Here is a 55,808-nt window from a genome sequence, read left to right as displayed (position 1 = left end):
TCGCCGGGGCAAAGGATGAGCCGACCATCGATAACACGCTCAAAGCGCTTCAGTTGACGGGCAAGGCGCTCGACCGCGTTTCCTCCATTTTCTGGCTGCGCGCTGGCGCGCATACCAACAACACGATCCAGGCTCTGGAACGCGAGATCGCGCCGAAAATGTCGCGTCACTATTCGCGTATCATGATGGACCCGGCGCTTTTCGCCCGCATCGACGCGCTTTATGAAAATCGCGATATGCTGGACCTCGACACCGAAACCAAACGCGTTCTTGAAAAGACGTGGAAGGGTTTTGTCCGGTCAGGCGCGAAGCTCGATGAAGCGGGCAAGACGGAGCTTGCAGGCATCAATGAAAAGCTTGCCGGACTTGGCGCCCGATTTGGTCAGAATGTGCTGAAGGATGAATCGCGCTGGGCCCTGTTCATCATCGATGAAGCCGACCTCACCGGTCTTCCTGATTTCCTGAAAAATGCCATGCAGAGTGCTGCCGCCGAGCGCGGCAGACCTGATGCCTGGACGGTTACGTTGTCACGCTCGATTGTCGAGCCATTCCTTTCCTTCTCCGAAAACCGCGAACTGCGCGAACAGGCGTTCAATGCCTGGGCAAAGCGCGGTGAGAATGGCGGCGAAAGCGACAATCGCGACATCGTGCGCGAGATGGTGGAACTGCGCGAGCGCAAGGCCCATCTGCTCGGTTACGCCAATTTTGCCGCCTACAAGCTCGACGACACCATGGCCAAAACGCCAAAGGCGGTCATGGACCTACTGGAGCCGGTATGGGACAAGGCACGCGCCAAGGCCCATGAAGAAGAAGTCGAGCTGGAGCGTCTGATCGCAGCCGATGGCGGCAACCACAAGGTCGCGCCATGGGATTGGCGTTTCTATGCCGAAAAGCTACGCGCCGAACGCTTCGCCTTCGATGAAGCGGAACTGAAGCCCTATCTTCAACTGGAAAAGATCATCGAAGCCGCTTTCGACGTGGCAGGCCGCCTGTTCGGCATCCGCTTCGAGGAAAAGAAGGGCATCGCCGCATGGCACCCCGATGTGCGGGTGTTTCAGGTCTTCAATGCGGATGGCAGCGAACGCGGCCTCTTCCTTGGCGACTATTTCGCCCGCACCTCGAAGCGCTCGGGCGCATGGATGAGCTCCCTGCAATCAAGCCACAAGCTGGGTGATGGTCAGAAGCCGATCATCTACAATGTGATGAACTTTGCGAAGCCAAAGGCCGGTGAACCTGCCCTGCTCTCGCTGGACGACGCACGCACGCTGTTCCACGAGTTCGGCCATGCGCTGCATGGGCTTCTGTCGGATGTGACCTGGCCTGCGGTTTCCGGCACTGCCGTTTCACGCGATTTCGTAGAATTGCCGTCGCAGCTTTACGAACACTGGCTGACCGTTCCTGCGGTTCTCGAAAAATACGCTGTGCACTATCGCACCGGCGAAGCCATGCCGAAAGCACTTCTCGACAAGGTCCTTGCGGCCCGCACCTTCAACGCTGGCTTCAACACGGTCGAGTTCACCTCGTCCGCGCTCGTGGACATGGCGTTCCATACCGGCAAGGAGAAGATCGCTGATCCTCTCGCTTTCGAGGTGAAGACGCTGGAAAAGCTTTCCATGCCAGACGCGATCATCATGCGCCATCGCACGCCGCATTTCACCCACGTCTTCTCCGGCGACGGTTATTCCGCTGGCTACTATTCCTACATGTGGTCGGAAGTACTGGACGCAGACGCTTTCTCGGCATTCGAGGAAACCGGCGATGCTTTCAATCCCGAACTGGCGGCGAAGCTGAAGCAGCATATCTATGCCGCTGGCGGCAGCCGTGACCCGGAAGAGCTTTACAAGGCCTTCCGCGGCAAGATGCCGACACCGGACGCGATGATTGAAAAGCGCGGTTTGAATTAGAGCATTTCCATCAAAATTGCGAAGCGGTTTTGCGTCGGATAATGCGTGAAAACAAATAGATAGAGCGGTTCCGACGATTCCATTTAAACGGAACCGCTCTAAAGCCAAAAACAAAAGGCCGGGAAACCGGCCTTTTTCAACTTTTGTGGGTCAGAATATTCACGAGCCGCCCACAGGGATCGCGCGTATAGAAACGACGCACACCCCATTCCTCATCGGCCGGACCGTATTCGACGGGAAATCCCAGCGCGATGGCACGCTCCAGCACGGCATCGACATCATCGACCTCAATGGAAAGATCGGGCACCGGCGTGCCCGCTCCACCTTCGCTCATGATGCTCACCTGTACCCGCGCCTGCGCATCCGTGGCATAGGTGACGATCCAGCCGAAATCCATCACCACATCGAGGCCCAGCAAGTCGCCATAAAAGCGCTTTGCCGCCGCAGGATCACCGGCGGCAATATTGGCGACGATGCGGCAGACGGCCATCAGTATTCGCCGAGCTTGATGTCCGGCGTGTAATCGACGCCGTCGACTTCCTTCACCACCGGCTGGCCGCAATGCATGACGCCGGTCGCGGCATTGAAAGCATAGGTCGGCGAGCCATAGAGCTGCCAGCCCTTATTGAGTGCCGCAGTGACGCGATGGCAGAATGCGGAATCATCGGGACCTGTGATGAAACGATATAACTTCATGCTGTTACTTCCTCTGTTATAACTTTACGCCCGCCTTCGCGAGCACGCGCTCGGCCATTTCAAGATGCAGACGTTCGACCATCTGTCCGTCGAGTGAGACGACGCCCTTCTTGGTATTTTCAGGCCGGGCGAAGACTTCAACAACAGCGCGGGCATGGGCCACCTCGTTCTCGGTCGGTGAGAAGGCCCGGTTGGCAGCTTCAATCTGGCCTGGATGAATCAACGTCTTGCCGTCGAAGCCCATGGCGGCACCTTGCGCGCATTCTGCCTCGAAGCCAACGCTATCGCGAAAATCATTATAAACACCATCGAGAACGGTGATCCCGCCAGCGCGCGCCGCAAGAATGATCTGCATCAGCCATGGGACGAGATAAGGGCGCCCCGGTTGCGGACGCACACCGGTTTCCCGCGCAATATCGTTCGGCCCGACAATAAAACAGGCAAGCCGCACTGCCGAACGATGTCCGAGAACCGCCATTTCATCGGCATTGAGAATACCACGCGCGGTTTCAATCATCGCCCATACGCCAACTGCCGGATCGGCATCCTGACGATCAAGCCGGTTCGCCGCATCGATTATATCCTGTGGCCGTTCGGCCTTGGGAAGAAGGATCGCATCTGCCCCCATCTTCGCAGCCGCCGCGACATCATCCCTGCCCCACGGCGTTTCCGCCGTATTGACCCGTACAATCCGCTCGAAATTGACCTTCGGATGGCTTGCGAAATGCACCGCCAGCGCATCGCGCGCCGCGACCTTCGCCTCCGGGGCTACGGAATCTTCCAGATCATAGATCACGCAATCCGCTGAAAGGGTCAGCGACTTTTCCAGAGCGCGAGCATTGGCGGCAGGAACGAACAGGACAGAACGGCGGGGACGAACAACGGTTTTCATATCCCGATTTGTGCACCGAACCGCACGGCAGCGCAAGCGCGGAGAGCACGAACAGGCGGGCCTTGAAATCGGCATCATGTCTGCTTATTTTCCGATCTTCGGTTGGAATGCACCGGCCGCCCGCAGCCTTACGGCCATGGTAAAGCATTCTGAAACTTCGTTTTTGTTCCGGTGACGGCAGAAACGGCAATGCAGGCACCCGTTCATGAAAACGCCGCTCACAACCAGGAGCGAAAACAATGACCACAGCTATTATCGCTGGGACCACTAACGTTGACTTCAAGCATCAGGCCCGCCGTCTGCGGCAGGCTTTGAGCGAGGAAGGCATCTCCATCAGCCACGGCAAGGCACTCGACCTTGTGGCGCGCCAGTCCGGCACGCGTGACTGGAATACGCTTGCCGCCAATGACGTCAAGGTGGCGCCCGCGCCCGCTCAAGATGATACCGCGCCTTACCGGGTCGGGCAGCGCATTACCGGCATGTTTCATACCACGCCGTTCGATGCCCGCATCATCGCCGTCGAGGAAACGATCAAGCCCGAACTTTGGCGCATCACGCTTCAGTTCGATCCGGCCATTGATGTGGCGGTTTCGCCGAACCTCTCAATGCGGCGCAGGCGTTATACGATCGTCGTCGGTACAGATGGCAAGTCCCGCCGCCTGACCGGCAGCGAAACCGGTGGCGTCGCCCTAAACGTCGGATAATTGCGTGAACTGCGTCAATGACGCATGATCCGGAAAACTTGACGCGGTTTCCAGACAGGATTATGCGCATAACCCGACAGTCGGACTATCCGGCGCGCCTGTCCGCGCGTCGGATAATTCGCGAAACGGGTCGGGAGTTGCGACCTATTGGGCAGTTTCGGCCTCAAACGTTGACTCTCGGTCAAGCTGATGTAAACCAGTTTGCAAATTACAAATTCCCAACCGACAGGTTCAGGACATGGATAAGTTCACCAAGCTCACGGGCGTTGCCGCCCCCCTGCCGATCGTCAATATCGATACGGACATGATCATCCCGAAGGATTACCTGAAGACGATCAAGCGCACAGGTCTGAGCAAGGGTCTTTTCGCCGAAATGCGCTTCAACGAAGACGGCACCGAAAACCCGGATTTCGTCCTGAACAAGCCGGGCTATCGCAACGCGCAGATTCTCGTTGCGGGCGACAATTTCGGCTGCGGTTCCTCGCGCGAGCATGCGCCATGGGCTCTGCTCGATTTTGGCATCCGTTGCGTGATCTCGACCTCGTTTGCCGATATCTTCTACAATAACTGTTTCAAGAACGGCATTCTGCCGATTAAGGTCAGCCAGGAAGATCTGGACAAACTGATGGACGACGCCTCGCGCGGCGCTAATGCGACCCTTACCGTCGATCTCGAAGCCAAGGAAATTCACGGTCCGGATGGCGGTTCGATTTCCTTTGATGTCGATGATTTCAAGCGCCATTGCCTGCTCAACGGTCTCGACGATATCGGCCTGACAATGGAAAAGGCTGGCAGCATCGACACATTCGAGGCCAAGCGCGCCGAACAGCGTCCCTGGGCATAATGTCGGAAAGCATTATATATGGCTTGCAAGAGCCCGGTGGCCTGAGACATTGAATAGGACACGATTGGCTGGAATGGCCCGAGAAGATCAAAGCGGCGACTGGGCGGGACGTCTCTCGCCCTCGCTGGACGAAATCGAATCCATCGCGATTGAAGCTCTTGCGCATCTGCCGCAGGAGTTTCGCGCGTTGTGCGGTGACATAGTCATCCAGATCGCCGACTTTCCTGACGATCAGATCATAGAGGATATGGGGCTGGAAACGCCTTTCGACCTGCTCGGTCTTTTTGAAGGTCGCGGCATTGGCGAGCGTTTCAGCCTGCAGACCGGCGATGGTCCGAACCGCATTACGCTCTACCGTCGTGCGATCCTTGACTATTGGTCCGAACATGAAGAAGTGCTGGGTGATATCATCACCCATGTGCTGATCCACGAAATCGGCCACCATTTCGGCCTGTCCGACGACGATATGGAAAATATCGAGGCACAGGCGGAATAGAACGTCTCGACAATCGATAAAGGCGCCCCGACAGGGCGCCTTTATCGCATTATATCAGGCCACGCTCAGACGGACATCAATGTTGCCACGCGTTGCATGCGAGTATGGGCAGACAATATGTGCCGCCTGAACCAGCTCTTCCGCCTTCGCCTTATCCACGCCCTGCAGCGCAACCTGCAGCGCCACATCCAGACCGAAGCCGGTGCCATCCTCGCGCGGACCGATACCAACCGTCGCGGTCACGGTGCTGTCAGCGGAAATCGACACCTTTTCTTTCGCCGCGACGAATTTCAGGGCACCGAGGAAGCAGGCCGCATAGCCGGAAGCAAAAAGCTGTTCTGGGTTGGTGCCCTCGCCACCCGAGCCACCGAGTTCCTTCGGTGTATCGAGAACGACGCTGAGCCGTCCGTCGGCAGTCTTGGCGCTGCCGGTACGGCCACCGGTTGCTGTGGATTGGGTTGTGTACAGAATTGGCATTTGGCTTCTCCTTTGGTTTGTCTCCGCAGCCAAATTTGCAGATTATTAAATTGCACACAATCTAATTTTGCAAAATATAATCTCACAACTATGTGATGCGCAATCCAATTGCGCATGATGTATATATTTGCCAAGGAGTTATCACGATGAAGCGCGATGATCAGGATTCCAATCTTGGCCTTTCCAACATGGTCTGCTTTGCGATCTATTCGACCGCGAATGCGCTGACACGCGCCTATCAACCGATCCTCAGCAAACTCGACCTTACCTATCCGCAATTTCTGGTAATGATCGTGCTCTGGGAACAGGACAATCGAACCGTCTCTGAGATTGGCGCAAAGCTCAATCTGGATTCAGGAACCCTGACCCCACTGCTGAAACGCCTTGAAGCCGCCGGACGGATCGCACGTCGGCGTGACCCGCAGGATGAGCGGCAGGTCCGCATCACATTGACTGACGAAGGCAAGGCACTGCGCAAGGAAGCCGAGAGCATCCCCGAACAGGTCTTCTGCGCACTTGGTCGGCCCACCGATGAGTTGCAGGATTTGCGCACGCGATTGCTCAATATACGCGGCAATCTCGCAGAGAGCATTTCCCCCTAGAGCATAATCCGACCGGAGTGAAACGAGGATCGATAAGATTATGCTTCAAATAAAAGAGGTTAGAGCGCCGATCTGATTCTATCAGATCGAAACGCGCTCTAACAAAAAAGCGCCGGTTTCCCGGCGCTTTTCGTTGTCTGTACTGAACACTGCGGATCAGGCAGCAAGTGCCTTTGGCTTGATAAGGCCACGTGCGACCAGCAATTCAGCGATCTGGATCGTGTTGAGAGCAGCGCCCTTGCGCAGATTGTCGGAAACAACCCACAGTGCCAGACCATTCTCAACCGTGATGTCCTCGCGGATACGGCTGATATAGGTCGCATCTTCGCCTGCGGATTCATAAGGCGTGATGTAGCCGCCGTTCTCATGCTTGTCGACAACCTGGCAGCCCGGAGCTTCACGCAGAATCTCGCGTGCTTCTTCCGGCGTAATCGGGTTTTCGAACTCGATATTGACCGCTTCGGAGTGACCGATGAAGACCGGAACGCGAACAGCCGTTGCCGTCAGCTTGATCTTGGGATCGAGCATCTTTTTGGTTTCGGCCACCATCTTCCATTCTTCTTTGGTGTAGCCGTCTTCCATGAAGACATCGATATGCGGGATCACGTTGAACGCGATGCGCTTGGTGAACTTCTTCGCCGTGACAGGATCGGCCACGAAAACAGCGCGTGATTGTTCGAACAGCTCATCCATGCCTTCCTTGCCCGCGCCGGAAACTGACTGGTAGGTCGACACGACGACGCGCTTGATCTTCGCAGCATCGTGCAGCGGCTTCAGAGCCACGACGAGTTGGGCTGTCGAGCAGTTCGGGTTGGCAATGATGTTCTTCTTGCGGAAGCCTTCGACTGCGTCCGGGTTCACTTCCGGCACGATCAGAGGCACTTCCGAGTCATAACGCCAGGCCGAGGAATTATCGATGACGACACAGCCCTGCTTGCCGATCTTCGGCGACCATTCCTTAGAAATCTCGCCACCAGCAGACATCAGGCAGATGTCCGTATCGGAGAAATCATATGTGTCGAGCGCCTTGACCTTCAGCGTCCGGTCGCCATAGGACACTTCCGTGCCCTGGCTGCGGCGCGATGCAAGCGCGACAACTTCGTCAGCCGGAAAGCCGCGTTCTTCGAGGATATTGAGCATTTCGCGCCCGACATTTCCGGTGGCGCCGACAACTGCAACCTTGAAACCCATTTCTCGTCTCCTGTCCCTCTCCGCTTCCAGATTCGGAACCCCGCAGGCCACGCGGGACTTCCGCCCCCGGGCCAGACCCGGGGAGAGGGCGAGCAGGCCAAGGGAATCAGACCGTTTTCGTGGTCGTTTTAGTAATGGCCGTGAGTGTTTTGGAAATCGAAGGCATGCGCGCTGCCCCGGCAAAAATGCCGGCAGTTCCAAGCGAAACTGACGCTACGTTGACGCGATCCACGCGGGTTCTCCTTCGTTCGCCACTGCTTTTACGCGGTTTATAGATGGAGTCAATTCTCCAACCCTTCAAGGAGCGCATTTTTTGGCGCTTTATTAATTTTTCCTAGTATTTCAAGCCGTCAGTTCTGTCTCATACTAAAGACTACTGCACGAATCCCCTTTTTCGGTTCATCATGCAAGTGTGAGGAGAGCGCCCGGACAGTTGAGAGGAACTGTTCCCGGCGCATCAGGCGAACTTCATTTACCCGGTGAAGAAGGATCGTCTTACATTTGCCCGTCAGGGGCTCTGTTTGGGAGGACAGATTAATGGCAGTCTCGTCAAGTGCCGATGTCGGCACGCAGAAAATGACGAGCGAAGAACGCAAGGTGATCTTTGCGTCATCGCTTGGTACCGTCTTCGAATGGTACGACTTCTATCTCTACGGAACGCTTGCAGCCTTCATCGGCGCAGCCTTCTTCAACGAATATCCGGAAGCAACCCGAAACATCTTCGTTCTGCTCGCTTTCGCGGCAGGCTTTCTCGTCCGGCCGTTCGGCGCACTCGTTTTCGGACGCATCGGCGATCTCGTCGGCCGTAAGTACACATTCCTTGTTACCATCGTCATCATGGGCGCGTCCACGTTTCTCGTGGGTGTCCTGCCTGGCTCGGCCACGCTCGGCATTTTCGCACCGATCATCCTGATCGCCCTGCGCATGCTGCAGGGCCTGGCACTCGGTGGCGAATATGGCGGCGCTGCAACCTATGTTGCGGAACATGCTCCGAACAATCGGCGCGGCTTCTTCACGTCATGGATCCAGACCACGGCAACGCTCGGCCTGTTCCTGTCGCTGCTGGTGATCCTCGGCATCCAGGCGGTGTTGAGCAAGGAAGCCTTCGCCGCCTGGGGCTGGCGCATTCCGTTCCTCGTCTCCATCGTCCTGCTCGGCATTTCCGTGTGGATCCGTATGCAGATGAGCGAGTCGCCTGCATTCAAGCGCATGAAGGAAGAAGGCAAGACCTCCAAAGCCCCGCTTTCCGAAGCATTCGGCCAATGGAAGAACGCCAAGATCGCACTCATCGCCCTCTTCGGCCTCACTGCCGGTCAGGCCGTCGTGTGGTATTGCGGTCAGTTCTACGCCCTGTTCTTCCTCCAGAACGTTCTGAAGGTCGAAAACCAGTCGGCAAATATCATGGTTGCCATCGCGCTCCTGATCGGCACCGGCGGTTTCGTCTTCTTCGGCTGGCTGTCGGACAAGATCGGTCGCAAGCCGATCATCATGGCAGGTCTTCTGCTTGCTGCCGTAACTTACTTCCCGCTGTTCAAAGCTCTCACCGGTGCTGCAAACCCGGCTCTCGCACAGGCTGAACAGACCATCAAGGCAACCGTTACTGCTGCCCCCGGCGATTGTAACTTCCAGTTCAACGCCACCGGCACGTCGAAGTTCACCACGTCTTGCGATGTCGCGACAAGCTTCCTCGCCAAGAGCTCGGTGCCTTATGAAATCGTGCAGACAGCGGCAGCCGGCACTGCGGCAACCGTCACGATCGGCGACAGCACGATCACGTCTTACGACGCGGTTCAGGCTGGAGCAGATGCTGCGGCCAAGCAGTCGGCCCTGTCTCACGACGTGAACCTTGCCCTGCAGAAGGCCGGTTTCCCGCTCGTTCGCGACCCTGCGAAAGTGACGGACAGCAAGCTTGATGCATTCGTCGCCGCCAATCCGGAACTTCAGCTGAATGCCGAAGCCATCCGCGCCGGAGACAAGACCATGGTTCCGGCTGCCGATCTGGTGAAGCAGAAGCTTCTGACCCAGACCGAAGCTGACGGCCTTGGCGTCAGCACCGATCAGGCTGTCTACACTATCCCGAATGCCGGTGCGTTCAAGATGGTCGCCGACCCTGCACAGGTGAACTGGTTCCTGACAATCGCCATCCTGACCATCCTCGTCATCTACGTGACGATGGTGTACGGCCCGATTGCCGCGATCCTCGTCGAGATGTTCCCGACCCGCATCCGCTACACCGGCATGTCGCTGCCATATCACATCGGCAACGGCTGGTTTGGCGGTCTGCTTCCGGCGGGCGTGTTCGCACTGAGCGCTGCCAAGGGCGACATCTATTACGGCCTCTGGTATCCGATTATCATCGCCTCCATCACCTTTGTGATCGGCATGATCTTCGTCAAGGAAACCAAGGGCGTCGACCTGCACAAGCTCGACTAGTCAACGCGCCTAGAACGAGAAAACGCCGCCCGATGGGCGGCGTTTTCATGTTCGCCTGATGATCTATCTGCGATATTGCGCTTCGATTTCAATCAGCTTCTGCTTGCGCCAGAGACCGCCGCCATAACCGGTCAACGACCCATCCGCGCCAATCACACGATGGCATGGAATGACGATGGCAATCTGGTTTGCCCCATTGGCCCGGGCGACGGCGCGCACGGCAAGCGGTTTTTCCATGGCCTGCGCCAGTTCACTGTAACTGCGCGTCTCTCCGGCCCTAATGTTCTGAAGTTCACGCCAGACCCCTTGCGTAAAAGCACTGCCATGCAGCACCAGCGACAAATCGAACGTCGGAGAATTGCCGTCGAAGAAGGCATTCAACTGCTGCTCGACGAGATCATGGGTGCTGAAACGACCAATCCCCAGATCACCGCGACAGGTAGCATAGAGTTTCTTCAGTTCCGCAGACAGCGCCTTGCGATCAGCAAACTCCAGAAGGTGCAGGCTTCGCGCATCACAGATCGCGATCATCGTACCAAGCGGTGACTTGATCCAGTCGGCGCGCAGCAAACCATCACCCCGCAATTTGCCAGGTGGAAGGCCAAGAATACGTGCAAAGGCACTCCGAAAAGCTTCCGGGGATTCAAAACCTGCATCAATTTGGGCGTCGATGACACGCCCGCCGTCGGCAAGCGCCTGGAACCCATGCCGCAAGCGCTCCTGCCGCGCCATTTCCAGAAATGTCATTCCGAAATGACGGCGGAAACTGCGGCGGACGGTCGAGAGATCGAGCCCCATTCGGGCAACATCTTCTTCGCTCCAGCGTCGTTCCGGATCGGCTTCAAGCGCATCGAGAAGCTTCTTGACGGAAGGCTCCGCCTCGGCAGCGGGTTGTAACGGATGACACCTTTTGCAGGGCCGAAAACCATCGGCCATGCATTCGGCAACCGATGCGAAAAAGCGGCAGTTTTCCTGTTTCGGTTTCCGCGCCGGACAAGTCAGGCGGCAGAAAATTCCGGTTGAGACAACACCGACATAGGCCCTGCCCTCGTAAGTGGCATCACGGGCGACAAGTGCGTCGTAGAGTTTGTTTTGATCTGGGAGCGTGAACAACATGCCACTATTCTTATGCAGCGGAGCATGAATTTACAGCCTCAAATCGGGCACTTATTCAAAAAAGAAAAGCCCGCCATGCAAGGTGCATGGCGGGCTTTCATCAAGCGATCTCGTCACGCTTATTCAGCGGAAAGCTTCGAAAACTTGTCGAGGATGGCATCGCCCATTTCGACAGTGCCAACCTTGGTCTTTCCTTCCGACCAGATGTCGGCGGTGCGCAGTCCATCATCGAGAACCTGCGCAATCGCGGCTTCCAGACGGTCAGCTTCATCGACAAGGTTGAACGAATAACGCAGGCACATGGCAAGCGAAGCGATCATTGCAATCGGATTGGCAACGCCCTTGCCAGCGATATCCGGTGCGGAACCGTGGACGGGCTCATAAAGCGCCTTGCGCTTGCCGGTTTTGGAATCGACAGCCCCAAGCGAAGCGGACGGCAGCATGCCGAGCGAGCCGGTCAGCATTGCAGCAACGTCCGACAGCATGTCGCCGAACAGATTGTCCGTCACGATAACGTCGAACTGCTTCGGCCAGCGCACGAGCTGCATGCCGCCAGCGTCGGCCAGCATATGCTCCAGTTCCACATCGGCGTGCTTTTCCTTGTGGCGAGCGGTGACGACCTGATTCCACAGGACGCCCGACTTCATCACATTGCGTTTTTCCATCGACGTGACCTTGTTGCGGCGCGTGCGCGCCAGCTCGAAGGCAACATCGGCGATGCGCTCGATTTCGTAGGTGTCATAGACCTGCGTATCAATACCGCGCTTCTGGCCATTGCCGAGGTCGATGATTTCCTTCGGTTCACCGAAGTAAACGCCGCCGGTCAGCTCGCGCAGGATGAGGATGTCGAGACCCTCGATCACTTCCGGCTTCAGCGAAGAAGAATGGGCCAGAGCCGGGTAGCAGATGGCCGGACGCAGATTTGCATAGAGCTGCATGTCCTTACGCAGACGCAGAAGACCGGCTTCTGGACGCACTTCATAAGGCACATCGTCCCACTTCGGACCGCCAACAGCGCCGAACAGCGTGGCATCGGCAGCCAGCGCCTTCTCCATATCAGCATCCGAAATCGCCTGACCGTGCGCGTCGTAAGCGCAGCCGCCAACCAGACCTTCTTCGGTTTCAAAGCCGAGATTGAGGCCCGAGTTGAGGAAAGCGATGATCTTGCGGACCTCCGCCATCGCCTCTGGGCCGATGCCGTCGCCGGGCAGGAGAAGGAGTTTTCTGGATGCCATAATGCCAAGCCTCTGTATTGTTTCGCATATTCCGGAAAACAATGACCCGTTTTGCCAGAAATACTGCGTTCAAATCCATGACAGCAGCGAAGAGCATGAAGCCGTCCGATACCATCTTTATCAAGTTCCGCGAGGGTTATAGAGCCCTGTTGTCCGACAAGCAATAATGCGCGTGGCTGAAACTTATGAAAAAGATAGGGGCTTGTGCAGAAATTAAATAACAGCCGATGGAGCGGGTGCTATTCAGCGTTTCAGGCCACCAGTCACCTACAAATCGACCTGTGTTTACTCTGTCAAACTGCGTGCTTCGGACGGCAGCATGATAGGTATTCCGCCCCGGACCGGATAGGCAAGCTTCGCCTTGCGCGAGATCAATTCGGCACGTTCCGCATCATACTCCAAGGGCCCCTTTGTAAGCGGGCATACGAGAAGTTCCAGCAGGCGAACATCGATATTTCCGGTTTCCGTCTTGTCGTCCATTGGCTTATTCCTGAGATCTATTGCAGCCGCGATCCGAAATCGTCGTTCTTTACTCTGGCCAATACCATTTCGGTAATGGCAATCAAAGTTGCTGCACGCGTCTTCAAATCGGGGGCCTCCAGAAGGGCCTGTTTTTCAGCCGGACCGAAAGGCGACATGATGGAGAGCGCATTGACAAGGGTTTCATTGTTTGCCCGCGCGATACTATCCCAATCCGCTTCCAGATTGTGCGCTTCCAGATAATCGCGGAAAGCACCCAGCAAAGCGTCCCGGTCTATTTCCGACGAATCCCGCGCCTCCTCCAGATCAGCCAGAAACGGCATGATCCGGCATTGCCGGTAAGGCTGACGGCAATTGACTTCTTCCCGCACGCGAAACCGACAGATGCCCTGCAGGGTGATCAGCAGGCGACCGTCGCCCGTTTCGGCAAAGGTTGTGATACGGCCAAGACAGCCGACATTACTCAATTGCGGGCGAAAGCTTTCATCCAGCTCATTGATCGTTTCGTCATCGTCGCCATCGATTTTCGGCTGGATCATGCCGATGATGCGTTTTCCCGCCAGGGCATTCTCGACCATCGCCAAATAGCGCGGCTCGAAAATATTGAGTGGAAGCTGGCCACCGGGCAGAAGCAGCGCCCCTTTCAACGGGAAAACCGGCACGGTCTCGGGTATATCAGCGCCCGTTCTGTAACGGGCATTGCCCACCTGCATTGCAACCTCCCTTTAGGACGCACTAAACATGCGCCCTAACAGTTGGAATCCCGACCGCTCGCGATCAGGAAAACAGAAGCGACGACAGTTTGCGCCGCGCACCGAGCGTCGCCGGATCGGCATTGCCCCATGCTTCGAAAAACTGAAGAAGCTGCCTGCGTGCGCCATCTTCGTTCCACTCGCGATCGGACTTCATGATGAAAAGCAGCTCATTGGCCGCATCTTCACGCCGCCCCTGTGCATTACGCACCTGAGCAAGGTCAAAGCGGGCCTGATAATCCTTCGGATCCGCCTGAATTCGCTTCTCAAGCGCAATCGGATCACCAATGAGCTTGACCTGATCAGCCAATGCAAGACGCGCTTCCAATGCTCGAACGGCAGGTGCATTCTGCTTGTCAGCGGGAAGCTGGGCGAGAAGTTCGCGCGCCTTTTCCGCATCACCGGATTCCAGAAGGCAGGTCGCAAGACCGACAATCGCATCGACATTATCCGGGACGGCATGAAGAATGGACGAGAAAATCTCCGATGCCTGAACGAAATCACCAGCTTCGACCAGTTCATTCGCGGCAGTGATGGCTTCGGCAAGCGCCGCTTCCGCGTCGCTCGGCCCGCCGATCTTGGCGATGAATTCCTTCACCTTCGATTCCGGCACAGCCCCCATGAAACCATCGACCGGCTGACCGTTGACGAAAGCAATGACAGCCGGAATGGACTGAATCCCGAGCTGACCAGCGATGGCCGGATGATCATCGATATTCATCTTGACCAGCTTGACAGCGCCACCAGCGTCCCGCACTGCCTTTTCAATGATCGGCGTGAGTTGCTTGCAAGGTCCGCACCATGGCGCCCAGAAATCCACCAGCACCGGCTGATTGCGGGATTCGGTAATGACATCCGCCTGAAAACTTGCCGTCGTCGTATCCTTGACGAGATCTGCACCTCCGGTCGCGGTCGGCGCCGAACCGAAAGAGACATTTGCCGTCATCTGGCCGCCTGCACCGGCATAAGGATTGTTCTGGCTGCTCATAGGAAATTCCTTCGTATTTTCCGACCGATGCGACGCTCCGCATACAAGCCGGTGTCGTTCTTTCAGTTCGTATCTTCGAAAGCCAATTTCAAGACGGTCGTTTCAGCAAGTTGCGCTGTAACTTAGCGCTCCCGCCTTCCACTTCAATCGCCAATTGCTATGCGCAAGAAGGCCGCCCGTTTCGAAAATCAGTTTATACCGAAGCGTCTGCTTTCGCACCTTCGGAAACGGCGAGAACGCGCGGTTCATGGCCGGTGGACTTGAGGAAAGCGACAAGGTCGTCGCGCTTTATGGAAGTCGTGGCTTCGTTGGTCAATGGATGGCTGTTAATGACGTCATACTTCATCAAATCGGCATCAAGAATAACCTGCACATTATGTGCGGTATCGTTGACCGCGCCAAACACGGTGACTGCGCCTGGAATCACACCCAGATATTCCATCAGCTTTTCCGGCTTGCCGAACGAAACACGGCTTGCAGCGCCGAGCAGTTGATGAATCGACTTCAGATCGACCACCGCATCCTCTTCTACTGTCACGAGAAAGAAATTGTCTTTCTTGTCTTTCAGGAAGAGATTTTTCGTATGGCCACCCGGAATTTCACCACGCAGGCTTTGGGAATCCGAGACCGTGAACAAGGGAGGATGTTCGACAGTTTTTACTTCGATACCGAGTTTCTGAAGATAGTCGTGAAGCTCGCTCGGCGACAAAGGCATGATTCCACCCCATTCTGTTCGGCATTGAAAATGTTGCGCATGTCGTCACGCTCCTCACGCTTCGGCGACTTGCAACAGCGCTTATAGACCATGGATACATGCTTAGAAACCATGCATAGTAAATTGGAATGTTCGCACGAGACGCAGCAGCGCTGACTCGTCCCTCCGACAGCCGCTTCCGTTATCCGTGAAAGCGCATTTTCCTTGTTTTAACGAAGAACCACGGTCGAGAATACAGCACATAATTTGAAAAATGTAATATTTACAGATGGTTACAATTTAACCGACAGCTAATTTCGCTGAAACGACATTTTCCTGTAATTTCCCTGTTGCAATCTCCGGGGTGTTAGTTCATATAGCGCCTGCCTGACGGAAACGACTGGCGCGAGCGGGTGTAGCTCAGGGGTAGAGCACAACCTTGCCAAGGTTGGGGTCGAGGGTTCGAATCCCTTCGCCCGCTCCAGTTTTCCGATCAGATAGGCAACAAAATCCCGGCTTTGTCCGGGATTTTTGCTTTTTCAGGCGCTTTCCATCTGCGAAGAGCTATTGCTCGCCAAATCGGTTACCGCAAGGTCACGATTTCAGCCGAACGTTGATTTCAGGTCGGCTGAGTCCATGGCTTTCAGATATTCGGTGATATTCAAGTCACCACGTTTTCTTCGTAGGTCTTCTTCACTCCGGGCACACAGAGGCAAGCCGGCACGATCAGGACCGCGATAAGCATCATTGCTACAAATGTTGCGTGCAGCGCATGTTGAAGCGCCAGCCGAAGCTCCTGCTGGTCAATCAACATCTCCGCGCCATTCAACAAGTCGCGAAGCTGGTCTGACGTAATCGCTTCGCCATGATTAGCGTTGGCAAGGCCATAGGTCAGCACCGCACCGAGAATGGCTGCTCCAAGCGTGCTGCCCAAATTGCGCGAGAAGACGTTCGATGCCGTGGCGCTGCCGCGCTCCGACCAACTCACGCTATCCTGTGTCAGGATGAGCGCTCCAATGTTGAGCAGCCCCATTCCAAAACCCATGATCAGAGAACCGGTTCCGGCCAGTGTGGCGGAACTTGACGGGCTCAGCATGACAAGCAGAGAGGTGCCAATCGGAATGCAGATGCTTCCGGCGATCATGATCGGGCGCAATCCGAACCGCGTAAATTGCCGCGATGCAATCGTGGCCCCGCACGGCCAGCCCAGCAGCAACATGGTCAAGGCGAAGCCCGCGACCACAGGAGAACGGTCGAGAACTGTCTGCACATACATCGGCAGGAATGTCGTCAGCCCCATGATCGACATGCTGGCCAGAAAGACCGCCAGATTGGAGAAAGCGATAGGACGTTTCAGCCACAGGTCTGGTGCGACCATGGGCTCCTTTGCGCGACGTTCCTGCCAGATGAACGCAATCAGTGAAAGAGCAAAGAGAATGAACGCCAGAATTCCTTCGAGCGAAACTGCACTCTCCATCAGGGTGAGCGCAATCATCAGAGAGGAAATGGAGACGGCGAAAAGTGCCGCACCAAGCACATCGACCGATACCGGCTTTGTCCGCTTCTCCTCATGGAGGAAGAGAAGAAAGCCCGACGCGGCCAGAATGCCGACCGGCACATTGATCCAGAATACCCAGGCCCAGCTCAGATTGTGAATGATCAGGCTGCCCAGTAGCGGACCGACAACGGCTGACAGTGCCCAGACGCTGGCAAGATATCCCTGAACCTTACTGCGCTGCGCTCCAGGGAAAAGATCGGCCACAACGGTCATGGCCGCAGGCTGGATCGCCCCTGCCCCAATGCCCTGCAATAGCCGGAAAACAATCATCGAAGGCATAGACCACGCGAAACCGGCCAGCACAGAAGCCGTCAGGAACAGCGCAATACCAAAAACAAGAACCGGCTTGCGCCCGTAAATGTCGGCCAGTTTGCCAAACACGACGGTCGTTGCTGTCTGTGTCAAAAGAAATGACGAGAAAACCCAGGAATAGAGATTGAGCTGACCCAGTTGCGCCGCGATCTGTGGCATTGCGGTTGACACAATCGTTGCCTCCACGGCGATCATTGCCATGCTTGCCATAATCGCGGCAACAACAAGCCCGCGATGAGAATGTTTTTCTGTCATGGATTGCCTTCAGACCAGAACCGGTCGTCGTTGAGGGAAGCCTCCTCGCCTCCGACGTGTTTCTTAGACCCGCTCGACCACCATCGCAATAGGTTGCCCGTCCCGGCGAGTACACATTGTTGCTACCTCAAGACAATCGGACTCACTCAATCGACGGAAATGATCTGGCTGCTTGTTTTAGCGCACAACTTATCGGAAAACCGCTTCACGCTTTTCACAAACACCTAACCTCTTGGAGAATGACCATGACAAACTACGCAACGCCCTATTTTCTGGAGGATACGGACGAAAGCGAAATCTCTTCCGATGTCGCAGGCATCGGCAATTTTCTGGTAACGACCCATATCCCTATCCGGGCAGACGGCTCCATGGAAACCGGCGACATAACTGCCCAAAGCGAATGCACGCTGAACAGCCTCAGAGCATCGCTCGAAAAGGCAGGCAGCAGTCTGGCGAATGTCATTCATCTGACGATCTATCTGACCGATATCAATGAACGCCCTGCCTTCAACGAAGTTTATCTGCGCTTTTTCAAAAAGCCTTTTCCGGTTCGTTGCGCGGTCGGCGTCGCCGGGCTCGCCACTCCTGAAATGCGGGTCGAAGTGACGGCAATGGCCGTGCGAAATCAATAATTTACGCCACGAGCGATCAGCCGATTTCGTGCGCCATCGCGGGGCTTCTCATTCGGGCGGCCCCAGCCCCACATTCGGCTGACCTTATATTCTGCAAGAATTGCATATCATCATACGCTAATTTCATAACCTACTTCTTCGGACTGCCTAGCCGCCACTTCCAGGTTTATGCAATGCTCACGCATCAGACCTGAGGAGGGGTTCGATAAAATGAAAAAAATCATAACGATAATGGGTGTCGCAGGCGCCATTCTGGCGACTGGTTTCTCTGCCTTTGCAGGCGAAACGCTGGATCGCGTCATGGAAAAAAAGGCCATGGTCGTCGCAACCAATGCAGGCTGGCCACCCCAAAGCTTTCTGGATGATTCCAACAAGCTCGTAGGCTTCGACGTGGATGTGGCCAACGAGATTGGCAAACGTCTTGGCGTCACCGTTTCCTTCGAAACGCCGGACTGGGCGACATTGACCGGTGGGCGCTGGCAGGGCCGTTACGACGTTGGCGTTGGGTCGGTGACCCCGACCAAGGCGCGCGCCAAGGTCATCGATTTTGCCGGGGTCTACTATTACAGCCCCTATGTCTATGTCGTGCACAAGGATAGCGAGGCGAAATCGGTCGCCGATCTCAAAGGCAAAGTCATTGGCGTTGAAACGGCCACGACTTCAGAAGATTTCGCCCGTCGGCAGTTGGAAATCGACGCGCCCGGCCTTCCCCCGATCGAGTACAAGCTCGAACCAGGCGAAATTCGCACTTTCGCAGATTCCATGCTGCCATTCGACGATCTGAGACTGGGTGATGGCGTCCGCATCGATGCGATCATCGCTCCAGAGCAAACGGCACAGAACGCCATCAAGAACGGTTATCCCGTCAAGATTCTTGAGGGCGAATATGCCTTCCGCGAGCCGCTCGTCGTTATCGCCGAAAAGAACGACCCGGAATGGACTGCCAAGATTGGCGAAATCATCCAGCAGATGAAGTCTGACGGCACTTTGGCGACGCTCACTGCAAAGTGGTACGGCAAAGACTACAGCGCCGACTGATATTACCCTTAAATCAATATTGTAATGAGCCATCGTGACGATGGCTCATCCGATATGCTTTTCCTGGTGTTGCGATGACTTATCCGGCCACTTATTATAGCCAAACAAAGGCGGACGATTTAGCGCGTCCAACGCTTGAACGCGAAACAACAGCAGATGTCGCAGTGATTGGCGGCGGACTTGCAGGCTTGTCGGCCGCGTTGCAGATGTCGCGAGCGGGCAAGAAAGTCGTTGTCCTGGAAGCTGAGAGCATCGGTTTCGGTGCATCCGGCCGCAATGGAGGATTTGTTAGTCCCGGCTTTGCATCCGGCGAGGATGACATTGCCGCCCGCGCTGGCAAGACCGTCGCCCGATCACTTCATGAATTGTCGATCGAAGGTGTCGATTTTGTTCGGCAGAACATTAACGCGTTGAAGATTGCAGAAGCCCAACTCATTCCCGGCATTATGAGCGTGCGCCGGTATGACGATGGCGACAGCCTGAAACATTATGCCGATTTGCTTCAACGCGATTATGGCTACAGAATAGATTTTCACCCAACGGCTGAAACGCGCAATATTCTGAATTCCAAGCGCTATTTCCAATCGGTCTACGATCCCAATGCGTTTCATATCCATCCGCTGAACTATTTACGGGCACTCGGACGCGAGATCGAGCGGCTCGGCGGGCGGATTTTCGAGCATAGCCGCGTAGTCCAGTTGCTCGACCACAATGATGGCAAGCTTATAAAAACAGCCCGCGGACAAGTTAAAGCAGGTGCAGTGCTGATTACCACCGGTGGCTATACCGATGGACTAGTCAGCCAGATCAGGCGAGCCTATCTGCCCATCGCCACCTATGTGATGGTGAGTGAAGAAGCTCCCGAACTGATCGCATCGGCCATCCGCACCACGTCAGCAATTGGTGATAATCGTCGTGCTGGCGACTACTACCGCGTGATCGACGGTGGTCGCAGGCTTTTGTGGGGTGGACGCATCACGACACGAGCAGCCGACACGCCCGGCGTGGTGCGCGAGTTGCGTAACGAAATGGTGGGAACTTATCCTCAGCTTGCTTCACTGAAAACAGAGTTGGCATGGTCGGGCCTGATGTCCTACGCCAGACACCTGATGCCGCAGATCGGTCAGTTGGACCGAGCCACATGGTACTGCACCGCCTTCGGGGGCCATGGGCTGAACACAACTGCCATCGGCGGTAAAGTCGTCGCTGAAGCCATTTGCGGACAAAGTGACCGCTACAAGCTCTTCGAAAAATTCGGGCTGGTCTGGGCCGGAGGTGCTGCGGGTCTTGCAGCTGCTCAGCTAACCTATTGGAAATTGCAGATGCAGGATTGGCTTGCGGAGCGAAAAGCAAGCTGACAGGGGAGAGAACATGCTCGGGAGGTTTTTTCTGACGCGGCCTGAGGCCGCCAAACGCACTGTCCAGATAGCGTTTTTCGTTATCCTGACAGCGCTCTTCTGTTTCATGAATATCCGGTTCTCCGGCATCACGAACTGGCTTGGCATTGACCCGAAAGTCGCCAAAGCCGGTTTCACCAAAGCGACGCTGATCTCCTCGATACTGCTTAGCGCTATCATCTTCGCCAATTGGAGCTTCCTGAGACTTTTCCCGCGTTGGGCACAGATCACGGCAATATGGCTGGAACTGTTCCTGCTATTGATGATCTTCTTCTATTCATTCGATCTCTCATTTGAATTCATCGCAAGAAAGATCGGATTTCTGATTAGCCAGGGTGTCGTCACGACGCTTTATATTTCCGCCGCCTCGATATTCTTCGCAACCATTCTGGCGTTGATTGGTGCGGTGGCCAAACTTTCAAAGAATGGCCTCGTCTACGGTCTGGCGACGTTCTACACTTCGCTTTTCCGCGGCCTGCCATTGCTGATGCAGATCTACATCATCTACCTTGGACTGCCGCAGGTGGGCTATGTCATCGGACCTATCCCTGCCGGCATTCTGGCGCTGTCCTTATGCTACGGCGCCTATATGACCGAGATCTTTCGTGCGGGCATCGAGAGCATTCCACGTGGGCAACAGGAAGGCGCATATGCGTTGGGCCTTGGGCCTTCGCAGACCATGTGGCTGGTCACCCTTCCCCAAGCGATGCGCATCATCATTCCGCCAACCGGCAACCAGTTCATCGCGATGCTCAAGGACTCGTCGCTGGTCTCCGTCATCGGCGTTTGGGAACTCATGTATCTTGCCCGTACGCAGGGCCAGACTGAGTTCCGGCATATCGAAATGCTCATCACCGCTTCGATGATCTATTGGGCCCTTTCCATCGTTCTGGAATACGGTCAAGCCAAACTCGAAACTCGCTTCAAGCGTTCCATCGCGCGTTAAGCGCGGTGGAAATCCACTTTTCATGCAGTCGCCCGCAAGGGATGACATTCTGATTAATGACAAGCAGAGCGACCATGGACAAGCGTCACGAAATTCTGTTCGAGCCGATCAAGATTGGTCCCGTCACGACGAAAAACCGCTTCTACCAGGTTCCGCATTGTAGCGGCATGGGACATCGTTATCCTGAGCACGACCTGCGGCTGCGTGAGATGAAAGCAGAGGGTGGCTGGGGTGTCGTTTCCACACAGGAAACTGAAATCCATCCCACATCCGATATCACACCGTCCAATCAAGGGCGCATATGGGACGAGAAAGACGCCGACCGTCTCCAGAAGCTGACCGACGCCGTCCACCAGCACGGTAGCCTCGCCGCAATCCAGCTCGTGCATAACGGTATCCACGTTTCCAACCGTTTGACCAGACTGGCGCCTCTTGGCCCCATGGACATGATTGTCGATGTGGAAGATCCGGTTCAGGCAAGGGCCATGGACAAAGCCGACATCGCCCAGTTTCGCAAATGGCATCGCGATGCTGCACTTCGCGCCAAACGGGCCGGTTTCGATATTATCTATGTCTATGCAGGTCACGACATGACCTTGCTGCAGCATTTTCTGCTGCAACGCTACAATACCCGCACGGATGAATATGGCGGGTCGTTCGAAAATCGCTTGCGTTTGTTTCGCGAAGTGCTGGCGGATACGCGCGACGCTGTCGGCGACAAATGTGCGATTGCAGTACGCTTTGCAGTAGAGGAATTTCTGGGAGACCAGGGCATCCAGCACAATGGCGAAGGACGGGATGTCATTGCAGCTCTCGCCGATGAACCCGATCTATGGGATGTAAATCTGTCGGGCTGGTCCAACGACAGCCAGACATCCCGCTTTTCACAGGAGGGCTTTCAGGAACCCTATATCTCCTTTGTGAAATCGCTCACCAGCAAACCCGTTGTAGGTGTTGGACGCTATACCTCGCCGGACACCATGGTGCAGGCTATCCGCTCCGGTATTCTCGACCTCATCGGTGCGGCACGCCCGTCGATTGCTGACCCGTTTCTGCCCGAGAAGATTCGAAGCGGTCGTGTCGATGACATTCGCGAATGCATTGGCTGCAATATATGCACGGCCAGCGACAACATCGTTGCGCCATTGCGATGCACACAAAACCCGACAATTGGCGAAGAAGCGCGCAAGGGCTGGCACCCAGAGAAAATCGGCAAGCTAAGGACTGCAGAGAAAGTGCTGGTCGTCGGTGGAGGACCAGCAGGTCTGGAGGCAGCCCGCGCCATGGCCGAGCGTGGTGCAGACGTCATCATTGCTGATAAAAGCACCCATTGGGGTGGGCGTGTGACGGAGGAGGCCGCCCTCCCCGGTCTCGCTAGTTGGGCGCGTGTTCGCGATTGGCGCATGACGCAATTACAGCGCGCGACCAATGTGGAAATGTATCTCGATAGCAATCTCGATGCAGACGAGATTCTGACCTACGGTATTCCACATGTGGTGCTGGCTACCGGAGCGCACTGGCGCACGGATGCAGTCGGTCGTTCTCATAGACAACCATTCGGCACATTGGAAGCACGCACACTGAGCGTCAACGCCATCCTGAAAGACAAAGCATCACTCGATGAGCGCTGTGGACCTTTGGTGATCTTTGATGATGATCGTTACTATCTCGGCTCTGTACTGGCCGAATTGGCTGCGAGCCGCGGCATTGATACGACATTGGTAACGCCAGCGCCAATCGTGGCTCCATGGAGCGAACACACACTCGAACAGTCGAGAGTTCAAACGAGATTGATTGAACTGGGCGTCGGGATAATCCCACTGCATAAGCTCGCCAAACAAACCGTCGACAGCCTGTCCGTCGCATGTATCTATTCCGGCAGGGAAACCCAAATTCCATGCGGTACGCTGGTTCCGGTAACAAGCCGCCATCCTGACAAAAGCTTGTCGGTCGCACTGGAAGCGCGCCGAAATGAATGGCAAGATGCCGGCATAAAATCCGTCACATCAATTGGTGACTGCTACGCGCCATCGATTATCGCCGCTGCGGTCTATAGCGGTCATTCCTACGCTCGCGGCTTTGGCATATCCGCATCGGAGAATATGGATAGCTATCGATAAGCACAGCCCTATTCGGCGACTTCAGTTTGGCCTTTAAAGGGAATGATAAAATCGATTGTTTTAACCAAGGTCTCAGCCTCGGATAATGCGCAGGAAAGAATATTGCGAGCTATAGTAAAGCCGGAGTTGACGCAGGCCCGTCTTGCCGCTTACTCCTCCCTTCTGGTTGTGAGCCTGTGGCGGAGGCGGCCATCATGGGGAAGCGCTAACTTTTTTCCTTGAAACGCCAAAACCCCGCAGCCTAGGCTACGGGGTTTTGTTGATTTGGTTGCGGGGGCTCGCAACAAACGATTCCTGCGTTTAGTTGAACGGACTATATCGAAATTCGCGGCTTAATTTGTTAACGGGGACCAAGTTCGAATTCCTAACGCGAATCCGCCAAAACACCGCCAATCGCCGTATTCTAACAGAAGAGATAAAAATCCGCCGTTTTTACGCTACAACCCCATAAATCGTGAATGTTAGGCGTCAACTTCCAATCCCATTTCAGCCATTCGACTTAACTCGGTCGCGGTCGGAAACCTGCCGTTTTTCGCGGAGTGCAGTCGACAGCGCAGCACTGACGGGAAGCCATCGTCTGTAGAACTCTCTTCGTTGAGAAAGACACAGCTTAAGCAAGCACCTCGGCGGCTACACCTGTTTGGCTGATTTGCATGATCAGCGCGCCATGGAGCAGACCAGAAATGGCGCTGATGTTCTCGGCCGCATATCGTCACCTCCTCATGGTCCGCACGTTGATTAATTGGAAATTTTCATCTCCGGATCAAAGTCGTATCGACACGAAGATTGCCCCTTGAACAGTTCTGCGGCGAAACTAAATTGTAGTTGTCTGACGCCCCCATTGGGGGTCGGAAAACCGAGCGGATGCAAAAGCGTCCTGCGGGATAACAACTTGTACCCATATTGCTTCACAAGGAGGATGTGGCTATGAGAACCACTTTCGATTTTACTCCCCTGTTCCGGTCGAGCATCGGCTTCGACCGAATGCTGAACGCGCTCGAAGCTGCGAGCCGTGTCGAGACCATCGACAACTGGCCGCCTTATGACATAGCCAAGACCGGCGAGGACGACTACCGCATCACCATGGCGGTGGCCGGCTTCTCGCAAGACGAACTGACCATCACCCAGGAGCAGAACATGCTCCTGGTATCCGGTCAGAAGGCTGGCGAGGATAACAGCCAGTATCTGCATCGCGGAATTGCCGCGCGCACATTCCAGCGTCGCTTTGAATTGGCGGACCACGTGAAGGTCGTGCGCGCTAGCCTCCTCAATGGTCTGCTGACGATTGATCTCAAGCGTGAGATTCCCGAAGAGATGAAGCCGCGCAAGATCCAGATCGCGGCCGGAGAGGCACTGCCCAAGGTCGAGACCAGGCAGATCGAGGCCGACAAGCAGGCCGCCTGAGGTAGCTCTCTCAGCGTAATTCGCGCAAGGCGCCGGGCACTTCCCGGCGCCGACGGGAAAGCATTGTCAATCGAACGAACAGAAAGGAGAAGAATAATGAGTGTCCGTGATTTGATCCCCTGGGGCCGCAGCAACGGCAATCAGGTTCCCAGTGTTTTGCGCGATGGCGATCGTGATCCGTTCCTCTCGCTGCATCGCGAGGTGAATCGGCTGTTTGACGACGTCTTCCGCGGCTTCGGCTCGAACCTGCCCTCTATCGTGGGAGCTTCCGCCTTCAGCGGCGGCTGGCCGAGCGTGGAGATCTCCGACGGCGAGAAGGAAATCAAGGTGACAGCTGAGGTGCCGGGCCTCGAAGAGAAGGACATTCAGGTCCTGCTCGACGACGGCGTGCTGACGTTGAAGGGCGAGAAGCGCTCCGAGACGGAGGACAAGGACCGACAGTTCTCCGAGCGCTTCTATGGCCGCTTCGAGCGTCGCATCCCGCTCGGCTACGAGGTCAAGGACGACCAGGTCGACGCGCGGTTCAAAAACGGCGTGCTGACCGTGACCTTGCCCAAGAGCGAAAAGGCGCAGTCGCAGGTGAAGCGCATCGCCATCAAGAGCTGATGCATGGCAGGCGCCGGCGGCGGGCCACCTGGCCGCCGTCGGCTGCATCCTTCGCCAGAGAGGGAGGGATGAACAATGGAGATGACGAGACAGATCAACAGATCAACTGGAAATTCAATTCCGCAAGAGCGGCCGTCGAACGACAACCGGCACAAGCCCCTTTCGATGGGGCGCTCGGTCTTCCCGGCTGGCGCGGTTGCGCGCATCTACAAGCCGTCCCGCGCGGTGACGACCTCCGGCAAGGCCGGCACGAAGGGCTGGCGACTTGTGTTCGAGCGGCGCACCGCGCCCTTCATCGAGCCGCTGATGGGCTACACGGGCGGCGACGATACGCTGACCCAGGTCGAGCTGAGCTTCCCGACATTGCAATCGGCCATCCGCTACGCCGAGCGACAGGGTCTGACCTATATGGTCCAAACACCGCCCCGGCAGACGACAGGCAGTGGCCGCAGCCAGCGCGCCGATGAGAAGCAGGCGTGTGTAGGAAAATCAACGCACGCCTTCTCGGATGCGACGCTCGACCGGCTCGGGCTCGCCGCCCTTCGAGAGACCTACGGGCGTGCGCTCGACGGCGCGGCGAACCGCAACGACCCGTCCGGTCCTGAAAGCTGGACGACGCCCATGAAGGTGGTCAGCGATCCGACGCTGACGCTGGAGGCGAAGCGCGCGATTCTGATGAACTGGGCCTGGACCGAGTACCTGATCGACCAGGCCACCAACGAAGGCATGCCCGAGAACGACCGGCCGTCGCGCCTCGACGAGGTCGAGCAGGCGCTGCTCGCGCTTGAACGCGAGGTTGCGGATGATCGGGATGATTCAGGCACACGAAAGGCAGCATGAGGTCCGGCGATGGATACGCATGTCGTTTTCGATTGCCAGAAGGTTCTGCCGAACCGGTTCGCGCTGACGCTTGCCGCTGCCTCCCGCATCCGGGCGCTCGCCCGGGGCGCGGAACCGAGGCTCGACGCAGTCGATCGCACCGTGGGCGATTTTGCCCTGCACGAGATCGCGGCGGGCGCGTTCACGCTGGATGAACTCGCACCGTTTTTGCCTGGAGCGGATGAAAGGCGTCTTTTGCCTCCGCGCGATCCGGCTTCCAAGCTTCGCGATGGCGGAGGCGGAAGCGCCGCCGCACCCGCCTCCCGTTCGCGAAAGACGGTTCGTTGAAGAGGCAAGCAAACCAACACGGAGGAATGAACGATGCTGAAGTCTTTGTCTTCCGATAACCGGATGGCTTTCGATGTCCTCAACATCATTGCCGGTCTCGGTCTTCTGCTGTCGCCTTGGCATCTCGGCTATGCGGCTGAAACCTATGCCGCATGGAATGCCTGGATCGTCGTTGCTGCCGTGACGCTGATCGCGGTCGCTGCGCTCTATACATTCCACCAGGTCGAGAAATGGGCCAACGTGGCACTCGACCTTTGAACCGCGCGGGCCAACCTCCGCTCGGCCACATGACCACATGGCGCATGATCCTCGCACAGCGCATGCTCGGGGCGGGCAAGAGAGGGGCGGCGGTGGCCGAAGCTGTCGGATACCATTCACATAGCGCGTTCGCCCAGGCGTTCAAAAGAACTTTGGGCCCTACACCCCCGTCCATGAAGTAATCGGCAGGCCTCCTCCAACGACACCCAACTTGCGGGCGGCATCAATTTATAGGGTTACGGAGTAGACGCAGTCCTCCGTTTCGTCATTCTCAAGCCGAAGAATACCGCCGACGCCTCATAACCTACAAAGCCATTCAGTGAAATAACCAATGGTTATTACACTCCGAGGCGGTTGCTTTCCAAGGGGGCCGCGCGCACCGTCCAGTGGCTACACAGGGAATTGAATGCGAAGCAAAAATCGGTCGGGATGCGCTCAGCTATCGTCCAGCAGGTGAAGCAAAGATCGAACGCGGAATTGCGATGCGTGTCGTCAGCCCCTTCGCCGACAGGTCACGGGTTATTCGTCCGCGGAGTTGATCCTCAACCATGGTTTTGATGAGTCGCGAACCAAACCCCTCTCCGGCTTCGCCATTCACGCAGCCGCTGAACTTCTCGTTCCATTCGATAATCTGGTGATCGCCGTCCGTGCTCACCGTGACATGAAGGGCTCCCGCAGCCCGAGACAACGCCCCGTATTTCGCGGCATTGGTGATCAGTTCGTGGAATACCAAGGCAACCGATGTCGCCACTCCCGGGTCAATTGTAACGTCCAGACCATCAATAGTGATTCGATTGTTGCTTCCGCCCATGTAGGGAGCGAGCAATTGTTCCAGCAAACCTCGCAGTGAAGCGAAGTTCTGCTTCATCCCGGCGCGAATAAGCCCATGGGCCCGGTGCAAGGCATCCAGACGGGCTCGTAAGGTTTCTGCAAGCGGCCGGTGTTCCGGCTGCTCTCGGACAGACACGGCGATCAACCCATTAACCAACGCAAACAGATTCTTGATCCGGTGGTCGAGTTCCTGAGATACCATCTCGCGTTGTTCTTCCAGCAGCTTAGGCGCATCGATATCCGATGACGTCCCGTACCAGCGGATGATCTCGCCGTCTGCATTTCGGAGCGGAAGGGCAACGACCCAGAGCCAACGATAGCTGCCGTCATGATAACGAAAGCGGTAGTCGATGTCGTAGGTCTTGCCAGTCTTCAGACACTCTTGCCAGGTTTCGGCAACCCGATCCCGGTCGTCAGGATGGATGAGTTTCTGCCAGGTTGTCGGCTGGATATTTTCCGGGGCGATGCCGGTGAATTCCGTCCACCGTCCGTTGAAATAATCGTGCCGTCCGTCCGCATCCGCGCTCCAGATTATCTGGGGTATGGATTCCGCCAGAAGGTCGAACCGAAGATTGCTCTGTTCGAGAGCGGCCGCCATCTCGCTCTGCTCAGTTGTGTCAATGACAACACCTGCGAACTGGACGATCCGTCCCCTGTCGTCACAGACAGGGCGCCCGGAAACAATAAACCAGCGGGTGTCCCCTTTGCTGGTTACTGCGCGATAGTGACAGCGATAATCCGAACCCGACGTGATTGCGGCGCGCAAACCCTCAAAGACTCGGTCGCGATCCTGGGGGTGAACAGATGGCGACAGCATATCAATCCTGACGCCACGCCGTGATTCCTCCTGGGAAATACCAAACAGGCCGGCAAAGGAGCCGCTCGTGGTTACCCTGTTACTGCGAACGTCCAGATCCCAGGTTCCTACGATACCACCGGCATCAAGTGCCAGTTCCATCCGCTGTTGCGACCACTCCAGCGCCTTGAGCGCCCGCATTCGTTCGGTCGTTTCGCTGGCAACCACCAGAACGCCATAGATGTGGGCATGGGTGTCGGCTATGGGTGTCAACGCGAGGCTGAACCAGGCCGTTTCCAACTGCCGGTCGCGCAACAACTTGACTGGCTGGTCGCGGAAACGCACGCCTTTGCCGTCGTAACAGGAACTGATCGCATCACGGAAAAAGCTGGCCGCTACGGGCAACGCTTTCGTAATCGGTTGCCCGAGTGCAGTTGCATAGCGCTCACCGAGCATCTCCTGCAGGGCATCATTCTGAACCACAAGGCCCTCGCGACCAATCAGAACTGCCATGGGTGCAGCAGAAAGCAAAATCAGTCGGACGGCTGATTTGAGTTCTTCTGGCCAGATATAGATCGGCCCCGCCGACGATCGAGACCAGTCGAAGGCACGGATGTTCCTCACCATGACGCTCGGGTTCGCGAATTCGTCATGCCCCTCACTGAACCGGGCGAACAGGTGCTCCGGCATTGTCCCTCCATCAAACGCTCAGTTCAAACCTACAATGCGTTTCGGCGCTCGTCCATTCGACATAGCTGTGTTTTAACTTATCTGTCAGCCTAGACCTTGGAGCAAAGGTGGCAGATGTCCTTATATACTGAATTGTCTATTTAAGATCATCGAGTTGTAGCATTTACAGCAGCATCATAAATATCTGCTCTGTAATCTTCCTTCGAACAAGCCCCCTGTGTGCCCCAGCCACGGAACTTAAGCTATCACATTGCGTTAAAAGACGGGTGAAGATGCCCGCTTTGAACCGGAACACTGGCTAATTCTCACATTTTTCCGCGAACTTAGCGGCCTTCGGCGCTTCAAATATCGATCCGACAATTCATGAGAGGAGAAGTACCATGGCAAAGGAAAAGACCCTTGAAGACCTGTTCCACGACACTCTCAAGGACATCTATTACGCTGAGCGCAAGATCCTGAAGGCTTTGCCGAAGATGAAACGTGCGGCGCAGTCGGAAGACCTGAAGGCTGCTTTCGAGAAGCATCGCGAAGAGACGGAGGGCCATGTCGAACGACTTGTCCAGGTATTCGAGATCATGGGCAAGGCAGCGAGAGGCAAAACCTGCGACGCGATCGAAGGGATCATCGCCGAAGGCGAGGAGATCATGGAGGAGTTCAAGGATACAGCGGCGCTCGACGCCGGCCTGATTTCGTCCGCGCAGGCGGTCGAGCACTACGAAATCACCCGATATGGAACTTTGAAGCGGTGGGCAAAAGAACTTGGCCTGAGCGATGCGGCGAAGCTTCTCGATCAGACGCTTCAGGAAGAGTCGAAAACGGACAGCGATCTGACGAAACTTGCGGATGCTTCGGCCAACCAACGCGCCAAGGCTGCGTGATCATGAAGCAAGGGTGCCACTCGGCACCCTTGCCAATTTGTATAGAGATCACATAACGGACGGGAGCCAGCTATGTCAGCCACCGACAAAGCCGCAAATGTGCAGAAATCACTCAAGATTCATGACCAAAAGCTCGAAGCCAGCCCAGGCGGAGATCTTTATCAGATTGCCGGCGACAAGACACCTGCCATGACCACCGCGCAGGGTGGGCCGGTGTCAGACGACCTCAACACGTTGAAGATCGGCCAGCGTGGTCCTACGCTGATTGAGGATTTTCATTTCCGGGAAAAAATCTTTCACTTCGACCATGAGCGTATTCCCGAACGCGTGGTTCATGCGCGGGGCTACGGCGCGCATGGCTATTTCGAGACGACAAAGTCACTCAGCGAATATACGCGCGCAGACATTTTCCAACGGGCTGGCGAGAAGACGCCAGTCTTCGTCCGTTTCTCCACGGTCGCCGGTTCGAAGGGTTCGTTCGACCTTGCCCGAGATGTGCGCGGCTTCGCCGTCAAGATGTATACCAATGAAGGTAACTGGGATATTGTCGGCAACAACATTCCCGTGTTCTTCATCCAGGACGCCATCCGGTTTCCCGATATGGTCCATGCCGTCAAGGAGGAGCCTGACCGGGCTTTTCCGCAGGCCCAGTCAGCCCATGACAATTTCTGGGACTTCATCAGCCTGACGCCGGAATCCATGCACATGATCATGTGGGTCATGTCGGATCGCGCCATCCCGCGCTCCTTCCGCTTCATGGAGGGGTTTGGTGTTCATACGTTCCGTTTCCTGAACGACAAGGACAAGTCGACTTTCGTCAAATTCATCTGGAAGCCGAAACTTGGCCTCCAATCGGTCGTCTGGAACGAGGCTGTCAAAATCAATGGTGCGGATCCGGATTTCCATCGCCGCGATCTGTGGACCGCGATCCAGGCCGGCGACTTCCCTGAATGGGAACTGTGCGTGCAGCTCTTCGATCAGGACTTCGCGGATAGTTTCGATTTCGATGTGCTCGACCCGACGAAGCTGATTCCGGAAGAAGTCATCAAGCCAATACCGGTCGGACGGCTGGTGCTGGATCGGATGCCGGATAATTTCTTTGCCGAGACTGAACAGGTCGCGTTCATGACGCAGAACGTTCCCCCCGGCATCGATTTCTCCAATGACCCGCTGCTCCAGGGGCGCAATTTCTCCTATCTCGACACGCAGTTGAAAAGATTGGGCAGCCCCAATTTCACACATATCCCGATCAATGCGCCGAAGTGTCCGTTCCACCATCTCCAGCAGGACGGCCATATGGCGATGCGCAACCCTGTCGGACGAGCAAATTACCAGCCTAATTCCTGGGGCGAAGGGCCGAGGCCTGATCCCACGCGCGGGTTCCGGTCGTTTGCAGCGCAGGAAGACGGACAGAAAGTTCGCCTCCGACCGGAGAGCTTCGCCGACCATTACAGCCAGGCGAGGCAGTTCTATCTGAGCCAGACCGCTGTGGAGCAGAACCATATCGCTATGGCGCTGACCTTCGAACTGTCGAAGGTGGAAACGCCTGTGATCCGCGAGCGTATTGTGTCTCATCTGCTCAACATCGATGCCAACCTTGCGGAAACGGTCGCCGGAAAGCTCGGCATCCGCAAGATGCCGAAGGCTGCGGATGCGATGGTGCCCGTGCGCGACGATCTTGCTCCGTCTCCTGCACTCAGCATTATTGAGAACGGACCCGGCACCTTCAAGGGCAGAAAGATCGGCGTGCTTGTTGCCAGTGGCACTGATGCGCAGGTGCTCAAGGGTATCCGGCACGCCGCGGAGAAGGAAGGCGCAATGGTGGAACTGGTTGCGCCGACGGTCGGAGGTTTCGAAGCATCCAGCGGCGACTGGATAGAGGCCGACCATATGATTGACGGCGGTCCATCCGTATTGTTTGATGCTGTAGCCCTTGTGTTATCTGAAGAAGCGGCCAACCGGCTTATCGGCGAGTCCACGGCAAGAGACTTTGTTGCAGATGCTTTTGCCCACTGCAAGTTCATTGGCTTTACCGCAGGCGCAATGGCGCTGCTTGCCAAGGCCGGTATCGAGCCCGAAATGGACGAAGGGCTGATCCCCCTCGACAATGCAAGGGCGGCTACCGATTTCGTCGCGTCCTGCCGCAAGCTCCGGATATGGGCGCGTGAAGATACCGTAAAGCTCTGAGCTCACGGCATACAACTGATGTGAAGAGATGTTCGAAGTGCAAACACAAGCGGCCCGGCCCAGCCGGGCCGTTTACCGCGCATATTGGAATGTGGAGAAATTGGTAATCGCCCATGAAGAACATTGCTATCGTCGGCACCGGTCCGACCGGGATCTATACTTTCTCCTCGCTGCTTAAATTCGCAGAGCCAATTTCCATCTCGATCTACGAGAAGGAAGATGAAGCCGGCGTAGGCATGCCTTATAATGACGATGAGAACAGCCGCATGATGCTTGCCAACATCGCCAGCATCGAGATACCGCCGATTACCTCGACCTATCTCGACTGGCTGCACGAGCAGGACGAGACGCGTCTCGCTCGATACCGGGTCGACAAGGAAGGTCTTCACGATCGACAATTCCTGCCCCGCATTCTGCTGGGCGAATATTTCCGGGATCAGTTTCTGGCTCTTGTCGAGGCAGCGCGTCGAAAAGGCTTTGAAGTCGAAGTGCATGAATCCTGCGAGGTCACGGATATCGAAGCCGCCGCCAATGGCGTAAAGCTCTGGTCTGATGGCAGCCTCGTTTCGAAACTCTTCGATCTCGTCGTCATCGCCACCGGCCACGTCTGGCCCGACGACGACGAAGCAACGCGCAGTTATTTTCCCAGCCCCTGGTCTGGACTGATCGAAGCCAGAATACCAGCGTGTAAAGTGGGCATTATGGGCACATCGCTCAGCGCCATCGACGCAGCGATGGCGGTCGTTGCCCAACATGGAAGCTTCATCGAGGAAGAAGACGAAAGCCTGCGCTTCGACCTTGACCCGGACAGTAAAGGTCTGACGATAACGCTTATGTCCCGTTCAGGCATCCTGCCAGAAGCGGATTTTTATTGCCCGATCCCTTACGAGCCCTTGCAGATTGCCACGGAGCAGGCGATCAACAGGGAGATCGAGAGCGGTGCCAGTGGCTTGCTTGACAGGATATTTGCCTTGGTCGCGCGCGAAATCGAGTACGCCGATCCGGCCTGGAGTGAGCGTGTTACGCTTTCGAAGCTCGACGCTGATAGCTTCGCTGATGCCTACTTTGCCGACCGCCAAAACCACGATGCGTTCCGCTGGGCAGAATACAATCTCAAAGAAGTCGAGCGCAACAAGCGGGAGAAGCATACCGTCCTCTGGCGCTATGCAATCCTTCGGCTGCACGAGGTCGTGCAGGAGATCATCCCGCATCTCAATGAAGAGGACCGCGAGCGGTTTGATACCGGTCTCTGCAAGGTCTTCGTCGACAACTATGCCGCCATCCCGTCGGAATCGATCCGCAGGCTGCTGGCGCTGCGCAAGGCCGGCCTGATAGACGTGCTCGAACTTGGGCACGATTACGACATGGAGGTAAGGAAGGATCACACCATCATCGCCATTGGCTCGGAAATACGGACATTTGACGTGTTCATCGACGCCCGTGGCCAGAAGCCACTCAAGACGAAGGATTTGCCGTTTCCGTCACTGCGCCGGCAACTCGTTTCGGTCGGGGAGGATATTCCGGACGTCTCAGACGACTACACTCTGCTGGCACCGGACATTGCATGTGGCAAGATTGCGTTCGGCGCGCTGCCGTATCTGATGCACGACCAGCCTTTCGTGCAGGGAATTACGGCAAGTGCCGACATTGGAGCAGCAATGGCTACTGCTGTCAGTGAACTAAAACACCAAACGCGCCGGCGGCTTCCTTTTATTGATCTCTCCTGATCGAAGCTGAAACATTGACGGGTCAGACAGATACGCCCATGCGAGCGGCCTGGATTATATCTTCGATCAATTCACGCCTTGCACGTTCTCTCGCGACACTGTCGTTTAACCGCAAGATATAGGATGGATGCCAGGAGATCAGCACCGGTCCACCATGTAACCCGATTTCAGCCTGACCGCGTCGCGAAGTAAGAGGAGCGTTGTTATCCGTCAGAGCGAACGCCGCAGAGGCCCCCAACGCAACCACCATGCGTGGACGGATGAAAGCCAGCTCAAGCCCAAGCCACCAGCGACAATGCAGAATTTCCTGCCGGTCAGGATTTTGATGCAGGCGGCGCTTGCCACGCGGCGTGAACTTAAAATGCTTGACTGCATTTGTCAGCCAGACACGTTCGGTTCCCACTTGCGCCGCAACCATCACCTCGCGCAGGAGACGACCGGCTGGACCGACAAAGGGACGCCCTTCCAGGTCCTCACGATCACCCGGCTGTTCTCCTACAATCATGAGCTCAGCGTCTTCCGGCCCTTCACCCCAAACAGTCTGGGTTGCGGCCTCGCATAATCCACATCGACGGCAATGTCCGGCAGCCGCTCGCGCTTCGATCATTGTCTGGGGGAGTTCGGCCGCTTGCGGCATTGCAGCGCGATAACGGGTCGAAATCGCGACTGCGCCAGCCGCTGGTGACGTTTCTGCAGCCGCGCGCATTCGCTCCACTCGCGACTCGGCATCTCGTAACATATCTGGAAACAGGCGCGTTTCGGGTAGGTTCTTCCAATACTTCTTAGGCATTTCCGCGCGCATCGCATTCAACTTTACCCGTGCCGGATTGAAGATGTTCGCGAAATAGGTGCCCCAAAGCGTTTCGGTGACATCTTCCGATAAGTCAGGGCGTGTGCCGCCTGGGTGGTAACTAAGTCTGCCGGCCTCAAATCGAGCTGTAAGCCTGGGCGTGGCGATCACCCAGTCCATATCCGCGAAACGCTTTACAAAAAAGGAACTACCCGGTTCGACTATATTATGCTCCGGCTCAAACCAGGCTGCAAAGCGACGACGCAATCCAGTCTCAGGTAATTCGCGAAACCGTACGAAAGCATGCATCTTGTGGATATCACGACCAACCGATTTTGCCATGAGATGCAGCCGCCGCCCAAGCGGGTCGGCATGGCTTAAAGGTTCTCCCGCGTTTCGGTCAAGCCGCCATAACGCCTGATAGAGCAGTCCGAACCGTTCCGGATTCGAATGCCAGATGACCGAATGCGCAAGCTTCAAAAACCCCTGCGTAACGCTTGCCTTATGCTCACCAGGCGCATTGGGCAGCGACGCCCCATCAAACAATCCGTCTGCTCCGATCCAATCGATATCATTTGGCTCGATACCATGTGATATCGCGATGCGCGCCATCTCACGCCACGCATCGAAGGTGCCGCCGTCGGGTAGTTTAACGGAATAGATCATAATAGCCGCAGTTGCTCAGCGGGAGGTGCAAATCGAGCGCGTAAATCGACGTTGTCGATGAGCCGCCCCGGCGACCAGCCAGGTGTCATGATAAAGGGGCGTGCCTTGTTCATGTTGGCACCTATCCGCACCAGATCTTCGTATCTTAAACCGCCGTTCTGGCGCGCAACGATTATGCGATCCACCGTGCGGGTACCGAATCCAGGAACACGCAGCAGCAATTCACGGCTTGCACGGTTTACATCCAGAGGGAATAGGCCACGGTGCTGTATGGCCCAGGCAAGTTTTGGATCCAGTTCCAAATCAAGATGACCAGCCTTCGTGCCGGTAGCGATTTCCTCGGCGGTGAAACCATAAAAACGCAAAAGCCAATCTGCCTGATATAGGCGGTGTTCACGCAGAAGCGGAGGCTGGATCAAGGGCAGAGCTGCGGAGGCGTCCGGTATCGGGGAGAATGCTGAATAATAAACCCGTCGCAGCTTGTAACCACTGTAAAGCCGTGTCGACATTTTGAGGATGGTCACATCGTCTGCCCCATCCGCGCCGATGATCATCTGCGTGCTTTGCCCGGCCGGTGCAAACCGGCGCGGCTTACGCCCGGTATGGGTCTTATCTTTTGCCGCCTCGCCTTCCAGCCGCACTTGTGCCATCGCACCACGGATCGTTTCAGGGCGTTTTTCCGGAGCGAATTTGCGCACACTTGCGTCCTCCGGCAATTCGACATTAATCGATAGCCGATCAGCCCAAAGCCCGGCCTCCCGGATCAAGTCCGGACTTGCATCGGGAATCGTCTTGAGATGGATATAGCCGCGGAAGCCGTGACCCTCCCGCAATGTCCGCGCTATGCGTACCATATCGGACATGGTCTGGTCGGGGGACTTGATGATGCCCGAGGACAAGAACAGGCCCTCGATGTAATTGCGTCGATAAAATTCCAGCGTGAGCGAGACAACTTCCTCGACTGAGAACCGCGCCCGTTCCACGTTCGAGCTGACCCGGTTTATGCAATAGGCACAGTCGAAGATGCAGAAGTTGGTCATAAGAATTTTCAGCAGGCTGATACAGCGCCCATCCGGAGTGTAAGCATGGCAAATCCCTGCCCCTCCCGACGATCCGACACCGCCCTTGCTTGCATCGCGCTTCTCGCCACCGCTTGACGCACAAGATGCATCGTATTTTGCCGCATCCGATAGAATGGCAAGTTTATCCTGAAGGCTCTTTTTCACCATATGAGCGAAGATACATGTTCATGTTTTGTTCGTCAATAAAAGAGATTTTTTGCGGATCGCTCACCACGACGTGACCTGTCGCCTGCAAATCTGTTCCCGAAGCCACCGACGCACCGATCTTCGCGATTTCCCAAATGCCAATAGACACCCGATCGAAGTGGGATGGAAGCGTGCCTCTACAGGAGCATTGCCTGCTGAAACGTCGATTTTTAGCTGAAATACCAATGCCTCGGCCTGCATTGAATTTTAGTGAGATTGTTCGTTCCCTTGTACGGCTACAGCACTACCAACATGCAGAACGGTCGAATGACTATGCGTGTTCTCTGCCTGCGTGTAATGGCGGTTGCCTTCGACATAAGCCTCGCAAGCGGTCCCCTGCAGGACACGCGCGACGTCGGCAAAGACCTCTTCGCGTTCCTTGATGCTGAGGTCTTTGATGAGTTTTATCTTCTCTTCTCTTCCCTATCCGGTCTCACTCTGAACAGACGTGGGATATTGACCGATCTCATCAAGCCTCGGTCACGACAGAGCTAGGATAGAGCAAATTTCTGTTCAAGACCTCAGTGAAGCTTGAACTCGCCTTCGACGCGGCGCCATTCATTCGGTCCGATCAAGCACTGATGCGTATAGCGGACAGAATGGAGCGGGCCTTCAAGCCTGGACTGCCAGAAATCCAGGAACCTGTGCATCTCAGGAAAATCGGGTGCCAGATCGTAGTCCTGCCAGACATAGGTCTGCAGCACGGATTCGAAATCAGGAATGCGATAGAGGATGTGCGCGGTGGTGAGGCCGTAGCCATTGAGCTGACGTTCCAGATCCGATGAGAATTGCATGCTTCATCTCCGTTTCATGACACTGTGAAGTGTGTCGCAAAATTTCACGACCATCAACGGATTTTTAAACGCAATCGCGCCGTTTATTGTTCCTTTCCAGTATGTTAGTAGCATCAGAAGACGAGTGCTAATTTTTTCGTTTCTCCCTCTTGAAATCGAAAAATCTCAAAACCAGATCATTTTGCGCAAAATGCTCGACTTGAGGTTTTGCACCCGCCCGGACCGATCATTCGGTCCGGCCAGAGGGAACAACGTCATCATTTTTGCTCAACGGAGGAAAACATGTCGTTCCGACCGCTTCATGATCGCATTCTCGTCCGCCGGGTCGAATCCGAAGAAAAGACCAAGGGCGGCATCATCATTCCCGACACCGCCAAGGAAAAGCCGCAGGAAGGCGAAGTCATCGCCGTAGGTCCCGGCGCGCGCAACGATGCCGGCCAGATCCAGGCGCTCGACGTCAAGGCCGGCGACCGCATCCTGTTCGGCAAATGGTCCGGCACCGAGATCAAGATCAACGGCGAAGACCTGCTGATCATGAAGGAAAGCGATGTCATGGGCATCATCGAAACCCAGGCAGAGCAGAAAAAAGCTGCCTGAGGCGATAACCCGTCAATCCAACCCATCAGTCACATAGCTGCCTATTGAGGAGTTAGAAAAAATGGCTGCGAAAGAAGTCAAGTTCCACACCGATGCCCGTGAACGCATGCTGCGGGGAGTTGACGTGCTGGCCAATGCCGTGAAGGTCACGCTCGGTCCAAAGGGCCGCAATGTCGTGATCGACAAGTCCTTCGGTGCCCCTCGTATAACCAAGGACGGCGTTTCCGTCGCCAAGGAAATTGAACTGGAAGACAAGTTCGAGAACATGGGCGCCCAGATGCTGCGCGAAGTGGCATCGAAGACGAACGATCTCGCCGGCGACGGCACGACAACCGCGACCGTGCTTGCCCAGGCCATCGTTAAGGAAGGCGCCAAGGCCGTCGCCTCCGGCATGAATCCGATGGACCTGAAGCGTGGCATCGATCTCGCCGTCGATGCGGTTGTCAAGGAGTTGAAGACCAACGCCCGCAAGATCACCAGCAATTCCGAAATTGCTCAAGTTGGTACCATCTCCGCCAACGGAGATACGGAGATCGGTCGTTATCTTGCCGAGGCGATGGAGAAAGTCGGCAACGAAGGTGTTATAACTGTCGAAGAAGCCAAGACCGCTGAAACCGAACTCGAAGTCGTCGAAGGCATGCAGTTCGATCGCGGCTATCTCAGCCCCTACTTCGTCACCAACCAAGACAAGATGCGGGTGGAACTGGAAGATCCCTATATCCTGATCCATGAGAAGAAGTTGTCGAACCTGCAGGCGATGCTGCCGGTTCTCGAAGCCGTCGTCCAGTCCGGCAAACCGCTCGTCATCATCGCTGAAGACGTCGAAGGGGAAGCTCTTGCAACGCTTGTCGTCAACAAGCTGCGTGGCGGTCTCAAGATAGCTGCCGTCAAGGCTCCTGGCTTCGGCGACCGTCGCAAGGCCATGCTGGAAGACATCGCCATCCTGACGGGAGGAACCGTGATCTCGGAAGACCTCGGCATCAAGTTGGAAAACGTCACCCTCAACATGCTCGGCCGGGCGAAGAGAGTGGCGATCGAGAAGGAGAACACCACCATTATCGATGGCGTCGGTTCCAAGGCGGAAATCGATGGCCGCGTTGCGCAGATTCGGGCTCAGATCGAGGAGACAACCTCCGACTACGACCGCGAAAAGCTACAGGAACGTCTTGCCAAGCTTGCCGGGGGCGTTGCCGTCATCCGCGTCGGTGGCTCGACGGAAGTCGAAGTGAAGGAGAAAAAGGACCGCGTCGACGATGCGCTGCATGCGACCCGCGCCGCGGTAGAGGAAGGCATTCTCCCGGGTGGCGGTGTCGCTCTCCTGCGCGCCGTTAAGGCGCTCGAGGACCTTCCGATCGCGAACGACGATCAGCGTGTCGGCGTCGAGATCGTGCGACGGGCGATTGAAGCACCTGTTCGCCAGATCGCCGAAAATGCCGGTGCCGAAGGTTCGATCATTGTCGGCAAACTGCGTGAAAAAACCGACTTCTCCTATGGCTGGAACGCCCAGACCGGCGAATATGGTGATCTTTATGCTCAGGGTGTCATCGATCCGGTCAAGGTTGTGCGCACTGCGCTGCAGGACGCAGCCTCGGTTGCCGGTCTTCTGGTGACAACGGAAGCGATGATAGCGGAGAAGCCCAAAAAGGAGGCCGCTCCAGCCCTACCGGCTAGCGCCGGCATGGATTTCTAAGCGATTGTCTTAGGCTCGCCCCCGCTGGGGGCGAGCCTCCAATGAGGAGATAAAAATGGTTCAGAATACAATCAAGCGCCCACCCCAACCACTCTATTCCAGAGACCTTGTTGTCTGTCAGAGGGTTTTCGATGACATTCGATCGAGAGCTGGCGTTGCCAAGGAGACTGAGGAAGCGGAGCGAATGGCGGCCATCACTGTGGAATTATACAGGCAAGGTGTTCGCGAACCGAGCCATCTAAAAACAATGGTCGAGGCCGCGCGAGGCGTGTTCGATCACCGGGCGCACTAACGACTTGCGCCACATGCAACCGAAACCATCCACCTGGCATCAAAGGGGGTCAAGCTATGAGAAAGGAAAGATTGGAAAATTCGATTCCGGAGAAACCAGCAGCAATTAGCGCCGAGCATCTGCATCATCCGGCCCAACATTTCGGTCATCCCCGAGACGTTCTTGCAGCCGACGATATCGACATAGACGAGAAACGCGCCATTCTTGCGTCGTGGGCATCCGACATCTTTGCCATCGATTCCAGTCCGGCCCTTCGCCTTTATCCTGGAACCGATAAGGCCGTCTCATATGACGAAATCATCGAAGCGCTGAAGACGCTGGACCTGTCTGATCGGCAAGGGCGAGGCGCTCACGTATCGAAGAATGCACGGCAAAATCCGCAGCTAATCCGTCGAATGGCCAGCGCTACCAAATGTTTCACCAATCGCGGATTAAAGCCCTGTACGGGCCTTTGAAGTCAGCGCATCATCAAGAAACCGGACGGCATTGAGAATCGCTTGATCCGCTTCAGGCAGGACACCGGCCAGCAGATGCCAGACATGAAACATACCCGGCCACACTTCAAGCGACACGCGCACACGAGCCTCACCCAGATTGGATGCAAGGCGGATTGCATCGCTGAGCATTACCTCGTTTTCACCGATCTGGATCAGCACCGGTGCCAGATCGTGTAAATCTGCGAAAACTGGAGAGGCATCAGGATGTGTCGGCAATTCCCCGGCAAGGAACATCCGCGCCAGCTTATTCAAAAATTCGACGCTGCAAAGCGGATCAATACCGTCGCGGACAGTGGCGGACAGGCCACTATGAGTTAGATTGGCCCAAGGTGAAAAAGCAGCACCCGCCACAGGCAATGCGATCCCCGCATCGCGGGCCTTGCGCATCATTGTGACAACCATCGCACCGCCAGCGGAATCGCCCGCAAGAACGAGGTTTTTCGGATCAACGCCTGATGAAAGCAGCGCACGATAGGCGGCAAACACATCATCAATCGGGGTTGGAAACGGAAATTCCGGTGCCTGACGATAATCGGGTGCGTAGATTTTTGCATTCAAGGCCTTTGCCAGCCGCCCGGTCAAACCGCGATAGCCTTCAACGCCGCCATGAACATATCCGCCGCCGTGGATATAGAGCAAGACCCGTTGAGGTTCCGGGCCTTCGGGAACAGCCGTCATCGTCGGCACGGAATCCAGCGTCGCGGTTCCATAGGAAACGTCTTTCATCGCGGGAAACAGGTGGCCAAGACCGCTCATATAATCAGTACGGACTTGCGCCCAACTGGCTTCTGACGTGCCGTAAATCTTTTCTACAACGGGACCCGCGGCCTCGATCCAGCCGTTGAGGGCCGCCTGTGCATTTTCGGGAAGCGTATTCTGGGAGGACATTTAAATACCTTTCATAATCTGTTCGACAATGAGTTATATGGACCTTCGATTGACGAACAGGTTTCCCCAATGCAGCGCCGTGACATCGCGAAACATCTGCCCGCTGCTTCCGAGCTTGATCTCGGGGCGTTGCGCATCTTTGTCGCCGTGGCAGAAGCCGGCAGCTTTGTCGGGGGTGGAAAGGCGGTGGGATTGACCCGTTCTGCGGCGGGTAAGGCGCTGGCGCGGCTGGAGGCTTACCTTGGAACGCGGCTGTTCCACCGCACCACCCGCCGCCTTTCCCTGACAACCGAGGGCCATGAATTCTACCACCGAAGCAGGCAACTGCTCGAAGACCTTGCCGAGGCCGAGGCAAGCATTCGTCCCAACCGGCTTCAGCCTCGCGGCACATTGCGCCTGACGGTCTCGGAAGGTTACGGAAAGGCGAAAATCATTCCTTACCTCGCGACTTATCTCGAAACCGCGCCCGATCTAGCTGTGGAAGTGAGCTTCACCGACCGGATGGTCGATCTGGTCGAAGAGGGCTTTGACCTTGCGATCCGGGTCGGGTCAGTCGCGACAAGCGGGCAGTATATCACGCAGGTGATCGACCGGACGCGGCTGGGACTTTATGCGTCACCGGACTATCTCCTCAAACGGGGCAAACCGGCCAGTACTGATGAGCTTAGGCATCATCAACGGTTAATTTACGGCCTGGGCACCACGTCAACGGTATGGAACCTGCTCCGTGAGGATGATCTGCCCATTACGATTGAAGGAGGTGTCCATATCCGCTTTGACAGCGGCGACGCGATCCGTGTGGCCGCCCTCGCGGGCCTTGGGATCGCACTTCTGCCCTCGTTCATCGTTGAACAAGATATCACGGACGGCAAGCTGGTGGAAATCCTGCCGAAAACCGCTATGAGCGAAGCCGCCATCCATGCGATTTATCCCAGCAGGCGTCACCTTTCCATCCGCACCCGAAGCTTCATTGAGGGGCTGAAGCGTTCTTTCCGATAGTGCGGAGGCACCGCTCAATCTGGCTCATCCACGCTCACGGCAAGCGACAAGCCTGCCATAAGGATGATGAAGACGCCAAAGCCCAGCACGGTATGGAAAACGCCGATGTGGCCTGCGGCATATCCGGCTATCATCGCCAGAAGCGCGTTCGGCAGATAGCTGGCTATGTAGAAGGACGAGATCAGGCCGGCACGTTCTTCGGGCCTTGCCCGCGCCACAAGACCGCGCAAGACGCCAAGGAAGCCAGCGCCAAAGCCGATGCCGGTCGGCAGTGAACCGAACAGAAGCAAGACAGGGCTGTGAAATAGCGTACCGAGCAGGACGATCCCGGTTCCGGCAATAATCGCCAGCCCCGCCCAGTTGCGCGCCGTTGTTGCCGAATGATGGCGGAACAGCATGACGGCACCCGCACCCGCCAGAGTCAGAATTCCGACCGCAGCACCACTCAGCCACGCCATCGACGGTCCTGCCGCCATTTCGTGCAGAAGCCCGGGCAACAGCGACAGAAACAGCGCGCCCAATCCCCAGACCGCGACATTCAGCGGGATGATGCGGAGAAACATGGCTCGCACCTCGGTCGGAATCTCGACCTTTGGACGCAGGGATAAGCCTTTGCTGATTCTGTTCTGGAAAGTCTCCGCTGAAAGCAAGGTGCGCAGTATTTGGATCAGGGAAAGCCCCAGGGTCAGTGCATAGACCAGCCGCAAGGGTAACGGCGCGAACTGGACCAGAACACCTGCCCCGATCGCGCCCAATGCCATGCCAACCATAGGCGCCAGACTGTTGATCACCGCGCCTGTCTTGTGATCGACATCCAGAAGCGCTGCCGCAACCGCCGTGGTCGCAATACCTGTGGCAAAACCCTGAACCAGACGCGCCGCCACCAGCCAGCTTCCGCTGTCAGCAACGAGGAACATGACAAGGGCAACACATTCCACCGCGAGCGCCGCCACGATGACAGACCGTCGGCCATAATGGTTGGATAAAGCTCCCAGAAACAACAGCGAGACGAGCAGCGTTCCGACATAGATCGCGAAAATCACGCTGATCAGAAAGGCCGAAATGCCCCAGCTTGCCTGATAAAGCGGAAACAGCGGCGTCGTCATGCTCGATGCCGCGAAAAACAGAATGATGGTGAGGCCGTGCAAAGCAAGGGCGGATGAACTTTCCGCCCCGCCCCGCGTCTCGTTACAAAGGGTGGTCATGTCAGCGATTCCATGCTAAAAGCGAATTTGTTGCGTTTGTAGCGCAAACTGACCACTAAAGCAAATTATTTGCGTTAGTGGTCAGTTTGATGCGTCACGCCGTACCGTGGAAGACCTTGAATTGTCCTTGAGAGATCAGACAGATACAGCCCCTGCCCCAATCAGCCGACCGGGAGGCCGCGCGGCGCGGATACAGGCCGCCGTTCTGGAAGCCGTGGAAACACTGCGGCAGGAAAAGGCCGCATCCGAGATCACCGTGCCGATGATCGCGGCCCGCGCAGGCGTCACGCCCTCGACCATCTACCGCCGTTGGGGTGATCTTTCGCAATTGCTGGCCGATGTCGCCGTGCGGCAGTTTCAGGCCGATGCGCTGCCGGCGGATAGCGGCGACTGGCAAAGCGATCTTGGGCTCTGGCTTGAACAGTTCGTGGACGAGATGAGTTCAGGCCCCGGACGCGCATTGCTGCGCGAAGCGCTGGCCGGAAGCTCGACCGAACGTGCGGGCCAATGCACGGAATGTATCCTGCGCAACCTCGCCAGCATCATTGCTCGCGGTGTCCGGCAAGGCGCAACCCCGCCCGACGCAGAAACCGTGCTCGACCGGGTCGTGGCACCGGTGATCTACCGGATATTGTTTACGAAAACACCGCCCACCACGGACTATGCCGCAAAGCTATTGCGTCAATGTCTGGATGGGAAGACAGGCTGACTTTCGCCGTCTGTCCAGATCTTTCGGTCAATGCGTAACCGCGACAGCTTCCAGTTGCGCAGGCGCCATGAGCGCGAATGCGGAGCGCATTTCGCGCGCTTCCTCTCCGGGACTGCGACCGAAAAGCCGTTTGAACTCGCGGTTGAACTGTGACGCGCTTTCATAGCCGACCCGTGCCGCAGCCGCTGCTGCCGTTACATCGTCGCGGATCATCATAAGGCGCGCCTGATGCAGGCGGACAGACTTGATATATTGAATGGGCGAGGTTGCTGTAACCGCCTTGAAATGGGCATGGAAGGCGGGAGTGCTAAGGCCCGCTTCATTTGCCAGCGAGCCCACATCGAGCGGCTGGGCGTAATCGCTATGAATGCGCCGCAGAACACGCGCGATGCGGCCGAAATTGCCATGGCTTGCCAAGGCTGCCCGGATCGCACCGCCCTGCCCGCCCACCAGAACGCGGAAACACAATTCGCGAACGATGGCAGGCCCCAGCACCCTTGCTTCCAGCGGCGAACACAATGCGCGAAGCAGGCGCACCGTCGTATCGGCCAGCGTGGCGTCCAATGGTGTGGAGACGATACCGGCGGGCGGACTTGCCGGGCTGCTGGCCTGCTGATCGACCTCGATGATCAGATCGGCCACGGCGGTCATGTCGAGACGAACGGAGACAGCCAGCAAAGGCTCTTCGGGACTGGCATCCGTCTCTGTCGAGAAAGGCAGCGGGACGGACAGCACCAAATAATGCTGTGCATCGTATTGATAGACCTGATTGGCCAGATAGCCGCGTTTGTGCCCCTGACAGACGATCACGATGCTGGGCTCATACAGCACCGGCGTGCGGCCCAGCGGGCGATCCGCCCGCATGAGGCGGACGCCATCAAGCAGCGATTTCGTATGACCCTCATGCGGAGCAAGCTGCCGGATCAGCGACGCCATCTCGGCTTGCCGCGAGGTATCCGACTTGAATTCTCTCGTATTTATGTGGTGGTTATCCATACAAAATGGATACAATAACACACATACTGTCGGCAATAGACATTAAAATAAATAGTTTTAGGCAATAATACAAGAGCTCTTGGTCTAGCTCGTTCCGCATCGTCTAACTAACTTCCTTCTCGTTCAAACACCCTCTGCGGTGCCGCATGCGACTGCTGCAGGAAAGGAGGAAGAAAACATGGATATATCACCTGATGCCAAAGTCATTCTGTTGACTGGTGCCAGCAGCGGCATTGGCGAAGCCACCGCCCGCCATCTGGCCCGAATGGGCCATCATCTCGTCATAGGTGCACGCCGTACCGAACGTCTTGCAGTATTGCAGGAAGAATTACGGACCGAAGGCCGGCAGGTTGACGCCCTGGCACTCGACGTCACACGGCTTGAAGACCTTCAGCGCATGGCCGATTTCGCGCGCGAACGGCATGGGCAAATCGACGTGCTGATCAACAATGCCGGCGTCATGCCGCTTTCCCCTCTGGCGGCGCTAAAGGTCGATGAGTGGAACCGCATGATCGACGTCAATATAAAGGGCGTATTGCACGGCATTGCAGCCGTCCTGCCGGTCATGCAGGCAGAGGGCAAAGGGCACATCATCAACATCGCCTCAATCGGCGCGCATGCCGTCTCGCCCACTGCCGCAGTCTATTGTGCAAGCAAGTTTGCAGTACGTGCCATTTCAGATGGTCTGCGTCAGGAAACCGACCAGATTCGGGTGAGCGTCATCAGTCCCGGTGTCGTGCAATCGGAACTGGCGGATCACATCACCGATGAAACGGCGCGCGCCGCCATGCTGGAGTTTCGCCGTGTTGCCCTGCCCCCGCAGGCGGTGGCGCAGGCAATCGCCTATGCGATCTCGCAACCCGACGACGTGGATGTCAGCGAAATCATCGTGCGTCCCACTGCCAGCCCCTTTTGAGCGACAAATCCCAATCGACAAGGACTATCATGTCACAGACAATGACAACATCACCCCAACACGACCTGCCCTTTGCAGGCAAGGTCGCTATCGTCACCGGTGCCGCCAGCGGTATCGGCCTTGCGACAGTCGAGCTTCTTCACGCTCAAGGCGCACGTATCGTGGCGGTCGGCCGTGGCGATAATGTCAAGGCCCTCGCCCGCGACAGCATCGTGCCGCTGGTTGCGGACGTCGCGCAGGAAGCAAGCTCGGCACGTGCGGTGGATACAGCGCTTTCAGAATTCGGGCAGCTGGATATTCTGGTTAACAATGCCGGTATCATCATCAACCGGCCCTTGGCCGAGATGAGCCTTGATGAGTGGAACCAGGTGCTTGCGGTCAACGCGACTGGTGCCTTCCTGTTTTCGCGCGAAGCCATGCGGGCGATGATGCCTGCCCGACGCGGGGCAATCGTCAATATAGGCTCCTATGCCTGCTTCCAGTCCTTTCCCGGCATTGCCGCCTATGCGGCATCCAAGGGCGCGCTGGCGCAACTCACCCGCACGTTGGCGCTTGAGGCCATCGGCCACAGCATCCGCGTCAATGCGGTCGGCTCAGGTGATGCAGTGACCAATATCACGAATGCAATCCAGCCAGATGGCCGCGCCTATCTTGCCGAACATGGCCGCAAAGCACCAATCGGTCGCGCTGCTTCCCCTGAGGAAATCGCTGAAGTGGTCGCTTTCCTCGCCTCGGACCGCGCAAGCTACATAGTGGGAGCCATCGTCATGGCCGATGGCGGGATGAGCGTGGCCATTCAATAATCAACAAACAACAGGAGTATCCATTCATGCAGCAACAAACTCAAAACAAGGTCTGGTTCATCACGGGGGCTGCGCGCGGCATCGGCCTGTCTCTGGCGCGGAAGGCCATGGCCAAAGGCGATAGCGTGGCCGCCACCTCGCGCACGCTCGAAAGCCTGCGGCAGGCATTTGGCGACGACAGCGCGCAATTTCTGGCACTGGAAGTCGATCTCGTCAGCGAGGCAAGAGTGAAAGCCGCCATCGACAAGACCATCGCCACCTTCGGTCGCATCGACCGCGTGGTCAACAATGCGGGCTACGGCCAACAGGGAGCCGTCGAGGCACTCTCCGACGCCGAACTGCGGCGCAATTTCGACGTCAATGTCTTCGCGCCCCTGCATGTGCTGCGCCATTCATTGCCGCATCTGCGTCGGCAGCGCAGCGGCCACATCTTCAATGTGGCTTCCATTGTCGGCTTTCAGGGCAGCTATGCCGGCTGGGGTAGCTATGTCGCCAGCAAGTTTGCGCTAGCAGGGCTGACCGAAACCCTCGCCGCTGAACTTGCGGAACTCGGCATCAAGGCGACTGTCGTCTATCCCGGCCCGGTGCGCACCGGCTTCCTGTCGAAGGACAGTCTGGTGGTGGCCGAGCATTCCATCGCCGATTATACTGAAGCGCAGGCTTCGCTCGACCTGCATATGAATGAGTTGGACGGCAAGCAGGCGGGCGATCCGGAGAAAGTGGCGACGCTGATCATGCAGGCCGCAAGTGTGGCCGAGCCGCCGGTGCATCTCTTTGCGGGCAAGATCGCAAACACTTTGGCCGAACAGAAGATGGAAGCCATACACAAGGATCTCGATGCTTGGCGCGGCGCTTCAGACGCCACAGATTTCGACGATTGACCGCATGAATGAGGCGCACCGCAGGCATGGCTTGCGGCGTGCCATCAAATTCACGATGGATCTGTATCATGTTTGACGAATTTCCGGCTGAAAAGGCCTATCGCATTCTCGAATCCGGCCCCATCCTGCTGGTATCGACGTACGGGGTGGACGGTCGCGCCAACCTTATGACCATGGGCTTCCACATGATGATAAGCCACGATCCGGCATTGGTCGGCGTCGTCATCGGTCCGTGGGATCATAGCCATGAGGCGCTTATGGAAAGCCGTGAATGCGTGCTGGCCGTGCCAACCGTCGATCTGGCGGAAAAGGTGGTCGATATCGGCAATTGTTCAGGGGACACGGTCGATAAATTCGAGCGTTTCGACCTGACACCCGTCGCAGCAAAAACCGTGAGCGCGCCGCTGGTGAGTGGTGAGCGCAACGAATAGCCCACGTCTTTCGTGATTGACGGAATGGATTTCCGGCTGGCAGTCAAAACTTTTGCTTTGCCCGCTTCGGCATAAAATAGGTTCGGATATTGACGAGTGCTTCAGCGACGTCAGCGGCATCCTGGCGGGTGGCTTTGCGTTTTGTCTCGCCGAGCTTGCGAATTGGCGCAATGATATCGCCGGTGACGGCATGACCGCGAAGAACCGGCTGCCAAAGTCTCGGCGCGTATCCTGTTGCCAGCAAAAAGCAGAGGTCCCAATCGAACGGATCAAAGGTTTGATCATCGATCCTGGTGAACCTGGGCCGGTAGTCTTTCGGGGTTTCAGAGAGGCTCCCCGAGATACGGTTATATTCCGCAACGATCGTCTGCACGGCCCGATGTTCGGTTGTTTCCATCGGCAGGTTCAGGGCGTCCGGGCCAGTCAGTTCCGGGATCCATTTGCGTGGGTCGATGAACTTTGGGCCAATGATCAGAGCCGTAAGATAACCATCGAGACCGCTCATTGACCAGATTGGCGATGCCGGACGGCGTCCCCTGATAAAGGCTTCGAACGCCGCGTCATCAAGCTTCGGTCGATCCGTCGTCCCCTGGCTGTTGTGCATCATGCCGCCCGTCGCTCCTGCTGCGTCATCGCTTCACGCTCAGCCTTCCAGGCCCACGGCAGGAGACTTTCCATTTCGTTGGCTTTCACTTTGCCGGAGATGATGCGCTCCAGCACATCGGCAAGCCAGACCTCGGGGTCCACACCATTCAGTTTACAGGTGTTGACGAGCGATGCGAGGACAGCGAAAGTCTTTCCACCCCGCTCGTTGCCCACGAACAGCGAATTCTTCCTCGTCAGGGCCACGGATTTCATTGAACGCTCGACCACATTGGAATCGATCTCGACCCGGCCATCATCAAGGCAGGCTGTCAACCCGCTCCAATGGTTGAGCGTGTAGCTGACGGCCTTGCCAAGCGCCGATTTCGCCGACACCTCGTCGCGCAGTTCGGTGAGGTGGACTTTCAGCTCTCTCATGACTGGAGCAGCCTCGCGACGTCTCACGACGAGCCGGGTATCGGCGCTTTCGCCGCGCAGTTTTGCTTCGATCCGATAGACTTCCGCAATCCTGGCAAGGATCGACAAAGCCTCCGAAGAACCCGTCAGCTTGACGACATCGACGAACTTGCGCCGCGCATGAGCAAGGCAGAAGGCCAGCCGCATGGGTGCGACATTGCTCTTGCCCCGACGTTTGACCATGGTTTTATAGGCTTGGTATCCATCGACTTGAAGCACGCCGGTAAACGACGACAATTGCCCCTCGATCTCGCGGGCGCTGCGGCTTTCGGCAAAGATATAGGCCACGGCCGGCGGTGCCGGACCATTCCAGGGACGGTCGTCAACCGCCTGCGCCCATAACTGGCAGACCTTGGTTCGTTTGCGCCCCGGCTCGAGCCGCGGCAACGGCGTCTCGTCACAGAACACTCTCGGCTGCGAGCGGATAAAGGCGGTAAGCGCGTCATAGAGAAGCTCCAGCCACCAGGCGACCCGCATCACCCAGGCGCCAAGCGTACCGCGATCGATGATGACACCGCAGGAGGCCAGCATTTGCGCCTGTCGATTGAGCGGGAGATGCCAGGCAAACTTCGAAACAGCGACATGCGCGGCAAACGCCGTGGTCACCATGCCACCGTCCATCACGCGCGCCGGTGCAGGTGCTTGCACGATGGCACTCTCACAGGCCCGGCATGCATAGCGCGGCCGGATCGTCCGTTTGACCCGGACAACAGCAGGTACGATGTCGAGCGCCTCGCTGACGTCCGTGCCGATGCAATGCAGTTCGAACGAACAGCAGGGGCAAATCTTGCTCTCCGGCTCAATGATCTCTTCATAGCGCGGAAGATGCTTGGGCAAGCGGCCGATATTGCGGGCAGACGATCGCCGTGCCTGTGTTTTGTCTTCACCGGCCGGTGCGGCATCGTCATTGGCTGCAACGGGAATATCGCTTAGATCGCCCAGGTCGAGCGTTGCCTGGGCTGGATCGATGATCGTCATCTTCTCCGATTTCGTCCCGAAGAGCTGGCGCTCAAGGAAGGCAATACGCGCTTTGAGATCGGCATTCTCTTCGTCGAGTAAGAGAATGATCCGGGTCAATTGCGCAGCATCCTGGGGCAAGGGATCGGGTCGAAGCAGCATGACCGACCCTATCATATTAGCCTGAATCTTCAAGCAAAACCAATAGGATCAGCCTACTTTTGAGGGTCGTCTCACCGCGTTTCGCTTGACCCGCGTCCAGTCAATGCCAGCTAGCAAAAGCGAGAACTCCTGGGCACTCATCTGCATCGCACCATCGCGGATCGGGGGCCAAACAAACTTTCCGCTCTCCAACCACTTTGTCGCCAGGATCATGCCTGACCCATCCCAGTAAATGCAGCGAAGTCGATCCAGACGCTTGGCGCGGAAAACGAACACGTCGCCACAATAGGGATCGGCCGCGAGCGCTGACGCCACCAAAGCCACAAGGCCATTCATGCCGCGCCGGAAGTCGACCGGTTGCGTAGCCACCATGATCTTCACGCCACTCGGCGAAACTCCGATCACCGGCGACCTCGCAAGGCCGCCACCATCGCTTGCGCCAGTTCAGGTGCTACCGGGCCGATAACCGTCATGCGCGCGCCAGCAATCTCGATCTCAATTCGACCCGCGGCAAAGTGGGCGACATCTGACGGCGAGCCTGGAGCCGGCGTTCGATCGCCAACTACCGTCACCGGCACGAACATCGCCTGCTGCGCACTGGACCTCGCAGATCGTTGAGAGGTCAGCCCAGCGTCCCGGCGCCAGACGTTCAGCAAGCCGCGATTGACGCCCCAGCGCCGGGCAACGGCCGAGATGTTAACATCAGGTTCCGCGCTTTCCGCAAGGATCCGCGCCTTCTCCTCGTCAGTCCAATTCCGCCGCTGCCGCCGGCCGGTAATCACCTCGATCCGACGATACTTTCCCTCATGCCTGGCTTCATCCATGTCTTCAAGCATGGCATCAGCGCGATCTCCAATCATCCCGGTCCGCTCCTATCAATGAAGGAGCTTATCTCGCGGCATCATTCACAAAAGAAAAGGTGGGATGTTCGTCGCGCTCACGGTGAGTGAATGCTGGGCCAATCTCGAATGCCGCATCGCAGATGATGGCTGGTCGCAACGCTATAACCTGTTCGTACTGGAGGTCCGGCACATCTCGGTCGACAATGCGCGGCAGGAAAAGCGGCTCATCCACCATCAGGGCGATGGCCGCTTCAGCATCGATGGCGAAACCATCGATCTGGGCGAACGCATGGTCAAGTGGCGTTACTTGATGGATTGACTTGCTTCCGCGCCTTGGCGAAACCGCGATCCGTGGCGATGAACCGCTTCAGCAAGGGCACGATCAGTCTGGCAGGCCCGCTGGGCGCACCGCTATCGGCCAACAGAGCGCCGTAGTCGATGAGGTCACCGTGGAACTGCGCGGGCAATTCCACCGCCACTTTCATCGGCTTGTCGTCGGCAAGAAGACCGAGTTTCAGCTTTGTCATGGTCAGTCCCTGTATGGTTCGAGAACTAAAACCCGCGTCACGATGACCCTGACCGGGAAGCCCGACGGGATGGTTAGCGTCGGCGCGACCTGCAACTGGCACTGGACGATCTGCTGCCTGGCCTGATTGATGGTGTCCTGTGCCCCGTCGCGGATGGCACGGATCAGCCTGTCCTCGTAGTCAGTCGCCAGTTCCGTGCCGATGCCGAGCAGCGTTGACAGGCCGGCTGCCTTCCTCAAATCCCACCAATGGTAATAGACGCCATCCTCAAGCCCGGTATAGCCGGAAGCGTCAGCACCGGCTAGCGTTCCAACACGATGGAGCGGCCATTGGGCAAGATCAGGCGGTTCCAGACGAGGAGGATGCGGCGCTGCCCGAACTGCACGCCGGCATCATATTGCCCGATAATTCGCGTTCCCTGTGAAACCAGGATAAGCGGGCCGGTTGGGCTGTCATAGATTGGGATGTTTTGAAAATGTCGCAATGCGATGCGGCGTGACTGAGTGCCGACGTCCCCAGGGCTATCTTGCAATTTGAAGCGGTTATGCCTGGACCGCTCACGGGAACGCCCTGCGGTGAGGCCATTTCCAGCGCGATGTCGTTAACAGGCATGTTGCACCATGAGCCGACGAGATCAAAATGTCTCACCCATAACAATTGTATGTGGTTGCGTGGTTCGTTACCCCCGATTTGAACCTGTTTTAGCTAAGGCACTGTTATAACTGATAAAATGAGATTTCGGTGTGTTATGATAATTTTTGGAAAACAAAAACCCTCAGCCAACTATTTGAATTGATTGAGGGTTTTGGGTTCTAACTGGTTGCGGGGGCAGGATTTGAACCTGCGGCCTTCAGGTTATGAGCCTGACGAGCTACCGGGCTGCTCCACCCCGCGATAAACTTTTGAGTGCCGTGCTTACGCCCGGTCTTGTTTTGTTTTCCGTCCTCGCTGGCTGTGCCGGCTGCGGTCGGAAGAGGCTGCTCCACCCCGCGCCAGGGTGTTTATTATGAACTGGTTTGGGTATTTTTTTGGCGCCTGACGCTGATGCGAACTGTTTTGCATGTTTTGCTGAGAAGATGTTTTGATTTGTGTGCTTGGCAGACCTGGCAGCGACCTACTCTCCCGTGTCTTAAGACAAAGTACCATTGGCGCTGGAGCGTTTCACGGCCGAGTTCGGAATGGGATCGGGTGCAGCCGCTCCGCCATAACCACCAGGTCGGCGAAGAACACAAATATGAGAAGCTGGTTAGGGGAGTAGGGGAATAGGGCAGTAAGGGAGTATGTTAGCTCACTGTTTCCTCTGCTCTTTCCGTCTTTCGTGCTGATAGCATCAACGCTCTTATAGAGCGCTGACAAACAATAAGCACGCGACTGCGTGCCGCCGGTTTTCCGGCGCCCTGTCCGGAGCGAAGCGGCTTTAGCCGCGACAGCGTGAGGACAGAAGTTAAAGCTGATATCCATCAAGCTTTGCTTGATGGATATTGTAAATGGGAGTGATCAAGTCGATCGAGCTATTAGTACCGGTAAGCTACATGCGTTGCCGCACTTCCACACCCGGCCTATCAACGTGGTAGTCTTCCACGGCTCTGATAGGGAATACTCGTTTTTAGGTGGGTTTCCCGCTTAGATGCCTTCAGCGGTTATCCCGTCCGTATATAGCTACCCTGCTATGCCGTTGGCACGACAACAGGTCCACCAGAGATACGTCCATCCCGGTCCTCTCGTACTAGGGACAGATCCTATCAATATTCCTACACCCACGGCAGATAGGGACCGAACTGTCTCACGACGTTCTGAACCCAACTCACGTACCGCTTTAAATGGCGAACAGCCATACCCTTGGGACCTGCTCCAGCCCCAGGATGCGATGAGTCGACATCGAGGTGCCAAACAACCCCGTCGATATGGACTCTTGGGGGTCATCAGCCTGTTATCCCCGGCGTACCTTTTATCCGTTGAGCGATGGCCCTTCCACGCGGGACCACCGGATCACTATGACCGACTTTCGTCTCTGCTCGACTTGTCAGTCTTGCAGTCAGGCAGGCTTATGCCATTGCACTCGACGAACGATTTCCGACCGTTCTGAGCCTACCATCGCGCGCCTCCGTTACTCTTTAGGAGGCGACCGCCCCAGTCAAACTACCCACCATACACGGTCCTGGACCCGGATAACGGGCCGCAGTTAGACATCCATAAAAACAAGGGTGGTATTTCAAGGTTGACTCCACAAAGGCTGGCGCCCCTGCTTCAAAGTCTACCACCTATCCTACACATGTCGTCACGAATGCCAGTGTAAAGCTATAGTAAAGGTGCACGGGGTCTTTCCGTCTAACCGCAGGAACCCCGCATCTTCACGGGGAATTCAATTTCACTGAGTCTGCGTTGGAGACAGCGGGGAAGTCGTTACGCCATTCGTGCAGGTCGGAACTTACCCGACAAGGAATTTCGCTACCTTAGGACCGTTATAGTTACGGCCGCCGTTTACTGGGGCTTCAATTCAATGCTTGCACATCTCCTCTTAACCTTCCAGCACCGGGCAGGCGTCAGACCCTATACGTCGTCTTGCGACTTCGCAGAGCCCTGTGTTTTTGGTAAACAGTCGCTACCCCCTGGTCTGTGCCACCCCCACCTAGTTGCCTAAATGGAGGTCACGCTTCTTCCGAAGTTACGCGTGCATTTTGCCGAGTTCCTTCAACGCAGTTCTCTCAAGCGCCTTGGTATTCTCTACCAGTCCACCAGTGTCGGTTTAGGGTACGGTCTATATGCAGGAGCTATTTCCTGGAACCGCTTCGCTGCAAGATCAATCCAATAAGACCTCACAACACACGCAATCCGTCACTACCTGCAGGCCCACGAATATTAACGTGGTTCCCATCGACTACGCCTTTCGGCCTCGCCTTAGGGGCCGGCTAACCCTGCTCAGATTAACTTTAAGCAGGAACCCTTGGACTTTCGGCGAGGGAGTCTCTCACTCCCTTTATCGTTACTCATGTCAGCATTCTCACTTCCGATACCTCCAGGATGTCTCACGACTGTCCCTTCACAGGCTTACGGAACGCTCCGCTACCACGCACAAATGTGCATCCACAGCTTCGGTGTATGGCTTTAGCCCCGGTACATTTTCGGCGCAAAGACCCTTATTTAGACCAGTGAGCTGTTACGCTTTCTTTAAATGATGGCTGCTTCTAAGCCAACATCCTGGTTGTTTTGGGATCCTCACATCCTTTCCCACTTAGCCATAACTTAGGGACCTTAGATGGTGGTCAGGGTTGTTGCCCTCTCCACGACGGACGTTAGCACCCGCCGTGTGTCTGCCGACTAGTACTCCCCGGTATTCGGAGTTTGATTAGGATCAGTAAGACGGTGAGTCCCCATAGCCCATTCAGTGCTCTACCCCCGGGGGTATTCGGTCGACGCTCTACCTAAATAGATTTCGCGGAGAACCAGCTATCTCCAAGTTTGATTGGCCTTTCACCCCTAGCCACAAGTCATCCCGATCTATTGCAACAGATATGGGTTCGGTCCTCCAGTAC

At 56.5% G+C, this 55,808-nt stretch carries 55 protein-coding genes, 2 tRNA genes, 2 rRNA genes and 2 pseudogenes (2 of these 61 only partly in view); 33 read left to right on the top strand and 28 right to left on the bottom strand.

What is annotated here, in order from left to right; translation table 11 throughout:
- A protein-coding gene (locus tag MKS82_RS27035; protein ID WP_109987502.1) for a M3 family metallopeptidase crosses the window boundary here: on the top strand, positions 1-1,904 show its 3' portion. 145 nt of this gene lie to the left of the window's left edge; the window shows 1,904 of its 2,049 coding nt (coding positions 146-2,049); its start codon lies off the left edge, out of view; its stop codon occupies positions 1,902-1,904.
- A gap of 136 nt (positions 1,905-2,040) precedes the next feature.
- On the opposite strand, the gene MKS82_RS27030 is transcribed toward MKS82_RS27035, so the two are convergent.
- The 3 genes from MKS82_RS27030 to MKS82_RS27020 are packed head-to-tail and all read right to left on the bottom strand — an operon-like array spanning position 2,041 to position 3,492.
- A complete protein-coding gene (locus tag MKS82_RS27030; RefSeq protein ID WP_109987503.1) occupies positions 2,041-2,394 on the bottom strand; it encodes a VOC family protein in 354 nt (117 codons plus the stop codon).
- Complete coding sequence (locus MKS82_RS27025) at positions 2,394-2,600, bottom strand: DUF1737 domain-containing protein (protein ID WP_002965766.1); 207 nt, start codon at positions 2,598-2,600, stop codon at positions 2,394-2,396. The genes MKS82_RS27030 and MKS82_RS27025 overlap by 1 nt, the downstream gene beginning before the upstream one ends.
- A 16-nt stretch (positions 2,601-2,616) precedes the next feature.
- Positions 2,617-3,492, bottom strand: a complete 876-nt coding sequence (locus MKS82_RS27020) for an HpcH/HpaI aldolase/citrate lyase family protein (protein WP_109987504.1) — start codon at positions 3,490-3,492, stop codon at positions 2,617-2,619.
- Between the two features lie 239 nt (positions 3,493-3,731).
- Here MKS82_RS27020 and MKS82_RS27015 point away from each other — a divergent pair, with 239 nt between their 5' ends.
- The 3 genes from MKS82_RS27015 to MKS82_RS27005 all read left to right on the top strand — a co-directional run bounded on the left by MKS82_RS27015 (position 3,732) and on the right by MKS82_RS27005 (position 5,536).
- Complete coding sequence (locus MKS82_RS27015; RefSeq protein ID WP_109987505.1) at positions 3,732-4,196, top strand: glyoxalase superfamily protein; 465 nt, start codon at positions 3,732-3,734, stop codon at positions 4,194-4,196.
- Positions 4,197-4,434: 238 nt separating this feature from the next.
- On the top strand, positions 4,435-5,040 hold the full coding sequence (gene leuD / locus MKS82_RS27010) for a 3-isopropylmalate dehydratase small subunit (RefSeq protein ID WP_061347735.1): 606 nt from the start codon (positions 4,435-4,437) through the stop codon (positions 5,038-5,040).
- A 73-nt stretch (positions 5,041-5,113) separates the two neighbouring features.
- Complete coding sequence (locus tag MKS82_RS27005; RefSeq protein ID WP_109987506.1) at positions 5,114-5,536, top strand: metallopeptidase family protein; 423 nt, start codon at positions 5,114-5,116, stop codon at positions 5,534-5,536.
- A gap of 54 nt (positions 5,537-5,590) precedes the next feature.
- Here MKS82_RS27005 and MKS82_RS27000 read toward each other — a convergent pair whose 3' ends face one another.
- On the bottom strand, positions 5,591-6,013 hold the full coding sequence (locus MKS82_RS27000; RefSeq protein ID WP_109987507.1) for an organic hydroperoxide resistance protein: 423 nt from the start codon (positions 6,011-6,013) through the stop codon (positions 5,591-5,593).
- A 146-nt stretch (positions 6,014-6,159) separates the two neighbouring features.
- On the opposite strand from MKS82_RS27000, the gene MKS82_RS26995 reads away from it, so the two are divergent.
- Complete coding sequence (locus tag MKS82_RS26995; RefSeq protein ID WP_109987508.1) at positions 6,160-6,615, top strand: MarR family winged helix-turn-helix transcriptional regulator; 456 nt, start codon at positions 6,160-6,162, stop codon at positions 6,613-6,615.
- Between the two features lie 156 nt (positions 6,616-6,771).
- On the opposite strand, the gene MKS82_RS26990 is transcribed toward MKS82_RS26995, so the two are convergent.
- A complete protein-coding gene (locus tag MKS82_RS26990) occupies positions 6,772-7,806 on the bottom strand; it encodes an aspartate-semialdehyde dehydrogenase (protein ID WP_109987509.1) in 1,035 nt (344 codons plus the stop codon).
- Between the two features lie 537 nt (positions 7,807-8,343).
- Between MKS82_RS26990 and MKS82_RS26985 the strand changes: the two genes are divergently transcribed.
- Positions 8,344-10,239, top strand: coding sequence for an MFS transporter (locus MKS82_RS26985; protein ID WP_109987510.1), 1,896 nt, complete (start codon positions 8,344-8,346; stop codon positions 10,237-10,239).
- A gap of 63 nt (positions 10,240-10,302) precedes the next feature.
- On the opposite strand, the gene MKS82_RS26980 is transcribed toward MKS82_RS26985, so the two are convergent.
- The 6 genes from MKS82_RS26980 to MKS82_RS26955 form a co-directional block, all read right to left on the bottom strand.
- Positions 10,303-11,355, bottom strand: a complete 1,053-nt coding sequence (locus MKS82_RS26980) for a bifunctional transcriptional activator/DNA repair enzyme AdaA (protein ID WP_109987511.1) — start codon at positions 11,353-11,355, stop codon at positions 10,303-10,305.
- A gap of 119 nt (positions 11,356-11,474) precedes the next feature.
- Entirely contained in the window at positions 11,475-12,590 is a 1,116-nt protein-coding gene (leuB, locus tag MKS82_RS26975) for a 3-isopropylmalate dehydrogenase (RefSeq protein ID WP_109987512.1), read from the bottom strand.
- Between the two features lie 285 nt (positions 12,591-12,875).
- The gene (locus MKS82_RS26970; protein WP_109987513.1) at positions 12,876-13,070 is read right to left on the bottom strand and encodes a Trm112 family protein; all 195 of its coding nucleotides are present in this window, start codon (positions 13,068-13,070) and stop codon (positions 12,876-12,878) included.
- A 17-nt stretch (positions 13,071-13,087) separates the two neighbouring features.
- The gene (locus MKS82_RS26965) at positions 13,088-13,783 is read right to left on the bottom strand and encodes an LON peptidase substrate-binding domain-containing protein (RefSeq protein WP_109987514.1); all 696 of its coding nucleotides are present in this window, start codon (positions 13,781-13,783) and stop codon (positions 13,088-13,090) included.
- A 64-nt stretch (positions 13,784-13,847) separates the two neighbouring features.
- On the bottom strand, positions 13,848-14,810 hold the full coding sequence (gene trxA, locus MKS82_RS26960) for a thioredoxin (protein ID WP_109987515.1): 963 nt from the start codon (positions 14,808-14,810) through the stop codon (positions 13,848-13,850).
- A gap of 193 nt (positions 14,811-15,003) precedes the next feature.
- Positions 15,004-15,525: a prolyl-tRNA synthetase associated domain-containing protein gene (locus MKS82_RS26955; protein ID WP_109987516.1), complete on the bottom strand. Its 522-nt coding sequence runs from the start codon at positions 15,523-15,525 to the stop codon at positions 15,004-15,006.
- 388 nt (positions 15,526-15,913) lie between these two features.
- Here MKS82_RS26955 and MKS82_RS26950 point away from each other — a divergent pair.
- A tRNA-Gly gene (locus MKS82_RS26950) sits at positions 15,914-15,988 on the top strand.
- Between the two features lie 177 nt (positions 15,989-16,165).
- Here MKS82_RS26950 and MKS82_RS26945 read toward each other — a convergent pair.
- A complete protein-coding gene (locus MKS82_RS26945; protein WP_061347725.1) occupies positions 16,166-17,629 on the bottom strand; it encodes an MDR family MFS transporter in 1,464 nt (487 codons plus the stop codon).
- Between the two features lie 245 nt (positions 17,630-17,874).
- On the opposite strand from MKS82_RS26945, the gene MKS82_RS26940 reads away from it, so the two are divergent.
- The 11 genes from MKS82_RS26940 (at position 17,875) to MKS82_RS29710 (ending at position 27,379) form a co-directional block, all read left to right on the top strand.
- Positions 17,875-18,261 (top strand): RidA family protein, encoded by a 387-nt coding sequence (locus tag MKS82_RS26940; RefSeq protein WP_240579483.1) that lies wholly within the window; start codon positions 17,875-17,877, stop codon positions 18,259-18,261.
- 210 nt (positions 18,262-18,471) lie between these two features.
- Positions 18,472-19,299 carry a transporter substrate-binding domain-containing protein gene (locus tag MKS82_RS26935; protein ID WP_061347723.1) on the top strand — a complete coding sequence of 276 codons (828 nt, stop codon included), beginning with the start codon at positions 18,472-18,474 and terminating at the stop codon, positions 19,297-19,299.
- A gap of 74 nt (positions 19,300-19,373) precedes the next feature.
- Complete coding sequence (locus MKS82_RS26930; RefSeq protein WP_109987518.1) at positions 19,374-20,657, top strand: NAD(P)/FAD-dependent oxidoreductase; 1,284 nt, start codon at positions 19,374-19,376, stop codon at positions 20,655-20,657.
- Positions 20,658-20,670: 13 nt separating this feature from the next.
- A complete protein-coding gene (locus tag MKS82_RS26925) occupies positions 20,671-21,642 on the top strand; it encodes an amino acid ABC transporter permease (RefSeq protein WP_109987519.1) in 972 nt (323 codons plus the stop codon).
- 74 nt (positions 21,643-21,716) lie between these two features.
- Entirely contained in the window at positions 21,717-23,762 is a 2,046-nt protein-coding gene (locus MKS82_RS26920) for an oxidoreductase (protein ID WP_240579482.1), read from the top strand.
- 927 nt (positions 23,763-24,689) lie between these two features.
- Complete coding sequence (locus tag MKS82_RS26915) at positions 24,690-25,166, top strand: Hsp20 family protein (RefSeq protein WP_109987521.1); 477 nt, start codon at positions 24,690-24,692, stop codon at positions 25,164-25,166.
- A 96-nt stretch (positions 25,167-25,262) separates the two neighbouring features.
- Positions 25,263-25,772, top strand: a complete 510-nt coding sequence (locus MKS82_RS26910) for an Hsp20/alpha crystallin family protein (RefSeq protein WP_109987522.1) — start codon at positions 25,263-25,265, stop codon at positions 25,770-25,772.
- Positions 25,773-25,847: 75 nt separating this feature from the next.
- Complete coding sequence (locus MKS82_RS26905; RefSeq protein ID WP_109987523.1) at positions 25,848-26,612, top strand: NADH dehydrogenase ubiquinone Fe-S protein 4; 765 nt, start codon at positions 25,848-25,850, stop codon at positions 26,610-26,612.
- Between the two features lie 9 nt (positions 26,613-26,621).
- Positions 26,622-26,939 carry a DNA-directed RNA polymerase subunit omega gene (locus MKS82_RS26900; RefSeq protein ID WP_109987524.1) on the top strand — a complete coding sequence of 106 codons (318 nt, stop codon included), beginning with the start codon at positions 26,622-26,624 and terminating at the stop codon, positions 26,937-26,939.
- A 33-nt stretch (positions 26,940-26,972) separates the two neighbouring features.
- A complete protein-coding gene (locus MKS82_RS26895; protein ID WP_235925443.1) occupies positions 26,973-27,197 on the top strand; it encodes an SPW repeat protein in 225 nt (74 codons plus the stop codon).
- Entirely contained in the window at positions 27,092-27,379 is a 288-nt protein-coding gene (locus tag MKS82_RS29710) for a helix-turn-helix domain-containing protein (RefSeq protein WP_109987557.1), read from the top strand. The genes MKS82_RS26895 and MKS82_RS29710 overlap by 106 nt, the downstream gene beginning before the upstream one ends.
- Positions 27,380-27,636: 257 nt before the next feature.
- Here the strand turns inward: MKS82_RS29710 and MKS82_RS26890 are convergent, their stop codons facing one another.
- Complete coding sequence (locus tag MKS82_RS26890; RefSeq protein WP_240579481.1) at positions 27,637-29,514, bottom strand: PAS domain-containing protein; 1,878 nt, start codon at positions 29,512-29,514, stop codon at positions 27,637-27,639.
- A 380-nt stretch (positions 29,515-29,894) separates the two neighbouring features.
- On the opposite strand from MKS82_RS26890, the gene MKS82_RS26885 reads away from it, so the two are divergent.
- The 3 genes from MKS82_RS26885 to MKS82_RS26875 all read left to right on the top strand — a co-directional run bounded on the left by MKS82_RS26885 (position 29,895) and on the right by MKS82_RS26875 (position 34,306).
- On the top strand, positions 29,895-30,392 hold the full coding sequence (locus MKS82_RS26885) for a YciE/YciF ferroxidase family protein (RefSeq protein WP_109987526.1): 498 nt from the start codon (positions 29,895-29,897) through the stop codon (positions 30,390-30,392).
- A gap of 72 nt (positions 30,393-30,464) precedes the next feature.
- On the top strand, positions 30,465-32,579 hold the full coding sequence (gene katE, locus MKS82_RS26880; protein ID WP_109987527.1) for a catalase: 2,115 nt from the start codon (positions 30,465-30,467) through the stop codon (positions 32,577-32,579).
- Between the two features lie 113 nt (positions 32,580-32,692).
- A complete protein-coding gene (locus MKS82_RS26875) occupies positions 32,693-34,306 on the top strand; it encodes an FAD-NAD(P)-binding protein (RefSeq protein WP_109987528.1) in 1,614 nt (537 codons plus the stop codon).
- A gap of 22 nt (positions 34,307-34,328) precedes the next feature.
- Here the strand turns inward: MKS82_RS26875 and MKS82_RS26870 are convergent, their stop codons facing one another.
- Together MKS82_RS26870 and MKS82_RS26865 are read right to left on the bottom strand one after the other, a co-directional pair.
- A complete protein-coding gene (locus MKS82_RS26870) occupies positions 34,329-35,762 on the bottom strand; it encodes a UdgX family uracil-DNA binding protein (RefSeq protein WP_109987529.1) in 1,434 nt (477 codons plus the stop codon).
- A complete protein-coding gene (locus tag MKS82_RS26865; protein ID WP_198517584.1) occupies positions 35,759-36,988 on the bottom strand; it encodes a putative DNA modification/repair radical SAM protein in 1,230 nt (409 codons plus the stop codon). Before MKS82_RS26865 ends, MKS82_RS26870 begins: the two co-directional genes overlap by 4 nt.
- A 309-nt stretch (positions 36,989-37,297) precedes the next feature.
- Here MKS82_RS26865 and MKS82_RS26860 point away from each other — a divergent pair, with 309 nt between their 5' ends.
- On the top strand, positions 37,298-37,525 hold the full coding sequence (locus tag MKS82_RS26860; RefSeq protein WP_109987530.1) for a hypothetical protein: 228 nt from the start codon (positions 37,298-37,300) through the stop codon (positions 37,523-37,525).
- Between the two features lie 26 nt (positions 37,526-37,551).
- Here the strand turns inward: MKS82_RS26860 and MKS82_RS26855 are convergent, their stop codons facing one another.
- Positions 37,552-37,824, bottom strand: coding sequence for an usg protein (locus tag MKS82_RS26855; protein WP_006469958.1), 273 nt, complete (start codon positions 37,822-37,824; stop codon positions 37,552-37,554).
- Positions 37,825-38,106: 282 nt separating this feature from the next.
- On the opposite strand from MKS82_RS26855, the gene groES reads away from it, so the two are divergent.
- From groES to MKS82_RS26835, 4 genes are all read left to right on the top strand, one after another.
- Positions 38,107-38,421: a co-chaperone GroES gene (gene groES / locus MKS82_RS26850; protein ID WP_006471526.1), complete on the top strand. Its 315-nt coding sequence runs from the start codon at positions 38,107-38,109 to the stop codon at positions 38,419-38,421.
- A gap of 61 nt (positions 38,422-38,482) precedes the next feature.
- Positions 38,483-40,111 carry a chaperonin GroEL gene (gene groL / locus MKS82_RS26845; protein WP_109987531.1) on the top strand — a complete coding sequence of 543 codons (1,629 nt, stop codon included), beginning with the start codon at positions 38,483-38,485 and terminating at the stop codon, positions 40,109-40,111.
- 55 nt (positions 40,112-40,166) lie between these two features.
- Positions 40,167-40,403, top strand: a complete 237-nt coding sequence (locus tag MKS82_RS26840) for a hypothetical protein (RefSeq protein WP_109987532.1) — start codon at positions 40,167-40,169, stop codon at positions 40,401-40,403.
- A gap of 56 nt (positions 40,404-40,459) precedes the next feature.
- On the top strand, positions 40,460-40,858 hold the full coding sequence (locus MKS82_RS26835) for a hypothetical protein (RefSeq protein WP_109987533.1): 399 nt from the start codon (positions 40,460-40,462) through the stop codon (positions 40,856-40,858).
- Here the strand turns inward: MKS82_RS26835 and MKS82_RS26830 are convergent.
- Positions 40,835-41,788, bottom strand: a complete 954-nt coding sequence (locus tag MKS82_RS26830) for an alpha/beta hydrolase (protein WP_109987534.1) — start codon at positions 41,786-41,788, stop codon at positions 40,835-40,837. The genes MKS82_RS26835 and MKS82_RS26830 overlap by 24 nt on opposite strands.
- A 69-nt stretch (positions 41,789-41,857) precedes the next feature.
- Here MKS82_RS26830 and MKS82_RS26825 point away from each other — a divergent pair, with 69 nt between their 5' ends.
- The gene (locus MKS82_RS26825; protein WP_181394274.1) at positions 41,858-42,787 is read left to right on the top strand and encodes a LysR family transcriptional regulator; all 930 of its coding nucleotides are present in this window, start codon (positions 41,858-41,860) and stop codon (positions 42,785-42,787) included.
- A 14-nt stretch (positions 42,788-42,801) separates the two neighbouring features.
- On the opposite strand, the gene MKS82_RS26820 is transcribed toward MKS82_RS26825, so the two are convergent.
- A complete protein-coding gene (locus tag MKS82_RS26820) occupies positions 42,802-43,992 on the bottom strand; it encodes an MFS transporter (protein ID WP_109987535.1) in 1,191 nt (396 codons plus the stop codon).
- A 127-nt stretch (positions 43,993-44,119) separates the two neighbouring features.
- Here MKS82_RS26820 and MKS82_RS26815 point away from each other — a divergent pair, with 127 nt between their 5' ends.
- Positions 44,120-44,701, top strand: a complete 582-nt coding sequence (locus MKS82_RS26815; protein WP_162995101.1) for a TetR/AcrR family transcriptional regulator — start codon at positions 44,120-44,122, stop codon at positions 44,699-44,701.
- A gap of 27 nt (positions 44,702-44,728) precedes the next feature.
- On the opposite strand, the gene MKS82_RS26810 is transcribed toward MKS82_RS26815, so the two are convergent.
- Positions 44,729-45,637 (bottom strand): AraC family transcriptional regulator, encoded by a 909-nt coding sequence (locus MKS82_RS26810; protein ID WP_109987537.1) that lies wholly within the window; start codon positions 45,635-45,637, stop codon positions 44,729-44,731.
- A gap of 238 nt (positions 45,638-45,875) precedes the next feature.
- On the opposite strand from MKS82_RS26810, the gene MKS82_RS26805 reads away from it, so the two are divergent.
- The 4 genes and pseudogenes from MKS82_RS26805 to MKS82_RS26790 form a co-directional block, all read left to right on the top strand.
- Positions 45,876-46,613: an SDR family oxidoreductase gene (locus MKS82_RS26805; RefSeq protein WP_109987538.1), complete on the top strand. Its 738-nt coding sequence runs from the start codon at positions 45,876-45,878 to the stop codon at positions 46,611-46,613.
- Positions 46,614-46,642: 29 nt separating this feature from the next.
- Entirely contained in the window at positions 46,643-47,416 is a 774-nt protein-coding gene (locus tag MKS82_RS26800) for an SDR family NAD(P)-dependent oxidoreductase (RefSeq protein WP_109987539.1), read from the top strand.
- 26 nt (positions 47,417-47,442) lie between these two features.
- Positions 47,443-48,297 (top strand): SDR family oxidoreductase, encoded by an 855-nt coding sequence (locus MKS82_RS26795; RefSeq protein WP_109987540.1) that lies wholly within the window; start codon positions 47,443-47,445, stop codon positions 48,295-48,297.
- 68 nt (positions 48,298-48,365) lie between these two features.
- Positions 48,366-48,710: pseudogene (locus tag MKS82_RS26790) on the top strand (flavin reductase family protein); the annotation flags it as partial.
- A gap of 61 nt (positions 48,711-48,771) precedes the next feature.
- Here the strand turns inward: MKS82_RS26790 and MKS82_RS26785 are convergent.
- Genes MKS82_RS26785 through tnpA form a run of 4 tightly spaced genes read right to left on the bottom strand, consistent with a single transcriptional unit; the run spans position 48,772 to position 51,766 of the window.
- Entirely contained in the window at positions 48,772-49,335 is a 564-nt protein-coding gene (locus MKS82_RS26785; protein WP_105528924.1) for a UPF0149 family protein, read from the bottom strand.
- Positions 49,332-50,906 carry an IS66 family transposase gene (gene tnpC, locus MKS82_RS26780; protein ID WP_151607717.1) on the bottom strand — a complete coding sequence of 525 codons (1,575 nt, stop codon included), beginning with the start codon at positions 50,904-50,906 and terminating at the stop codon, positions 49,332-49,334. Before tnpC ends, MKS82_RS26785 begins: the two co-directional genes overlap by 4 nt.
- 48 nt (positions 50,907-50,954) lie before the next feature.
- Positions 50,955-51,311, bottom strand: coding sequence for an IS66 family insertion sequence element accessory protein TnpB (gene tnpB / locus MKS82_RS26775; protein ID WP_105528926.1), 357 nt, complete (start codon positions 51,309-51,311; stop codon positions 50,955-50,957).
- Positions 51,308-51,766, bottom strand: coding sequence for an IS66-like element accessory protein TnpA (gene tnpA / locus MKS82_RS26770; RefSeq protein WP_168436537.1), 459 nt, complete (start codon positions 51,764-51,766; stop codon positions 51,308-51,310). The genes tnpB and tnpA overlap by 4 nt, the downstream gene beginning before the upstream one ends.
- A gap of 64 nt (positions 51,767-51,830) precedes the next feature.
- On the opposite strand from tnpA, the gene MKS82_RS26765 reads away from it, so the two are divergent.
- Positions 51,831-52,067: a flavin reductase gene (locus MKS82_RS26765; protein ID WP_240579480.1), complete on the top strand. Its 237-nt coding sequence runs from the start codon at positions 51,831-51,833 to the stop codon at positions 52,065-52,067.
- Here MKS82_RS26765 and MKS82_RS26760 read toward each other — a convergent pair.
- From MKS82_RS26760 to MKS82_RS26740, 5 genes and pseudogenes are all read right to left on the bottom strand, one after another.
- Positions 52,042-52,275: a DUF2274 domain-containing protein gene (locus tag MKS82_RS26760; protein WP_109987542.1), complete on the bottom strand. Its 234-nt coding sequence runs from the start codon at positions 52,273-52,275 to the stop codon at positions 52,042-52,044. The genes MKS82_RS26765 and MKS82_RS26760 overlap by 26 nt on opposite strands.
- A gap of 2 nt (positions 52,276-52,277) precedes the next feature.
- Positions 52,278-52,735, bottom strand: a pseudogene (locus tag MKS82_RS26755) (TrbI/VirB10 family protein); the annotation flags it as partial.
- A 357-nt stretch (positions 52,736-53,092) separates the two neighbouring features.
- Positions 53,093-53,169: transfer RNA gene (locus MKS82_RS26750), tRNA-Met, on the bottom strand.
- A gap of 207 nt (positions 53,170-53,376) precedes the next feature.
- A 5S ribosomal RNA gene (gene rrf, locus MKS82_RS26745) occupies positions 53,377-53,491 on the bottom strand.
- Between the two features lie 277 nt (positions 53,492-53,768).
- Positions 53,769-55,808: ribosomal RNA gene (locus MKS82_RS26740) — 23S ribosomal RNA — on the bottom strand (it continues 847 nt past the right edge of the window).

The organism is Ochrobactrum sp. A-1, assembly GCF_022488005.1.
Taxonomy (GTDB): Bacteria; Pseudomonadota; Alphaproteobacteria; order Rhizobiales; family Rhizobiaceae; genus Brucella.
Note: the sequence above shows the minus strand (reverse complement) of the source record. Positions and strands in the feature narration are given on the sequence as shown.

Coding starts and splice junctions, on each gene's coding strand:
- MKS82_RS27030 (WP_109987503.1), bottom strand. CDS start 2,394: ATGGCCGTCTGCCGCATCGTCGCCAATATTGCCGCCGGTGATCCTGCG.
- MKS82_RS27025 (WP_002965766.1), bottom strand. CDS start 2,600: ATGAAGTTATATCGTTTCATCACAGGTCCCGATGATTCCGCATTCTGC.
- MKS82_RS27020 (WP_109987504.1), bottom strand. CDS start 3,492: ATGAAAACCGTTGTTCGTCCCCGCCGTTCTGTCCTGTTCGTTCCTGCC.
- MKS82_RS27015 (WP_109987505.1), top strand. CDS start 3,732: ATGACCACAGCTATTATCGCTGGGACCACTAACGTTGACTTCAAGCAT.
- leuD (WP_061347735.1), top strand. CDS start 4,435: ATGGATAAGTTCACCAAGCTCACGGGCGTTGCCGCCCCCCTGCCGATC.
- MKS82_RS27005 (WP_109987506.1), top strand. CDS start 5,114: ATGGCCCGAGAAGATCAAAGCGGCGACTGGGCGGGACGTCTCTCGCCC.
- MKS82_RS27000 (WP_109987507.1), bottom strand. CDS start 6,013: ATGCCAATTCTGTACACAACCCAATCCACAGCAACCGGTGGCCGTACC.
- MKS82_RS26995 (WP_109987508.1), top strand. CDS start 6,160: ATGAAGCGCGATGATCAGGATTCCAATCTTGGCCTTTCCAACATGGTC.
- MKS82_RS26990 (WP_109987509.1), bottom strand. CDS start 7,806: ATGGGTTTCAAGGTTGCAGTTGTCGGCGCCACCGGAAATGTCGGGCGC.
- MKS82_RS26985 (WP_109987510.1), top strand. CDS start 8,344: ATGGCAGTCTCGTCAAGTGCCGATGTCGGCACGCAGAAAATGACGAGC.
- MKS82_RS26980 (WP_109987511.1), bottom strand. CDS start 11,355: ATGTTGTTCACGCTCCCAGATCAAAACAAACTCTACGACGCACTTGTC.
- leuB (WP_109987512.1), bottom strand. CDS start 12,590: ATGGCATCCAGAAAACTCCTTCTCCTGCCCGGCGACGGCATCGGCCCA.
- MKS82_RS26970 (WP_109987513.1), bottom strand. CDS start 13,070: ATGGACGACAAGACGGAAACCGGAAATATCGATGTTCGCCTGCTGGAA.
- MKS82_RS26965 (WP_109987514.1), bottom strand. CDS start 13,783: ATGCAGGTGGGCAATGCCCGTTACAGAACGGGCGCTGATATACCCGAG.
- trxA (WP_109987515.1), bottom strand. CDS start 14,810: ATGAGCAGCCAGAACAATCCTTATGCCGGTGCAGGCGGCCAGATGACG.
- MKS82_RS26955 (WP_109987516.1), bottom strand. CDS start 15,525: ATGCCTTTGTCGCCGAGCGAGCTTCACGACTATCTTCAGAAACTCGGT.
- MKS82_RS26945 (WP_061347725.1), bottom strand. CDS start 17,629: ATGACAGAAAAACATTCTCATCGCGGGCTTGTTGTTGCCGCGATTATG.
- MKS82_RS26940 (WP_240579483.1), top strand. CDS start 17,875: ATGACAAACTACGCAACGCCCTATTTTCTGGAGGATACGGACGAAAGC.
- MKS82_RS26935 (WP_061347723.1), top strand. CDS start 18,472: ATGAAAAAAATCATAACGATAATGGGTGTCGCAGGCGCCATTCTGGCG.
- MKS82_RS26930 (WP_109987518.1), top strand. CDS start 19,374: ATGACTTATCCGGCCACTTATTATAGCCAAACAAAGGCGGACGATTTA.
- MKS82_RS26925 (WP_109987519.1), top strand. CDS start 20,671: ATGCTCGGGAGGTTTTTTCTGACGCGGCCTGAGGCCGCCAAACGCACT.
- MKS82_RS26920 (WP_240579482.1), top strand. CDS start 21,717: ATGGACAAGCGTCACGAAATTCTGTTCGAGCCGATCAAGATTGGTCCC.
- MKS82_RS26915 (WP_109987521.1), top strand. CDS start 24,690: ATGAGAACCACTTTCGATTTTACTCCCCTGTTCCGGTCGAGCATCGGC.
- MKS82_RS26910 (WP_109987522.1), top strand. CDS start 25,263: ATGAGTGTCCGTGATTTGATCCCCTGGGGCCGCAGCAACGGCAATCAG.
- MKS82_RS26905 (WP_109987523.1), top strand. CDS start 25,848: ATGGAGATGACGAGACAGATCAACAGATCAACTGGAAATTCAATTCCG.
- MKS82_RS26900 (WP_109987524.1), top strand. CDS start 26,622: ATGGATACGCATGTCGTTTTCGATTGCCAGAAGGTTCTGCCGAACCGG.
- MKS82_RS26895 (WP_235925443.1), top strand. CDS start 26,973: ATGCTGAAGTCTTTGTCTTCCGATAACCGGATGGCTTTCGATGTCCTC.
- MKS82_RS29710 (WP_109987557.1), top strand. CDS start 27,092: ATGGAATGCCTGGATCGTCGTTGCTGCCGTGACGCTGATCGCGGTCGC.
- MKS82_RS26890 (WP_240579481.1), bottom strand. CDS start 29,514: ATGCCGGAGCACCTGTTCGCCCGGTTCAGTGAGGGGCATGACGAATTC.
- MKS82_RS26885 (WP_109987526.1), top strand. CDS start 29,895: ATGGCAAAGGAAAAGACCCTTGAAGACCTGTTCCACGACACTCTCAAG.
- katE (WP_109987527.1), top strand. CDS start 30,465: ATGTCAGCCACCGACAAAGCCGCAAATGTGCAGAAATCACTCAAGATT.
- MKS82_RS26875 (WP_109987528.1), top strand. CDS start 32,693: ATGAAGAACATTGCTATCGTCGGCACCGGTCCGACCGGGATCTATACT.
- MKS82_RS26870 (WP_109987529.1), bottom strand. CDS start 35,762: ATGATCTATTCCGTTAAACTACCCGACGGCGGCACCTTCGATGCGTGG.
- MKS82_RS26860 (WP_109987530.1), top strand. CDS start 37,298: ATGACTATGCGTGTTCTCTGCCTGCGTGTAATGGCGGTTGCCTTCGAC.
- MKS82_RS26855 (WP_006469958.1), bottom strand. CDS start 37,824: ATGCAATTCTCATCGGATCTGGAACGTCAGCTCAATGGCTACGGCCTC.
- groES (WP_006471526.1), top strand. CDS start 38,107: ATGTCGTTCCGACCGCTTCATGATCGCATTCTCGTCCGCCGGGTCGAA.
- groL (WP_109987531.1), top strand. CDS start 38,483: ATGGCTGCGAAAGAAGTCAAGTTCCACACCGATGCCCGTGAACGCATG.
- MKS82_RS26840 (WP_109987532.1), top strand. CDS start 40,167: ATGGTTCAGAATACAATCAAGCGCCCACCCCAACCACTCTATTCCAGA.
- MKS82_RS26835 (WP_109987533.1), top strand. CDS start 40,460: ATGAGAAAGGAAAGATTGGAAAATTCGATTCCGGAGAAACCAGCAGCA.
- MKS82_RS26830 (WP_109987534.1), bottom strand. CDS start 41,788: ATGTCCTCCCAGAATACGCTTCCCGAAAATGCACAGGCGGCCCTCAAC.
- MKS82_RS26825 (WP_181394274.1), top strand. CDS start 41,858: ATGCAGCGCCGTGACATCGCGAAACATCTGCCCGCTGCTTCCGAGCTT.
- MKS82_RS26820 (WP_109987535.1), bottom strand. CDS start 43,992: ATGACCACCCTTTGTAACGAGACGCGGGGCGGGGCGGAAAGTTCATCC.
- MKS82_RS26810 (WP_109987537.1), bottom strand. CDS start 45,637: ATGGCGTCGCTGATCCGGCAGCTTGCTCCGCATGAGGGTCATACGAAA.
- MKS82_RS26805 (WP_109987538.1), top strand. CDS start 45,876: ATGGATATATCACCTGATGCCAAAGTCATTCTGTTGACTGGTGCCAGC.
- MKS82_RS26800 (WP_109987539.1), top strand. CDS start 46,643: ATGTCACAGACAATGACAACATCACCCCAACACGACCTGCCCTTTGCA.
- MKS82_RS26795 (WP_109987540.1), top strand. CDS start 47,443: ATGCAGCAACAAACTCAAAACAAGGTCTGGTTCATCACGGGGGCTGCG.
- MKS82_RS26785 (WP_105528924.1), bottom strand. CDS start 49,335: ATGATGCACAACAGCCAGGGGACGACGGATCGACCGAAGCTTGATGAC.
- tnpC (WP_151607717.1), bottom strand. CDS start 50,906: ATGCTGCTTCGACCCGATCCCTTGCCCCAGGATGCTGCGCAATTGACC.
- tnpA (WP_168436537.1), bottom strand. CDS start 51,766: ATGATTGGAGATCGCGCTGATGCCATGCTTGAAGACATGGATGAAGCC.
- MKS82_RS26765 (WP_240579480.1), top strand. CDS start 51,831: ATGTTCGTCGCGCTCACGGTGAGTGAATGCTGGGCCAATCTCGAATGC.
- MKS82_RS26760 (WP_109987542.1), bottom strand. CDS start 52,275: ATGACAAAGCTGAAACTCGGTCTTCTTGCCGACGACAAGCCGATGAAA.